General features: G+C 62.1%; 51 protein-coding genes and 1 pseudogene (1 of these 52 cut by a window edge). 27 read left to right on the forward strand and 25 right to left on the reverse strand.

The window, feature by feature from the left end:
• Nucleotides 1-177 precede the first annotated feature (177 nt).
• From BGO64_RS08810 to BGO64_RS08870, 13 genes are all read left to right on the forward strand, one after another.
• Nucleotides 178-945 (forward strand): hypothetical protein, encoded by a 768-nt coding sequence (locus BGO64_RS08810; RefSeq protein ID WP_286700509.1) that lies wholly within the window; start codon nt 178-180, stop codon nt 943-945.
• Nucleotides 942-2,765, forward strand: coding sequence for a phage N-6-adenine-methyltransferase (locus BGO64_RS08815; protein ID WP_286700510.1), 1,824 nt, complete (start codon nt 942-944; stop codon nt 2,763-2,765). The genes BGO64_RS08810 and BGO64_RS08815 overlap by 4 nt, the downstream gene beginning before the upstream one ends.
• Nucleotides 2,762-4,573 carry a DNA cytosine methyltransferase gene (locus BGO64_RS08820; RefSeq protein WP_286700511.1) on the forward strand — a complete coding sequence of 604 codons (1,812 nt, stop codon included), beginning with the start codon at nt 2,762-2,764 and terminating at the stop codon, nt 4,571-4,573. Before BGO64_RS08815 ends, BGO64_RS08820 begins: the two co-directional genes overlap by 4 nt.
• 89 nt (nt 4,574-4,662) lie before the next feature.
• Nucleotides 4,663-4,857, forward strand: coding sequence for a hypothetical protein (locus BGO64_RS08825; protein WP_286700512.1), 195 nt, complete (start codon nt 4,663-4,665; stop codon nt 4,855-4,857).
• Nucleotides 4,854-5,291: a hypothetical protein gene (locus tag BGO64_RS08830; RefSeq protein ID WP_286700513.1), complete on the forward strand. Its 438-nt coding sequence runs from the start codon at nt 4,854-4,856 to the stop codon at nt 5,289-5,291. The genes BGO64_RS08825 and BGO64_RS08830 overlap by 4 nt, the downstream gene beginning before the upstream one ends.
• Entirely contained in the window at nt 5,267-5,461 is a 195-nt protein-coding gene (locus BGO64_RS08835; RefSeq protein ID WP_286700514.1) for a hypothetical protein, read from the forward strand. Before BGO64_RS08830 ends, BGO64_RS08835 begins: the two co-directional genes overlap by 25 nt.
• 55 nt (nt 5,462-5,516) lie before the next feature.
• Complete coding sequence (locus BGO64_RS08840) at nt 5,517-5,774, forward strand: hypothetical protein (protein WP_286700515.1); 258 nt, start codon at nt 5,517-5,519, stop codon at nt 5,772-5,774.
• Nucleotides 5,774-6,238, forward strand: coding sequence for a single-stranded DNA-binding protein (gene ssb, locus BGO64_RS08845; RefSeq protein WP_286700516.1), 465 nt, complete (start codon nt 5,774-5,776; stop codon nt 6,236-6,238). Before BGO64_RS08840 ends, ssb begins: the two co-directional genes overlap by 1 nt.
• 65 nt (nt 6,239-6,303) lie before the next feature.
• Complete coding sequence (xisR, locus tag BGO64_RS08850; protein WP_286700517.1) at nt 6,304-6,513, forward strand: excisionase family protein; 210 nt, start codon at nt 6,304-6,306, stop codon at nt 6,511-6,513.
• Nucleotides 6,489-7,796, forward strand: coding sequence for a site-specific integrase (locus BGO64_RS08855; protein WP_286700518.1), 1,308 nt, complete (start codon nt 6,489-6,491; stop codon nt 7,794-7,796). Before xisR ends, BGO64_RS08855 begins: the two co-directional genes overlap by 25 nt.
• A 28-nt stretch (nt 7,797-7,824) precedes the next feature.
• On the forward strand, nt 7,825-9,492 hold the full coding sequence (gene ettA / locus BGO64_RS08860) for an energy-dependent translational throttle protein EttA (protein WP_010673216.1): 1,668 nt from the start codon (nt 7,825-7,827) through the stop codon (nt 9,490-9,492).
• Nucleotides 9,493-9,603: 111 nt separating this feature from the next.
• The gene (locus BGO64_RS08865) at nt 9,604-9,933 is read left to right on the forward strand and encodes a hypothetical protein (protein WP_039040029.1); all 330 of its coding nucleotides are present in this window, start codon (nt 9,604-9,606) and stop codon (nt 9,931-9,933) included.
• 255 nt (nt 9,934-10,188) lie between these two features.
• Entirely contained in the window at nt 10,189-11,544 is a 1,356-nt protein-coding gene (locus BGO64_RS08870) for an NCS2 family permease (RefSeq protein WP_045523766.1), read from the forward strand.
• A gap of 84 nt (nt 11,545-11,628) precedes the next feature.
• Here the strand turns inward: BGO64_RS08870 and djlA are convergent, their stop codons facing one another.
• The 3 genes from djlA to BGO64_RS08885 are packed head-to-tail and all read right to left on the reverse strand — an operon-like array spanning nt 11,629 to nt 14,148.
• Nucleotides 11,629-12,453 (reverse strand): co-chaperone DjlA, encoded by an 825-nt coding sequence (gene djlA / locus BGO64_RS08875; RefSeq protein ID WP_043152579.1) that lies wholly within the window; start codon nt 12,451-12,453, stop codon nt 11,629-11,631.
• Between the two features lie 19 nt (nt 12,454-12,472).
• The gene (gene murU / locus BGO64_RS08880) at nt 12,473-13,141 is read right to left on the reverse strand and encodes an N-acetylmuramate alpha-1-phosphate uridylyltransferase MurU (RefSeq protein WP_263309110.1); all 669 of its coding nucleotides are present in this window, start codon (nt 13,139-13,141) and stop codon (nt 12,473-12,475) included.
• Nucleotides 13,138-14,148 (reverse strand): aminoglycoside phosphotransferase family protein, encoded by a 1,011-nt coding sequence (locus BGO64_RS08885; protein ID WP_286700519.1) that lies wholly within the window; start codon nt 14,146-14,148, stop codon nt 13,138-13,140. The genes murU and BGO64_RS08885 overlap by 4 nt, the downstream gene beginning before the upstream one ends.
• Before the next feature lie 174 nt (nt 14,149-14,322).
• On the opposite strand from BGO64_RS08885, the gene lptD reads away from it, so the two are divergent.
• From lptD to BGO64_RS08915, 6 genes are read left to right on the forward strand one after another with little or no spacing between them, the layout of a single operon-like run.
• Complete coding sequence (lptD, locus tag BGO64_RS08890; protein WP_286700520.1) at nt 14,323-16,755, forward strand: LPS assembly protein LptD; 2,433 nt, start codon at nt 14,323-14,325, stop codon at nt 16,753-16,755.
• 30 nt (nt 16,756-16,785) lie between these two features.
• The gene (gene surA, locus BGO64_RS08895) at nt 16,786-18,078 is read left to right on the forward strand and encodes a peptidylprolyl isomerase SurA (RefSeq protein ID WP_134997931.1); all 1,293 of its coding nucleotides are present in this window, start codon (nt 16,786-16,788) and stop codon (nt 18,076-18,078) included.
• Between the two features lie 50 nt (nt 18,079-18,128).
• Nucleotides 18,129-19,124, forward strand: coding sequence for a 4-hydroxythreonine-4-phosphate dehydrogenase PdxA (pdxA, locus tag BGO64_RS08900; RefSeq protein WP_183149955.1), 996 nt, complete (start codon nt 18,129-18,131; stop codon nt 19,122-19,124).
• The gene (gene rsmA, locus BGO64_RS08905) at nt 19,114-19,926 is read left to right on the forward strand and encodes a 16S rRNA (adenine(1518)-N(6)/adenine(1519)-N(6))-dimethyltransferase RsmA (RefSeq protein WP_010673207.1); all 813 of its coding nucleotides are present in this window, start codon (nt 19,114-19,116) and stop codon (nt 19,924-19,926) included. Before pdxA ends, rsmA begins: the two co-directional genes overlap by 11 nt.
• Nucleotides 19,927-19,930: 4 nt before the next feature.
• The gene (gene apaG, locus BGO64_RS08910; RefSeq protein ID WP_010673206.1) at nt 19,931-20,293 is read left to right on the forward strand and encodes a Co2+/Mg2+ efflux facilitator ApaG/CorD; all 363 of its coding nucleotides are present in this window, start codon (nt 19,931-19,933) and stop codon (nt 20,291-20,293) included.
• A gap of 6 nt (nt 20,294-20,299) precedes the next feature.
• Nucleotides 20,300-21,121 carry a symmetrical bis(5'-nucleosyl)-tetraphosphatase gene (locus BGO64_RS08915; protein WP_039040022.1) on the forward strand — a complete coding sequence of 274 codons (822 nt, stop codon included), beginning with the start codon at nt 20,300-20,302 and terminating at the stop codon, nt 21,119-21,121.
• Between the two features lie 126 nt (nt 21,122-21,247).
• Here BGO64_RS08915 and BGO64_RS08920 read toward each other — a convergent pair whose 3' ends face one another.
• The gene (locus BGO64_RS08920; protein WP_286700521.1) at nt 21,248-21,733 is read right to left on the reverse strand and encodes a 2TM domain-containing protein; all 486 of its coding nucleotides are present in this window, start codon (nt 21,731-21,733) and stop codon (nt 21,248-21,250) included.
• A 183-nt stretch (nt 21,734-21,916) separates the two neighbouring features.
• Entirely contained in the window at nt 21,917-22,906 is a 990-nt protein-coding gene (locus tag BGO64_RS08925; protein WP_286700522.1) for a luciferase-like monooxygenase, read from the reverse strand.
• A 216-nt stretch (nt 22,907-23,122) separates the two neighbouring features.
• Here BGO64_RS08925 and BGO64_RS08930 point away from each other — a divergent pair.
• A pseudogene (locus BGO64_RS08930) lies at nt 23,123-26,007 on the forward strand (HD domain-containing phosphohydrolase).
• 70 nt (nt 26,008-26,077) lie between these two features.
• Here BGO64_RS08930 and BGO64_RS08935 read toward each other — a convergent pair.
• From BGO64_RS08935 to rplU, 4 genes are all read right to left on the reverse strand, one after another.
• Complete coding sequence (locus BGO64_RS08935; protein WP_010673201.1) at nt 26,078-27,448, reverse strand: YjiH family protein; 1,371 nt, start codon at nt 27,446-27,448, stop codon at nt 26,078-26,080.
• A gap of 366 nt (nt 27,449-27,814) precedes the next feature.
• On the reverse strand, nt 27,815-29,017 hold the full coding sequence (gene cgtA / locus BGO64_RS08940; protein WP_286700523.1) for an Obg family GTPase CgtA: 1,203 nt from the start codon (nt 29,015-29,017) through the stop codon (nt 27,815-27,817).
• Between the two features lie 189 nt (nt 29,018-29,206).
• Complete coding sequence (rpmA, locus tag BGO64_RS08945) at nt 29,207-29,464, reverse strand: 50S ribosomal protein L27 (RefSeq protein ID WP_010673199.1); 258 nt, start codon at nt 29,462-29,464, stop codon at nt 29,207-29,209.
• Between the two features lie 17 nt (nt 29,465-29,481).
• On the reverse strand, nt 29,482-29,793 hold the full coding sequence (gene rplU, locus BGO64_RS08950) for a 50S ribosomal protein L21 (protein ID WP_005304210.1): 312 nt from the start codon (nt 29,791-29,793) through the stop codon (nt 29,482-29,484).
• Between the two features lie 242 nt (nt 29,794-30,035).
• Between rplU and ispB the strand changes: the two genes are divergently transcribed.
• Nucleotides 30,036-31,007, forward strand: coding sequence for an octaprenyl diphosphate synthase (gene ispB / locus BGO64_RS08955; protein WP_010673198.1), 972 nt, complete (start codon nt 30,036-30,038; stop codon nt 31,005-31,007).
• Between the two features lie 88 nt (nt 31,008-31,095).
• Here the strand turns inward: ispB and BGO64_RS08960 are convergent, their stop codons facing one another.
• The 10 genes from BGO64_RS08960 to BGO64_RS09005 all read right to left on the reverse strand — a co-directional run bounded on the left by BGO64_RS08960 (nt 31,096) and on the right by BGO64_RS09005 (nt 41,728).
• Nucleotides 31,096-31,284 (reverse strand): DUF2065 domain-containing protein, encoded by a 189-nt coding sequence (locus BGO64_RS08960; protein WP_010673197.1) that lies wholly within the window; start codon nt 31,282-31,284, stop codon nt 31,096-31,098.
• 91 nt (nt 31,285-31,375) lie between these two features.
• On the reverse strand, nt 31,376-32,260 hold the full coding sequence (gene hflC, locus BGO64_RS08965; RefSeq protein ID WP_010673196.1) for a protease modulator HflC: 885 nt from the start codon (nt 32,258-32,260) through the stop codon (nt 31,376-31,378).
• A 3-nt stretch (nt 32,261-32,263) separates the two neighbouring features.
• The gene (gene hflK / locus BGO64_RS08970; protein ID WP_286700524.1) at nt 32,264-33,415 is read right to left on the reverse strand and encodes an FtsH protease activity modulator HflK; all 1,152 of its coding nucleotides are present in this window, start codon (nt 33,413-33,415) and stop codon (nt 32,264-32,266) included.
• 92 nt (nt 33,416-33,507) lie between these two features.
• The gene (gene hflX / locus BGO64_RS08975; RefSeq protein ID WP_043758245.1) at nt 33,508-34,794 is read right to left on the reverse strand and encodes a ribosome rescue GTPase HflX; all 1,287 of its coding nucleotides are present in this window, start codon (nt 34,792-34,794) and stop codon (nt 33,508-33,510) included.
• A gap of 63 nt (nt 34,795-34,857) precedes the next feature.
• On the reverse strand, nt 34,858-35,121 hold the full coding sequence (hfq, locus tag BGO64_RS08980; RefSeq protein ID WP_011704864.1) for an RNA chaperone Hfq: 264 nt from the start codon (nt 35,119-35,121) through the stop codon (nt 34,858-34,860).
• Between the two features lie 72 nt (nt 35,122-35,193).
• Nucleotides 35,194-36,111: a tRNA (adenosine(37)-N6)-dimethylallyltransferase MiaA gene (gene miaA, locus BGO64_RS08985; RefSeq protein WP_080770083.1), complete on the reverse strand. Its 918-nt coding sequence runs from the start codon at nt 36,109-36,111 to the stop codon at nt 35,194-35,196.
• 92 nt (nt 36,112-36,203) lie between these two features.
• Nucleotides 36,204-38,087 carry a DNA mismatch repair endonuclease MutL gene (gene mutL / locus BGO64_RS08990; protein WP_286700525.1) on the reverse strand — a complete coding sequence of 628 codons (1,884 nt, stop codon included), beginning with the start codon at nt 38,085-38,087 and terminating at the stop codon, nt 36,204-36,206.
• Nucleotides 38,088-38,193: 106 nt separating this feature from the next.
• Nucleotides 38,194-39,744: an N-acetylmuramoyl-L-alanine amidase gene (locus tag BGO64_RS08995; protein ID WP_041211134.1), complete on the reverse strand. Its 1,551-nt coding sequence runs from the start codon at nt 39,742-39,744 to the stop codon at nt 38,194-38,196.
• The gene (gene tsaE, locus BGO64_RS09000) at nt 39,735-40,208 is read right to left on the reverse strand and encodes a tRNA (adenosine(37)-N6)-threonylcarbamoyltransferase complex ATPase subunit type 1 TsaE (protein ID WP_286700526.1); all 474 of its coding nucleotides are present in this window, start codon (nt 40,206-40,208) and stop codon (nt 39,735-39,737) included. The genes BGO64_RS08995 and tsaE overlap by 10 nt, the downstream gene beginning before the upstream one ends.
• Nucleotides 40,209-40,225: 17 nt before the next feature.
• A complete protein-coding gene (locus tag BGO64_RS09005) occupies nt 40,226-41,728 on the reverse strand; it encodes an NAD(P)H-hydrate dehydratase (protein ID WP_286700527.1) in 1,503 nt (500 codons plus the stop codon).
• 99 nt (nt 41,729-41,827) lie between these two features.
• On the opposite strand from BGO64_RS09005, the gene queG reads away from it, so the two are divergent.
• Together queG and ppgK are read left to right on the forward strand one after the other, a co-directional pair.
• Entirely contained in the window at nt 41,828-42,982 is a 1,155-nt protein-coding gene (queG, locus tag BGO64_RS09010; RefSeq protein WP_286700528.1) for a tRNA epoxyqueuosine(34) reductase QueG, read from the forward strand.
• A gap of 83 nt (nt 42,983-43,065) precedes the next feature.
• Nucleotides 43,066-43,809, forward strand: a complete 744-nt coding sequence (gene ppgK, locus BGO64_RS09015; protein ID WP_286700529.1) for a polyphosphate--glucose phosphotransferase — start codon at nt 43,066-43,068, stop codon at nt 43,807-43,809.
• A 52-nt stretch (nt 43,810-43,861) separates the two neighbouring features.
• Here ppgK and BGO64_RS09020 read toward each other — a convergent pair whose 3' ends face one another.
• Nucleotides 43,862-44,317 carry a hypothetical protein gene (locus tag BGO64_RS09020; protein ID WP_010673186.1) on the reverse strand — a complete coding sequence of 152 codons (456 nt, stop codon included), beginning with the start codon at nt 44,315-44,317 and terminating at the stop codon, nt 43,862-43,864.
• A 472-nt stretch (nt 44,318-44,789) separates the two neighbouring features.
• On the opposite strand from BGO64_RS09020, the gene metN reads away from it, so the two are divergent.
• The 4 genes from metN to rfaH all read left to right on the forward strand — a co-directional run bounded on the left by metN (nt 44,790) and on the right by rfaH (nt 47,892).
• Nucleotides 44,790-45,833 (forward strand): methionine ABC transporter ATP-binding protein MetN, encoded by a 1,044-nt coding sequence (gene metN / locus BGO64_RS09025; RefSeq protein ID WP_039040957.1) that lies wholly within the window; start codon nt 44,790-44,792, stop codon nt 45,831-45,833.
• On the forward strand, nt 45,814-46,467 hold the full coding sequence (locus BGO64_RS09030) for a methionine ABC transporter permease (RefSeq protein ID WP_029313844.1): 654 nt from the start codon (nt 45,814-45,816) through the stop codon (nt 46,465-46,467). Before metN ends, BGO64_RS09030 begins: the two co-directional genes overlap by 20 nt.
• Nucleotides 46,468-46,493: 26 nt before the next feature.
• Nucleotides 46,494-47,294: a methionine ABC transporter substrate-binding lipoprotein MetQ gene (gene metQ, locus BGO64_RS09035; protein WP_010673183.1), complete on the forward strand. Its 801-nt coding sequence runs from the start codon at nt 46,494-46,496 to the stop codon at nt 47,292-47,294.
• Between the two features lie 97 nt (nt 47,295-47,391).
• Complete coding sequence (rfaH, locus tag BGO64_RS09040; protein ID WP_010673182.1) at nt 47,392-47,892, forward strand: transcription/translation regulatory transformer protein RfaH; 501 nt, start codon at nt 47,392-47,394, stop codon at nt 47,890-47,892.
• Nucleotides 47,893-48,059: 167 nt separating this feature from the next.
• Here the strand turns inward: rfaH and BGO64_RS09045 are convergent, their stop codons facing one another.
• The 5 genes from BGO64_RS09045 to dgt all read right to left on the reverse strand — a co-directional run.
• Nucleotides 48,060-50,036, reverse strand: a complete 1,977-nt coding sequence (locus BGO64_RS09045; RefSeq protein WP_201901558.1) for a methyl-accepting chemotaxis protein — start codon at nt 50,034-50,036, stop codon at nt 48,060-48,062.
• Nucleotides 50,037-50,073: 37 nt separating this feature from the next.
• Complete coding sequence (locus tag BGO64_RS09050; RefSeq protein WP_041214588.1) at nt 50,074-51,285, reverse strand: EAL domain-containing response regulator; 1,212 nt, start codon at nt 51,283-51,285, stop codon at nt 50,074-50,076.
• A complete protein-coding gene (locus tag BGO64_RS09055; RefSeq protein WP_286700530.1) occupies nt 51,278-55,552 on the reverse strand; it encodes a transporter substrate-binding domain-containing protein in 4,275 nt (1,424 codons plus the stop codon). The genes BGO64_RS09050 and BGO64_RS09055 overlap by 8 nt, the downstream gene beginning before the upstream one ends.
• A 144-nt stretch (nt 55,553-55,696) precedes the next feature.
• On the reverse strand, nt 55,697-55,900 hold the full coding sequence (locus BGO64_RS09060) for a hypothetical protein (protein ID WP_286700531.1): 204 nt from the start codon (nt 55,898-55,900) through the stop codon (nt 55,697-55,699).
• A gap of 293 nt (nt 55,901-56,193) precedes the next feature.
• Nucleotides 56,194-57,328: the 3' portion of a dGTPase gene (gene dgt, locus BGO64_RS09065; RefSeq protein ID WP_049637124.1), read on the reverse strand. It continues 242 nt past the right edge of the window; the window shows 1,135 of its 1,377 coding nt (coding positions 243-1,377); its start codon lies off the right edge, out of view — the gene reads right to left on this strand; it ends in the stop codon at nt 56,194-56,196.

Below are 57,328 nucleotides of genomic sequence, written 5' to 3' on the forward strand. Positions count from 1 at the left end.
CCCCATGCGGTCTCGTTGGGGGTGAGAGAGGCCACCACCTACTTCGACCGGACGCCCAGCTTCGCCAAGGGGAAGGTGTTCGATGAATGCCTCAAGGCGGCCCGTGCAGTAGCCAGGGTTGCAAAGAAGGCCAAGCCCTGATCCGGGGAGCGGGTCGCAACGAGTGAGGGAAAAATCATGATCAACGAAAGCCAGAAAGCGGATTTGCCGGCATCACTTGCTCGCGGAGCACCGCTGAGCAGCGACTCATGGTCTGACTTCGTGGCAAGACTGCGCCACGACTGCGTGGGTAAAGGCGTTCATGACCACTACACCGCTGATGCCATCTTCAAGGTCGAGGCCCGCGTGATTATTTACGGGATAGACCGCGCCTACACCGACAAGCAAGCGGTGATTTGTGATGACTCCACCTGGTTCAGCCCACTGGAATACTGGGAGGACCTCGATGACGAGCAGCAGTCACGGCTCAATCAGGTGGTTCAGCAATCGCACGAGTGCGATTTCCTTGGGCTTGATGAGAGCGACCAATGGGACCTGCTCGATGAGATTGACGACCACAGCGTTGTGGGATGGGACGAAAAGTGGGAGCACGTAAACAGCCACTTCACCAAGGATGCAGCTGAGGCGTTCATCGAGCGCAAGCGGCATGACTACCGCAAAGGCATCCGAGTCTATGTCGATGCCCAGACCCATTGCTGGGAGTACAACACCATCAAGGAGGCCATTCTTCAAGGCCGGATCGGGCTGACCGATGAACTGCAGCGGGTTAAAGAAGAACAGACCGCTCTCATCGAGTTCATCAAAAGTACAGCGGATGTTCTGGATGAGTTGAGTAGTGAAACCAATACCTCGCGCCTCAAAGGTGGAGCCGCAGGTGCAGCGTCAGGTTTGCGCAAGGCGGTTGTTCGCCTTTCAGAAGCGTTTTGTGTGGAGAGTGCAGCATGAACCACTACGCCCAAGCGCTGGCCGAACTGCAGGCCCATCCTGACCACGAACTCAAGCAGATAGGCGACCAGTGGCAGACCCCCAAGGCATTGGCTTGGGGCCTGTTCCACCAGTTCGCCCCCACCCTGGGGCCGGTGGTGCTCGACATGTTCGCCGATGACTGCAACGCCTTGGTGCCGGACTACTACGACGCCGAAGACAACGCCCTCACCCAGGAGCTGGCCGCCGACCTGCGCCGCCTCGGTGGCGCCGCCTTTGGCAACCCGCCCTACTCCCGCCCCTGCGCGGATAGCGAGGGCAACCCCATCACCGGGATGGAGGCCATCCTCAACTACTGCCGCGAGCAGCGGGCACTAGGCGCCAAGATCATGCTGCTCATCAAGGCCGCCACCAGTGAAACCTGGTGGCCGGAGGATGCCGACTTTATCCAGTTCATCAGCGGCCGCATCGGCTTTGAGGTACCGAGCTGGTACGTACCCCGCGACCCGAAGAAGGACAAGCCAAGCGCCAGCGGCTTCGCCTCTGCCGTGGCGATCTTCGATGCAAGCTGGCAGGGTGAGCGCCGCCCCGAGGCACGCCTGCGCCGGGACGACCTCATCACCACCGGCCAGCTCATCCTCGACATGATCCACCGTCAGGCCACGGAGTTGACCCTGGTTGCCCAGCAGGTGAAGCCTGTCCAGCTCGAGGCTACCTCCGAGCTCCACATTTTCCAGACAGAATCCGGCCAGTGGGCAGCCAAATACCGGATTCATGGCGAAGAAGTGGCGGGGGTTGGTGGTTGCAGTTCTGCCGAAGAGGCCCTCACCGAAGCCACCAAGTGCGGCTGGTCTTGGAGCCGCCTGATCATGCCGAAAGACCAGTTGTCATCCGAGAGTTTGCAACTGGGCGAACAATCGCAGACGCTGAAGCTCCAACTGGCCGAACAGGGCTATGCCGATGCCGAGAGCATCATGGGCAAACAGCTCGAGTGTGCCGACCTGGGCGAAGAAAAGCTGGCCACGGCCAGGGGCTATGTGCAGGGTTGGCTGGACGAGCCTTATCCACTCTCCGAGATCTTCTATCGGCTCGATCTAGCCGTCGCAAACCTGCTGGCCGGCAAACCTATCCATCAGGGCTTTATCGCAGAAGATAGTCGTTCCCCTACCCTACCCCACTGGCAACGCCACCCCGCAGTGAAGGGCGTCATCTACCAGATCGACGATGCCGACATCCTGACCCCGGCCAAGACCGCCGAGCTGGCCGCCTGGATCATCGACAACCTGACCGCCCCCGGCAATTTGCTGGAACAGGCCACCGCCAAGGCCGCCGATCTGTTGGCGCAGAGTGCCGAACCTGTGCAGAGCGGACTGCAGCTCGAGCTGTTGTCTGAGCCAGAACCGGATAGCCACCAACAAGACGAGGCCCCCAACATCAAGCCCCTGGAAGACTGGGCCTTCGACTACCAGAACGACGAGCTCAATCTTGGCGGCGCCGAGTGGTCGTGCTTCGTCGCCGTGTTGACCGTGCTCTACGGCGCCAAGGAGCACTACACCGCCCGGGAGGTAGCTATCGCCATCTCGGTCAGCGACGAGCAGCTCATGGACGAATACACCACCCTGGACGAGGAAACCAAGGCGCTGCTGCGCAAGGCTGTCTCCACTCTGAAGCAGGTTGAGGGATACAACTTCACAGAGGCCTTCACCATGCTCGACCTGCATCGCCAGGAGGCCGTCATCGCCTTACTGAACGCCCTGCATAACGAGCCGACCCTCAGCCCCGTCACGCAGAAGAGCGTGATGATCAACGCCATTACCCGAGTGAATGAGGTGATGGCATGAGCAAATCACTTCGCCGGTCCCGCGCCGTCAGGGCCAAGGTGACCGGGGCCCCGCTCAACCTGGAGTCTGCCATCAACGTGGATCTGTTCGCTGGCGGCGGTGGCGCCAGCACCGGGCTCGAGCGTGGGCTCAGTCGCCCGGTACATCTCGCCAACAACCACAACCCCAAGGCACTCTCAATGCACCAGGCAAACCACCCGGAAGCCCTGCACCTACTTGAGGATGTTTGGGCCGTGGATCCAGCGGCTGTACTTGCGGGGCGCTCGGTCGGTTGGCTGCATGCCAGCCCGGATTGCACCCACCACTCCCAAGCCGCTGGCGGACAGCCGCGCAAGCAGGAGATCCGCAGCCTCGCCTGGGTGATCACCAAGTGGTTGGCGTTAGGCAAACCTGCAGTGCTCTCCATGGAGAACGTCAAGCAGATGCGCACCTGGGGGCCCCTCGTCGCCAAGCGGGACAAGGCCACCGGTCGGGTGATCAAGCTGGTCGAAGTTCAGCGCGGCAAGAAAACCAAGATTGAGCACCATATCGCAGAGCCAGGGGAGCGAGTGCCACGCCAGCAACAGTATCTGGTGCCGGATCCCAAGCGCGTCGGCCAAACTTGGCGCCGCTTTCTGGCCAGCATCAAACGTCTGGGATATGTGGTCGACCACACTGTCCTGAACGCCGCGGACTATGGTGCGGCCACCAGTCGCCAGCGCCTCTACCTCGTTGCCCGCCGGGACGGAGAACCCGTTTGCTGGCCCGCCCCGACTCATTGCAAGGCCCCGGCACCTGGCAGCCACCTCAAGCCGTATCGGGTAACGGCGGATCACATCGACTGGTCTATCCCCTGCCCCAGCATCTTCCTCACCAAGGAAGAAGCCAAGGCACAGGGCCTGAACGTCAAACGCCCGCTGGCCGATGCCACCCTGGAGCGCGTGGCTATCGGGGTGATCCGCGAGGTGCTGACCAACCCCAAGCCCTTCGTCATCGAGCTGGCCAACTGGTCAGGGCGCGGTGTCGATTCGGTTGATGCCCCGCTGCGCACCATCACTGGCTGGCCCAAGGGTGGCGCGTTTGCCATCTGCAACCCGAGTCTGGCCCCTCTGGTGGTGCGCCACTTTGGTAAAGGAGGCGAGCACGGGGTGGATGAACCCGCTGCGGCCATCATGGCCGGCGGCGGTGGCAAGTCCATGCTGGCGGCCCCCTTGATGGTGCAGGCCAACGGCGGGTTCAACACCGTGCCAGCCAGATCCGTGAGTGACCCTTGCAGCGTCATCACTTCGAGCGGTAGCCAGCAACAGCTGGTCTCCGCCTTCATGGTGCACCTGCGCAAGAACCTGCCGCCGAGCACTCCGGAGAGCCAGCTGCCCACCATCGTTTCAGCGGGCCAGCACCACGCCATGGTGCAGACCGTGATGGCGAGACCGGGTGAGTTCGGTCTGACACCGGAGCAAGAGGCCGGGGCCCTGCGGGTCAGCGCCTTCCTGATGCGCTACTACTCGAGCGGTGGGCAGTGGGGGGCCGTCACCGACCCGATGCACACCATCACCACCAAGGACAGGCTGGCACTGGTGACCGTGACCTGGTGCGGCAACACCTGGGTGATCGTGGATATCGGCCTGCGCATGCTGGTACCGAAGGAGCTGTATGGCTGCCAAGGCATGCCGCGCCACTACATCCATGACCGCGGTCACGACGGCACCCCGCTCTCCATCACCGATCAAGTGCTGATGGTCGGCAACAGCGTCAGCCCGCCGCCGATGGCGGCCATCGCCAGAGCCAACAACCCGTACAAGCACCTGCAAGCTAGGAGGGCAGCATGACCAAGCAGCAAGCCGCCGGGATCACCATCCTGATGCTCAACACTCTGGCCGCGCTCATTGCGCTGGCACTGATGTAAGGGGGACGCAGCATGATCACGGTCACCGATACCAAAGGACAAAAACACCACTTGGCGCTGGACGCCATAGCCAAGGTGAGCGAGGCCTCTCTCAGCTCACGTTGGCATGGGATCCACGCCTACATCAAGACGTTCGACGGCGATGAGCTGGGTGTGCGGGAGGAAGCCGAGCTGGTACTGGCGCAAATCGAGGCGGGAAGCGTATGAGCATTGTACAGGACATTGCCGAGTGGATTCATGCCCGAACCGGCGGCGCCATCAGTGCCGAGGTGTCCGCCGAGTTCTCCCTCACTGTCAGTGAGGCCAGCATAGTGATGGGCCAGATCCACAGAGAGTCCCGCTTCACCACCCGTATTGAACACTTCTGCATGGTTGGGGATAACGGTCGCGGGCGCCATACCCGCCGCCTCTTCGTTGACGCAGTCAAACCGCCACAGTGGCGCAAGACCCCGGTGGTCGGCATCAATGGGGATCAGATCGTGCGGTTCGACAGCGTCACGGATGCCGAGACCAAGGGCGGCTTTGTCAGGGTAGGCATCACCCGCTGTCTTGCTGGCCAGCAGAAACAACACGGCGGCTACCGCTGGCAGATCGACACAACCAAAGGAGCAGGCCAATGCACCGCTATAGCTACACCCTGAATGCGGCCACCGAACTGGGGGCAACACCGGATCGCCTGACCGGGACCATCGAGGCGCACCACCCGATGACCCACCAACAGATCCGGCTGGCCGCCATCGACAGGGCCCCGGCTCAGTATCTGAACTTCAACGAACTGGAGTACCAGGAGATTGAATCACCTCTGAATTGAATGCCCGGTCATGCTGGCCTGGGTGTAACGAACCACGACTGTCCGGGAGGACACGATGCATATCAAACTTTACCAGCGCAATTATCGGGATGATCTCAAACAGGCCATCCTGCAGGAGCATGCCGGCAACCACCATGATGCAGCCCTCTCCTACAAGAAAGCCCAGCACCATGCCACCAGTGCCAACATGCTGGAGAAGGCCAGGTTCGCGATGGCTCGCCGCATCCACTGCCTCAAGCAGGCGAAGGACCCCCAATGGAAGCAGGTCAACACCAAGTTCCAGCAGCTCTATCAAGCCCAGGAGCATCGCTGATGGCCAGCCGCGGTATCAACAAGGTCATCCTGATCGGCAACCTGGGTCAGGATCCGGAAGTGCGCTACATGCCCGGCGGGAACGCTGTCACCAACATCACCTTGGCGACCTCCGACACCTGGCGCGATAAGCAGACCGGCGAGCAGAGGGAGCGCACCGAATGGCACAGAGTCGTGTTCATTGGGATGTTGGCTGAAGTGGCAGGGAAGCACCTGAAGAAGGGTTCCCAGGTCTACGTGGAGGGGAAACTGCAGACTCGCAAATGGCAGGACCAGAGCGGACAGGAGCGTTACACCACCGAGGTGCTTGTGGACAACTTCACCGGTGTGATGCAGATGTTGGGAGGGAATGGAGGAGGGAAACAGCAAGGAGCAAGCAGCCAGCCAAGGCCAACTCCACAACCGGTGCAGGCGCCGGCCAGCAACGAACCACCGATCGAGTACGACGACGATCTGCCATTCTAGGCCAACGAAAGACAGTGGCCCCGTGGGCCGCTCTTCTCGCCGTGAGGCGTACAGGAGATATGAATATGCATCAGAAAGTGGTTGTGATGGAACGTCCCAGCTGGGTGCTGCCTCGAGTTTTGGAGGAGATGTTCGGGTACACTGAGAAGGCCATCAGCGAGAAGCGTAAGAAGGGCCAGCTTATTGAGGGGGTCCACTACAAATTGGCCCCGGATGGGAAGTATGTCTATCACTGGCGGAGATATGAGGATTGGCTGACCGGAACCAAGAACTGATCGACATCGTTGCTGAAACGCCAGGTGTCGAACTGCACGGCAAGAGTCTTCGCATCGACTTCCGATTCCACGGCAAGCGGTGCCGGGAAACGCTCAACATGCCGGCCACTAAAGCCAACATCAAGCACGCCTCCCGAAAACGGGGGGCCATCCTGCACGAGATCGCCATCGGTGTCTTCGACTACGCCAAACACTTCCCAGACAGCAAGAACGCCCACCGGTTCGCTGGCACGACCGCAAGCCGTGACATTTCGCTAGGTGACCTAGTGGAGCACTACCTGAAGATCAAGGATGTGGACATCGGCGATAACGCCCGTGGTCGCTATCGCTCCATTCTGGGGATGATGGCCGCCGACCTGGACCACACCCGGATCGTCAGCACCTTCCGGACCGAAGACCTGCAACAATGGCGCCGGTACCTGATGACCGAGCCGCGGAACAGAACCAGCAAGCCCTTGGCTCCGAGATCGGTCAACTACTACATGATGGTCGCCGCTGGGCTGTTCAACTTCGCCAAGCAGAACGGCTACACCCACCAGGACCTTTCTTCAGTGCTGACCAAGGTGGAAGTGATCCGGGATAAACCAGACCCTTTTGATCAAGATGAGTTCCGGCGCATGCAGGAAGCAGCTCGGCACGATATGGATGCGATGTGGATCCAGCTCGCATGCTGGACAGGCATGCGTACTGGGGAGCTCTGCTCCCTAGCATGGGAGGATGTTGACCTGGAGCGCGGGGAGCTCCAAATCCGCCGCAACATCACCCAGGCCCGCAACTTCAAGGTACCGAAGACCGGACATGAGCGAACCATTGTACTCCTGCCCCCTGCAATCGAGGCGCTGAAGCGCATGCGGCCAATGACAGCCATGCGCCAGTCCCATTACATCAAGAAGACGTTGAGGGACCGCCGGCAGGTCGACGAGAAGGTCACGTTTGTATTTAGTCCAGACGTCACCAGCAAGACGCCCGGGCTCAGTATCTGCTACACAGCCTTCACCTTGGGCGACAAATGGGACAGGTTGATAAAGAGGGCTGGCATTCGCCGCCGAACCCAATACCATATGCGCCATACATTTGCTTGCTGGATGCTAACCGCGGGCGCAAACCCTGAATGGGTTGCGTCTTACCTTGGGCACGAGGACAGCACCATGGTGCGAACAGTCTATGGCAAATGGATCCCCGAACAAGACCGCGACGAAGCGGACAGGGTTTGGGGCAGGCTTGGGGCCAGCTTTTCTGATTTGGCCCCAATACAGCCCCAAGATTTCACAGCAACACAATAACAACCTGTAAATTAAAGAGAATTAGCCAATGGCTCAATTTATTTACACCATGAACAGGGTTGGCAAGGTCGTGCCACCCAAGCGTCATATTCTCAAGAACATCTCCCTCTCCTTCTTCCCGGGGGCCAAAATAGGCGTGCTGGGTCTGAACGGCGCCGGGAAATCGACCCTGCTGCGCATCATGGCGGGCATCGACACCGAGATCGAAGGGGAAGCCCGTCCGCAGCCCGGCATCAAGATTGGCTACCTGCCCCAGGAGCCGAAGCTGGATCCGGAGCAGACCGTACGCGAAGCGGTCGAAGAGGCGGTCGGCGACGTCAAACGCGCCATGGCGCGCCTCGACGAGGTCTATGCAGCCTACGCCGACCCGGATGCGGATTTTGACAAGCTGGCCCGCGAACAGGGCGAGCTGGAAGCCATCATCGCCGCCCAGGGCGGCCACAACATGGAAAACCAGCTGGAGCGCGCAGCCGACGCCCTGCGCCTGCCGGCCTGGGATGCCCAGATCAAGCACCTCTCCGGTGGTGAGCGCCGCCGCGTGGCCCTGTGCCGCCTGCTGCTGGAAAAGCCGGACATGCTGCTGCTGGACGAACCGACCAACCACCTGGATGCGGAATCCGTGGCCTGGCTGGAGCGCTTCCTGCACGACTACGAAGGTACCGTCGTGGCCATCACCCACGACCGCTACTTCCTCGACAACGTGGCGGGCTGGATTCTGGAGCTGGACCGCGGCGAAGGCATCCCCTGGGAAGGCAACTACTCCTCCTGGCTGGAGCAAAAAGATGCCCGTCTGGCCCAGGAAGCGAGTTCCGAGGCCGCCCGTCGCAAGTCCATCGAGAAGGAACTGGAGTGGGTTCGTCAGAACCCGAAAGGCCGTCAGGCCAAATCCAAGGCTCGTATGGCTCGCTTCGAAGAGCTCAACACCAACGACTACCAGAAGCGCAACGAGACCAACGAGCTGTTCATTCCGCCCGGACCGCGCCTGGGCGACAAGGTGGTGGAGGTGGCCAACCTCTGCAAGTCCTATGGCGACCGCCAGCTGATCGACGATCTCTCCTTCTCCATTCCGAAGGGTGCCATCGTCGGCATCATCGGTCCGAACGGTGCCGGTAAATCGACCCTGTTCCGCATGATGTCGGGTCAGGAGCAGCCGGATTCCGGTTCCATCACCCTGGGTGACACCGTGGTGCTGGCCTCCGTGGATCAGTTCCGCGACAGCATGAACGACAAGAAGACGGTGTTCGAGGAAGTCGCCGACGGCCAGGACATCCTGCGCATCGGCAACTACGAGTTCCCGAGCCGCGCCTACATCGGCCGCTTCAACTTCAAGGGTTCCGACCAGCAGAAGCGGGTCGGCGAGCTCTCCGGTGGTGAACGTGGCCGTCTGCACCTGGCCAAGCTGCTGCAGACCGGCGGCAACGTGCTGCTGCTGGATGAACCGACCAACGATCTGGACATCGAAACCCTGCGCGCCCTCGAGAACGCCCTGCTGGAGTTCCCGGGTTGCGCCATGGTCATCTCCCACGACCGCTGGTTCCTCGACCGCATCGCCACCCACATCCTGGACTACCAGGACGAGGGCAAGATCGAATTCTTTGAAGGCAACTTCACCGAATACGAAGAGTGGAAGAAGAAGACCTACGGTGCCGAGGCTATCCAGCCGCGCCGCGCCAAGTACAAGCGCATTGCCAAGTAAGGCGAGGCAACAGCCGCGCCGCCAGGCATGACGTCACAAGGGGAGCCGGGGCTCCCCTTTTTTGCCTCTTCTGACTTACAATCTCCACCTCTACCCCAGCGATAGCGACCCATGACCCAAGCCTCCACCACCAGACTCACCATCCAGATCCGGCTCGAACCCGGCTGCCTGGGGCCGGATGGCAAGCAGCACATCGATACCTTCTGCGCGGCCGCCAACCGGATCCTCGCCGCCATCGAACCCCGACGGGTGCACTGGGTGCTGCTGCCCCGCCATGACAAGCAACTGGCCGAGCAGGCCTACTTCCTTGATGGCCGCCCCTTGAGTGAAACCCAGGCCACCCTGCTGCTGCAACGCATGGGGTTGGCCCTCGATCCCTTGCTGGAGCAGAGCGATGCCGTGCTGAGCCAGCTTATCGAACGCTACCAGAAAAACCGTTGATCCCGATGTGGAAACGGGGCTCTATTGGTCCCCTTTCCCCTGCCTCTGAGGGAAAACGTTTGAATTTTTACTCTATTCATTGATCCGCCTCGCACATCCGGGGTTTGTAAACCTGGCCGCCTGTGTGAAAATGTGCGCGCTGTCACGGTATCAGGACGAGTCTGGTCACTTCACCGCCAGAATCAGGATCCGTCGCCCCGCATGGATGGGCCGGGCCCCCTGCTGCCTATTTCACGTCACCCATTGGAATCCAACATGAATCAACCACATCACGCTACCGGGCAGACCGCCAGCCCGGCTGCCGGGCAGGGATTGCTCGAGCGCCTGTTTGCCCTGCGCGGTCATGGCACCACGGCCCGCACCGAGGTGATCGCCGGCATCACCACCTTCCTGACCATGGTCTACATCGTCTTCGTCAACCCGCAGATCCTCTCTGCGGCAGGCATGGATACCCAGGCCGTGTTCGTTACCACCTGCCTCATCGCCGGCATCGGCAGCATCCTGATGGGTCTGCTGGCGAACCTGCCCATCGCCCTGGCTCCCGCCATGGGCCTCAACGCCTTCTTCGCCTTCGTGGTGGTGGCCGGCATGGGCTACTCCTGGCAAGTGGGCATGGGCACCATCTTCTGGGGTGCGCTGGGCCTGCTGATCCTGACCCTGCTGCGGGTACGCTACTGGCTCATCGCCAACATTCCTCTGACACTTCGGGTCGGCATCACCGCCGGCATCGGTCTGCTCATCGCCCTGCTCGGCCTGCACAATGCCGGCATCGTGGTCGCGAGCCCCGCCACCATGGTGACCGTGGGCAACCTCACCTCCCTGCCCTGCCTGCTGGGGCTGCTCGGCTTCTTCCTCATCTGCATCTTCTCCGCCCGCGGCGTCCACTCCGCCGTGCTCATCGCCATCGTGGTGACCACCACCCTGGGCTGGCTGTTCGGCGACGTCACCTTCAAGGGCTTCGTCTCCGTGCCGCCGAGCATTGCACCGGTCTTCGGCCAGCTGGACCTGATGGGATCGCTGGACATCAGCCTCGCCGGGATCATCTTCTCCTTCATGCTGGTCAACCTGTTCGACTCTTCCGGCACCCTGATCGGCGTGACCAACCGCGCCAAGCTGGCCGATGACAAGGGGCACTTCCCGCGCATGAAGCAGGCCCTGGTGGTGGACAGCGTCAGCTCCGTCGGCGGCGCCTTCATGGGGACCTCGTCCGTGACGGCCTACATCGAGAGCAGCTCCGGCGTCGCCGTCGGCGGTCGCACCGGCCTGACCGCCATCGTGGTGGGCATCCTGTTCCTGCTGGCCATCTTCTTCTCTCCGGTCGCCGCCATGGTACCGGCGTATGCCGCAGCGGGGGCTCTCATCTACGTGGGCGTGCTGATGTGCTCCGAGCTGACCCGGGTAAAGTGGGAAGACCTGACCGAAGCGGTGCCGGCCTTCATGACCGCGGTGATGATGCCGTTCAGCTTCTCCATCACCGAGGGGATCGCCGTGGGCTTCATCTCCTACTGCGTGATGAAGGCGGGCACCGGCCGCTGGCGTGAGATCAACCCCTGCGTGCTGGTGGTGGCCCTGCTCTTCGTCCTCAAGTTTGTCTGGGTCGATGCCCACTGATTTTTCTTCCATGGAAAGAAAACCAGACTCTGAAAACAAAAATGCCCGTCATCGACGGGCATTTTTTTATGGCGGGTACAGGGCTCAGCGAATGCCGCGGGCCTCACGGATCCACTCCCAGGCCTGCTGGATCTCCTGGGTCTTCTCCTTGGCCATCTCCATCATCTCGGGGGGCAATCCCTTGGCGGCCAGCTTGTCAGGGTGATGCTTGCTCATCTCCTTGCGATAGGCACGCTTGATCTCCTGATCGCTGTCGCTCTCGTTCACCCCGAGCAACTGATAGGCATCCTTGAGGCGATCCCGGGAGGGGGCCTCCTGGCGGTATTGCTGCCCCTGGCCACTGCCCTGCTGTTGCTGGCGGTGGAAGAAGTTCATCTGGGCCTCGGCCATTGCCAGAATGCGAGCCAGCTCGATGCGACTGAACCCCAGCTCGTCGGCGATGGTTTGCAGGATAGCCCGCTCGTTCGCCTCCACCTGACCGTCGGCGAAGGCGGCCTGCAGCTGGACCTCGAGGAAGAAGCGCAGGATGTCGCGCTGCCCCAGGCTCGCCTGGCGAAACTCCGCCAGGGTCTCGCGCAGGGGGAAGTCCGCCTCCTTGCCAAGGCGGAACGACTCCTGGGCCCGTACCCGCTGCTCTCCGGCCAGACGCATCCTGTCCATCAGGTTGGACGCGACCCGTATTTCGTGCTCGGTGACCTGGCCGCTCGCCTTGGCGATGTGGCCCATGACGGCGAAGGTGGCATGGAAAAAGACGGCCTGTTGCTGCTGGCTGGGTGCCCGCTGGAAGGCCCCGCGGATCCCCATGCCCCGATCGAAGCGATGGCCGATCCACAGGCCCAGCAGGGCACCGAAGATGTTGCCGAGCAGAAAACCGAAGAAGGTGCCAAGCACCTTGCCCCAAATACGCATGGTTCAAGACCTCGTGATGTTAATGGGTGCCGGCGAGCAGTTGCTCGTCCAGCTCGCGCAGCCGATCCACTGTGCCGATGTCGCGCCACTCGCCAGCCAGCAGGCTGCCACCCACCCGTCCCAGCGCCATCCAGTCGCGCAGCAGGGGGGCCAGCTTGCGCGCCCCGCAGGGCAAGCCGGCAAAGGCGGCGGGGTGATAGAGGCCGACGCCGCTGAAGGTGAGGGCCGGGGTGTCCAGCACCCGACCCGCTTGCAGGGAGAAGTCCCCTTGCGGATGCTGGGGAGGGTTGGGCACCAGCCAGAGGTGGGCGAGATCGTCCCCAAGCGGCTGGTTCACCAGAGCGCGATAATCCAGGTCGAGCCAGGTATCGCCGTTGATCACCAGAAAGGGTTCGCTGCCCAGCAGAGGCAGCGCCTGCACGATGCCGCCGGCGGTCTCGAGCGCGCTCTCTTCGGCCGACCAGTGGATGGATACCCCGAGCGCACTGCCATCGCCGAGGGCCGCCACCAGCTTGTGTCCGAGCCAGGCGTGGTTGATGACAAGTGTGGTCACGCCGGCTGCCTTGAGTTTTTCGATATGGTGCACGATGAGCGGCTTGCCCCCCGCCGCCAGCAGCGGCTTGGGCAGCAGATCGGTGAGCGGACGCATCCGCTCGCCGCGCCCGGCGGCCAGGATCATCGCCTTCATGGTGTCACCCCGGTGCGCGCCAATCCGGGCAGCACCACCTGCTCCAGCCACTGGCCGAAGCGGGCCAGCACCGGATAGGCGGCGCCATGGCTGCGACAGACATCAACGACGTAGCCGAGGGTACGGGGAATGTCCTTGAGGTAGCCGGCCTTGCCATCGCGGTGATAGAGGCGGGTGAAGATCCCCGCCGCCTTGAGGTGGCGCTGCATGCCGGTGAGATCGGCTGCGCGACGAAACGCGGCATAGTCCAGATTGCCGAGCAGACCGGCCCCTTGCAGGGTGTCGAAGCCAAGTCGCATGCCCTGCTCGATCACCACGTCCGGCCAGCGCACGTAGCAATCTTTGAGCAGGGAGACCAGGTCATAGCTCAGCGGCCCGATGACCATGTCCTGGAAGTCGATAAGGGCGAGGTCGCTCTCCTTCGGGTTCGTCCCGCCGCACACCATCAGGTTGCGGCTGTGGAAGTCCCGGTGCATCACTCCTTGTGGCTGGGCCAGGTTGCTCGCCGTGAGGCAGGCGAAGGTCTCCGCCAGCAACTGCTGCTCTTCATCACTCAGAGCCAGTTGCAAGTGATGTCCCAGCAACCACTCGGGGAAGATGGCATTTTCCCGGGCCATGAAGGCCTCATCGAAGGGCTCGAGCTCGAGCGCCACGGCGCCGAGCCTTGGCAGCAGGGCGATGGCCTTGCCATACCAGGCCAGTACACTCTCTTCGTTGAGGCAGCCGATAAGCTGGGTATCCCCCAGGTCTGTCACCACCAGCAATCCCTGCTCGTAGTCGACCCCCTTTACCTCGGGGGCCAGCAGCCCCGCATCGTGCAGGGCGGCCGCATTGCGAACGAATTCATGATTTTTTTCGGTTTTCGGATTAGCATCCACCCACACCAGACCGCCACCCCGGAAGTAGCGGCGGAAACTGGCGTCACCGGAAATAAGCGTCAACGAGAGGTTGGCGTCACCGGAAATCCGGCGAGCCCATTGCAAAAGCAGGGAAGCGCGATCGTGCATGAGTCGGGAACCAAATTGGAAAGCAGCACTTGGCTGTTAGCCCTGGCCGCAATAATGCTTTATCATTGCCGGCTAACATAAAGCAATGACATGCAATGTCAACTCGATGGATCCTGACATAAAATGCATGCCCTGAATCCACCGTTTTTACTACGGATTGCGCGAGCCTTTCACATGACAAAATGGACACTGGGATACTCCTGTCCCATCGCCCTGACCATCAGCCTTGTTCCTGCCCTGAGTCCGCTCATGGCCCAGGCAGCGCCACTCAATGCGCCACCCGCTACCGGGATCCTCGACAGCCTCTGCTATGACTATGTTCCCAAGATAGAGAAGCCCAGTGCGGACCAGGACGCCAATGCCCAGCCCGTCGAGGTGGATGCCGATCGCCTGGAGGCCAAGCAGGGCGGTACCGCCGTCTACGAGGGTGACGTCAAGGTGCGCCAGGGCGTGCGCAAGTTCGACTCCGACTATGCCCAGCTCGACCAGAAGAGCCGGGATGTCATCGCCATCGGCAACATCTATTACAACGATGGCCAGATCACGGTCACCAGCGACAAGACCCTGAAATCCAACCTGGACACCAAGAACTCCGAGCTGGAAGAGGGCAAATATCAGGTCCATGGCTCACCGGTGCGCGGCTTCGCCGAAAAGGTGACCATGACCAACAACAACCAGAACATCACTCTGGAAGGGGCCCAGTACACCACCTGCCCACCGGGCCAGGAGGCCTGGACCCTGAAGGCCGGCAGCATCGACATCGATCAGTCCGAGGTATTTGGGGAGGCCTGGAACGCCAGCCTCTGGCTCTATGACTATCCGGTCTTCTACTTCCCCTATATCAACTTCCCCATCAAGGATGAGCGCAAGACCGGTCTGCTCTACCCGGGCTATACCCAAAGCTCCAAGAACGGTATGGACATCACCCAGCCGTTCTACTGGAACATAGCCCCCAACTACGATGCCACCATCACCTCACGCTTCATGGACAGACGGGGCCTGATGGAACAGGTCGAGTTCCGCTACATGCCGGACCCGGCCCACGTGGGGAGCCTCTACTTCGAGAACCTGGCAGACGACAAGCAGTACGACGAGACGGCCAGCCTCAATCAGCATCTCTCTGACGGTCACCGCTACCTGCTGAGTGCCCGCCACACCTCCATGTTCATCGACAACGCCATGCGGGTGTCGGTGGACTACACCAAGGTACGGGACCAGGACTACAACTACTTCAACGACTTCACCCCCAAGGTGGGGACCCAGGTCGACAACCAGTTGCAGCAATCCCTGAAGGCAGGTTACTACCAGCAGAACTGGAACCTCGATGCCGAGGTACGGACCTACCAGATCCTGCTGGCCAGCGCCCAGCAACCCCACGAGCTGATGCCGCGCATCAACCACAACTACTACCAGCAGGGCAACTGGTACGATCTGGCATGGAATACCGAGCTGACCAACTTCGGCTACAACAACGATCAGGCCATCGAGCAGAACAAGGGGGAAGCCTACACCGGCACCCGGGTCTACACGGCCCCCACCCTGACCATCCCCCTCGTTGACGAGGCAGGCTACTTCCTCGACAGCCAATACAAGCTGATGTACACCCGTTACGACCAGACGGTGCCTGACCAGATGAGCAGCACCTTCACCAATCGTTTCACCCCGAGAGAGGGCGGCGACGTCACCCTGGAAGAGGGGACCATCACCCGGGTACTGCCCTCGTTCCGTCTCAAGGGCGGCATGACCTTCGAGCGGGATCAGCAGTGGTTTGGCGAGGGAGCCAACCAGACACTGGAGCCTGAATTCCAGTACCTCTATGTGCCCTACAAAGATCAGGACAACATCGGTGTCTATGACTCCACCACCATGCGCCAGGACTACTACAGCCTGTTCAGCGATCGTCGCTTCGCCGGTCTGGACCGCATCAGTGACTCCAACCGGCTCTCCTTGGGGGTCACCACCCGCATTTATGATCCGGCCGGGGATGAACGAATCCGGTTGGCCGTTGCCCAAGCCTTCGACTTCGTTGCGCCCAGGGTCAAGCTTTACAGCAGCGATGAGCTGAGCACCAATACCCGCTCCCCGCTGTCGTTCGAGGGGGACGCCAAGATCAACGAGCAGTGGTATGCCCATGCGGGGGCACAATATGATATGGAACAGCGCCAGATAAGCTCTGCCAACAGCGCCCTGGAATACCGTCACGAGAAGTTGATCAGCCAGTTGAACCACCGCTTCGTGCGGGATGCCAACTACGACCTCGACCACAAGGGGCAGGTGACGGATCTCAACCAGATCGGCCTGCTGCTGACCACCCCGCTGGACGATCGCTGGCACCTTTATGGCGGCTACTATCAGGAGCTCAACCAGAACGTCAAAGTGGACCGCAAGGTGGGTCTGAAATACGACTCCTGCTGCTGGAGCATCAACTTCAACCTGGAATGGGTCAACACGCCAGACAACGTGAACCTGACCCCGACGTCCGAGCGCAGCCTCGGCATTCAATTTGAAATGAAAGGATTGGGTAGCGTGGGTACCGGCTCCAAGGGCACCTCCCTGGACACCGAAGCACTGCCTTACATTCGTCCGTTTAACCTGCGAGACCAGTAACCGGTCTGGCAAACGCCTTGAGAGATGGATATGAAGAAGACGTTGATTTCCCTGCTGACCGCAGGCCTGTTCGGAGTCATGAGCCAGGGTGCCCTCGCCGCCCCCGAGCTGATGGACAAGGTGCTGGCCGTGGTCAACAAGGATGTGGTGCTGGCCAGTCAGCAGGAGGCCCTGGTGCAAAAGGTCAAGGCCTCTGCCCAGGAGAGCGGCCAGTCCCTGCCCGATGACGTCACCCTGCGCAAGCAGGCGCTGGATCGCCTGATCCAGGAGAGCCTGCAACTGCAACTGGCGGAGCGCCAGGGGCTCAAGATCAGTGACACCCAGCTGGAACAGGCCATTCAGAGCATCGCCGCCGACAACAAGATGAACCTGGAGCAACTGCGCGCCCAGCTGGAGCGGGAAGGCCTGACCTACGCCCAGTACCGTGAGGAGGTGCGCCGCGAAATCCTGATGAACGAGGTGCGCCGCAGCCAGGTCCGCCGTCGCATCAACATCTCCGATCAGGAGGTTAAGCAGGTGGTCGAGGCCCTGAGCAAACAGGGCCAGCAGCAGACGTCATATCATATCGGCCATATCCAGGTCGCGCTGCCGGACAACCCGAATGCCGAGCAGCTCAACGCTGCCAAGGCCAAGATCGAGCGCATTCTGACGTCCCTGAAAGAGGGGGCAGACTTCCGCAAGCTGGCCATTGCCGAGAGTAACGGTCCCAAGGCGCTGGAAGGGGGTGACTGGGGCTGGTTGAGCCCGCAGGAGATGCCCACCCTGATGGCGGAAGCCGTGCAAGGGGCCGGCAAGGGTGACATCGTCGGCCCGCTGCGCTCCGGCGCCGGTCTGCACATCATCAAGATCTTCGACACCAAGGGCCAGCAACAGGTCATGCAGACCGAGGTCAAGGCGCGCCACATCCTGATCAAGCCCTCCATCATCCTGAGCGAGGAGAAGGCCAAGGGCACCCTGGACGGCATCCTGCACGACATCAAGAGCGGCAAGGCCAGCTTTGCCAGCATGGCAGAGAAATACTCCGAGGATCCGGGCTCTGCGGTGCAGGGTGGCGAGCTGGGCTGGTCTGATCCCAACGTCTATGTACCGGAATTCCGCGACATGCTGGGTCGCCTGCAACCGGGCCAGATCAGCGAACCCTTCCGCACCAGCCACGGCTGGCACATCGTGCAGCTCGAGGATCGCCGCAGCCAGGACGCCACCGGTAAGGCCCAGGAGCAACGCGCCTACCAGCTCATCTTCAACCGCCGCTTCGCCGAAGAGTCCCAGGCCTGGCTGGATGAGCTGCGCGACGAAGCCTACATCCAGATCGAACCCAATTGATGGGCGACAAGCAGATGAACAAGGCGCATCCAGGGCACGCCGAGGCACAGCTGAGCTGCCACCGGCTTGCCATCACCCCGGGTGAACCGGCTGGCATAGGCCCGGATCTGGTACTGCAGATTGCCCAGCAGGATTGGCCCCACCAGCTGGTGGTGATCGCCGATCCCGCCCTGTTGCGCGAACGGGCCGCCCTGCTGGGGCTGCCCGTCGAGCTTGAACCCTATGACGAAAGCGCCCCCACCCGTCCGCAGCGGGCGGGGACTCTGACCGTCTGCCCCGTGCCGCTCGGCGCCCCCGTGGTGCCAGGCAAGCTGGATGAGGGCAACGGCGCCTATGTGCTGGCCACCTTGCAGCGCGCCTGCGACGGCAACCTGAGCGGCGAATTTGCCGCCGTGGTGACCGGGCCGGTGCACAAGGGGATCATCAACCAGGCGGGCGTCTCGTTCAGCGGTCACACCGAGTTCTTCGCCCAGCAGTCCGACACCGCCGATGTGGTGATGCTGCTGGCCACCGAAGGACTGAGAGTGGCCCTCGCGACCACCCATATTCCCCTTGCCTATGTGGCCAAGGCCATCACCGAGGATCGCCTTGGCAAGGTGATCCGCATCCTGGATGCGGATCTCAAGCGCAAGTTCGGCATCGAACACCCCAGGATCTATGTCTGCGGCCTCAATCCCCATGCCGGGGAAGGGGGTCATCTGGGCCGTGAAGAGATCGATGTCATCGAACCCGCCCTGGCCGCCCTGCGCCAGGAAGGGATCGATCTGGTCGGCCCGCTGCCGGCCGATACCCTGTTCCAGGACAAATACCTCAAGGATGCGGATGCGGTACTCGCCATGTACCACGATCAGGGGCTGCCCGTGCTCAAGTACAAGGGCTTTGGCAACTCGGTCAACATCACCCTCGGACTTCCCTTCATCCGTACCTCGGTGGACCACGGCACAGCGCTGGATCTGGCAGGCAAGAACCTGGCAGACCCCGGCAGCCTCACCACCGCGATCAACCACGCCATCCAGATGGTAGAGAAAAAAAGATATGAGCAGTAAGGTGCACATGGGCCACACGGCCCGTAAGCGTTTCGGTCAGAACTTCTTGCACGACCGGTATGTGATCGACCAGATAGTGGCCGCCATCAACCCGCAACCGGGTCAGAATCTGGTGGAGATCGGCCCGGGTCTGGCTGCGCTCACCGAGCCGGTCGCCGCCCAGATGGACAAGATGACCGTGGTCGAGCTGGACCGTGATCTGGCGGCACGTCTGCGCGAACACCCCACCCTGAAAGAGAAGCTGACCGTCATCGAAGCCGATGCCATGCGCTTTGACTTCAGCACCCTGATGGGGGAAGGCAAGGGGCCACTGCGCATCTTCGGCAACCTGCCCTACAACATCTCCACCCCCCTCATCTTCCACCTGTGCGAATTTGCCGACCGGGTGGAGGACATGCACTTCATGCTGCAAAAGGAAGTGGTGCTGCGTCTGGCCGCCGGCCCGGGCAGCAAGGCCTATGGCCGTCTGAGCGTGATGACCCAGTACTACTGTCAGGTAGTGCCGGTGCTGGAAGTGGGCCCGGGCGCCTTCAAGCCGGCGCCGAAGGTGGATTCCGCCGTGGTGCGTCTGATCCCGCACAAGAACCCGACTATCGTCGCCAAAGACATTCGTTGCCTGAACCGGGTCTGCACCGAAGGCTTCGGCCAGCGTCGCAAGACCATTCGCAACAGCTTCTCCAACTTCATCACCGACGCCCAGCTGACCGAGCTTGGCATCGATGGCAACCTGCGCCCGGAGAATCTCTCCCTCGAGCAGTTCGTCACGATCGCCAACTGGCTGGCCGACCAGCAACAGGCCTGATCCCATGACCCAAGCCCGGATAGTGGTCCGCCCCCACCCCAGCTATGTGGCGGGAACCGCAGATCCCTACCATTTTCTCTATCGCATCGAGATTGAGAACCTGGGTCCGGGCACGGTGCAACTGCTGCATCGACGCTGGCTCATTACGGATGCCAATGGCAAGATGCTGGAAGTGGAAGGTCCCGGCGTGGTCGGTGAACAACCCCTTATCGCCCCCGGCGAGACCTTTTCCTACCAGAGTGGCGTTCCCCTCGCCACACCGCTTGGCGTGATGGAAGGCAGCTACATCCTGCAGGATGAATCGGGGCAACAATTCGAAGCCCCCATCGCCCCCTTCACGCTGGCCGTCCCCAACATAATCAACTGAGGTTTCATGGCGAACTGTTTCGTCGGTGATATCCAGGGCTGCTACGACGATTTGCGCCGTCTGCTGGATCTTGCCGAGTTCGACTTCGATAACGACACGCTCTGGCTGTGCGGCGATCTCGTCGCCCGGGGGCCGGACTCCCTCAACACCCTGCGTTTCGTCAAATCACTGGGGCAGCAGGCCGTCACCGTGCTCGGCAACCACGACCTGCATCTGCTGGCGGTAGCCCACGGGGTCGCCCCGCTCAAGAAGAAAGACAAGCTGCAGGCGCTGATGGAGGCGCCGGATCGGGACGAGCTGCTGGAGTGGCTGCGTCACCGTCCCCTGCTGGCAGAACACCCCGACCTGCCCATCATGATGGTGCATGCGGGCCTCTCCCCCGCCTGGGACGCCCACACCGCCCGCAGTTGCGCCCGGGAGGTGGAGAGCCTGCTGCGCGGGGATCAGTACAGCTGGCTGCTGCACAACATGTATGGCGATCAGCCCGACAGCTGGAACGACAACCTGCTGGGCATAGAGCGTTACCGCTACATCATCAACAGCTTCACCCGGATGCGCTTTTGCTACTTCGACGGGCGCCTCGACTTCAAATGCAAGAAGGGCCCCACCGAATCGACCCCGGGCCTGCGCCCCTGGTTCGAGCAGCGCGAGCACCATGTGGATGACCCCATCCTGGTCTTCGGCCACTGGGCGGCCCTGATGGGCAACACCGGCAAATCAGATATCAAGGGACTCGACACCGGGTGTGTCTGGGGCAACAGCCTCACCCTGTGGCGCTACGAGGACGACGCCCTGATCGCCACCCCCTGCCCGGCCTATGCCAAGTAGAGCGGCTCTCTGCGGAACAAGGAAATGATCCGCCGTTGAGAGGATAGCAATGCCCTCCACCACCAAATGGAGCTGAAAACAGAACGGGCCCGGCAATGCCGGGCCCGTTTTTTCATGATGAGCGGATCAGAGCCTGCGCCCCAGCCGTTTCTCGACCTGACGCCGCTCCCATTCCGGGCCAAACAGCTTGAAGGGCTGGAACAGGTTGATGGCGTGAGAAGCCAGCCCCAACCCCCAGCCCAGCATGGGCCACCAGGCCCAGATATAATCCGGGTTGCTCAGGTAGTTGATGATGAACAGCCCCCCTATCACCAGCACATAGCTCATGAGGTGGCCGTAGAAGCCCCTGAGCCCCTCCACGAACTTCATCGCCTCCCGCTCATCCCGCGCCACCTGCACGCGTCCCCGACCTTCGCCCTCATTCCCTTTCATCTCGCTCTCCTGCAGTTGGGTCACATCGAGCTCGAAGACGGCGGCCAGGGCCTTGAGGGATTCCAGTCCGGGTTGCTGGCCCTGCTCTATTCGCTGAATGGTGCGAACGCTCAGGCCAGTGAGGGTCGCCAGCTGTTCTTGGGACCATCCCCGTTGCAATCTCAACTTCCTGACGATCATCTTGCGCTCCTTGTGGTGATTGACAGGGCCAGCATAGGGGAAGGGGATGAGAGGCGACACGACAGATGGCCGACACTCACCTGACTTCCTTTAAAAATCATAAAGTTACTACCACGCAATCGTGGCTTTTGCGCCCCGGGCAGCCAGGCTTGGCGTGCCGCTGGCGGCCAGGCGTCGCGGGGGTTACAACCCCTGCATCAGCTCGGCACCAATCTCGAAGGAGCGCAGGCGCGCCTGATGATCGACGATGGGGCCGTTGAACATCAGCTCGTCCGCTCCGGTCTCTGCCAGCAGAGCCTTGAGGCCGTGGCGTACCCGATCCGGCTCCCCCACCAGGGAGCGAGCCAGGGTCTGCTCCATCGCCATCAATTCGCGGGGAGACCACTCATCCCCCAGCGTCTGCACCGGCAGTGGCAGCTTGCCGGCATCCCCCCGGTAGAGACGCAGGAACTGCTGCTGCAGGGTGGTGAACAGGAAGCGGGCCTCACGGTCGGTGTCGGCGGCGATCAGATTCACGCACACCACCGCATGGGGTTTGGGCCAGCGGGCAGAGGGGCGGTATTGGGTGCGGTAGATCTCCAGCGCCTGCAGCAACATGGCGGGAGCGAAGTGGGAAGCAAAGCCGAACGGCAACCCCATGGCCGCAGCCAGTTGGGCACTGTAGAGGCTGGAGCCCAGCAGCCAGATGGGCACATGGAGTCCCTGACCCGGCACCGCCTGCACGGCACCGACCTCGTCGCCGAAATAACTCAACAGTTCGCGTACATCCGCCGGGAAGTCATCCACCTCGCCGCTGCGCTGGCGGCGCAGCGCCTGCATGGTGCGCTGATCGCTGCCAGGGGCGCGGCCCAGGCCGAGATCGATGCGATCCGGATAGAGGGAACTCAGCGTGCCGAACTGCTCCGCAATGACCAGGGGGGAGTGGTTCGGCAACATGATGCCGCCAGCTCCGAGCCGCAACGTCGTGGTGCCCCCGGCCAGGTGGCCAATCAGCACCGCTGTGGCGGCGCTGGCAATGCCCGGCATGTTGTGGTGCTCCGCCAGCCAGTAGCGGTGGTAACCCCAGCGCTCCGCATGGCGAGCCAGATCCAGCGAGTGGCGAAACGACTCGGCCGGCAGACCACCTTCGGGAACGGGCACCAGATCCAGCACGGAATAGGGGACGACAGACATGGGACACTCCATTGGTTCACAGGGCGTTTATCAGGGGAGCAATGTAGCACGAGATATCTGGACGAATCATCTCACCACAGAGCAAGGGGGCAGCCCGGAGGCCGACTGTTGATTTCGGGCCGAAGAGCGCAAGATCGAGTCCTAGGCTTTTTGTCATCCAGCAAGCACACTGTTAGGTGACCAATACGGCGATCGCCAGGGGACAAGGATCCGTCCATGACAAACGCAAGTCTCAGTCGCAGACCCTTTTACGTACACATTGCCACCCTTTTCATCCTGCTCTTCTCCTTGCTGGGGGCGCCCTCATCGTGCTGCAGTTCCAGCAGGGCATGCAGCAGGGGCTGGAGCACGAACGTCAGAGCTTCCAGCAATACCGGGAGCAGCTTGCCCTCGCCATCAAGCTGAACCAGCGACCGGCCCGCATGTCCCTGAATCTGCTGCGCAGCGGCCAGCTGTCCGCCATGACAGACCTCGAGACGCGGCTCGCCTTCCTGCCCCAGCTGGCGGAAGTACTGGCCAACAGTACCAGTTACGGCGCCATCTATGCCGGTTACGAGGACGGCGATTTCTTTCTGGTACGCAAGCTGACCGAACGGGCGAGAGGGGCGCTGGAGGCGCCTGCGCCCGAGAGCCGCCTGCTGGTCCAGAGCCTGCATCAGGGACAGGGAGAGTTCCTCTATTTCGACCAGCGGCTGCGGCTGCTGGAGCGGCGCCCCATGCCGGACTACCGTTTCGATCCGCGAGATCGGGGCTGGTACAAGGAGGCGCGCTGGAGCACGGGCATCATAGTGACCCACCCCTACCTCTTCTTCACTACCCGGGAGCCAGGCATGACACTGGCGGTGGAGAGCGACGATCGCCGGGCGGTGATCGGGCTCGATGCGGGCGTGGAGGGGCTCTCTTCCCTCATCGGCGAGTTGCCCCTGCCCGGTCACAGCCAGCTGGTGCTGTTTGACGAGGTCGGGACCCTGCTGGCCACGGATCCCGAGCGCCTTCCAAGCTTCGAGCAACTGAGCCGCCTGCCCATGCTGTCGGCCCTCAATCACCCCATTCTCTCCAGGCTGCAACAGGAGATGGCTGCGCGGCCTGCCCTGCTGCATCACCCCGCCGAGCTGACCCTGGCAACGGTTCAGGGTCATGAGTGGCTGGTCAACCTCTCCTCCCTCGGGGAAGAATCCCCGTTTTATCTCGCCCTCCTGGTGCCCACCGAGGTGCTCACCGCCCCGGCGCGCCAGGATGCGCTGCACAATCTCGCCTGGGCCCTTGCCGGTCTGCTGCTCCTGCTACCCGTCATCTGGCTGGCAGCCCGGCGCACTGCCGCCCCTTTGCTGGTATTGACCGGGGAGGCTGAGCGGATCCAGCACTTCGACTTTGGCGAAAGCCCGGGGCCGGATTCGGCGATCCGCGAAATTGACGACCTCGCCCGCGCCATGTCCAGCATGCGCCTGACCCTCGGCAATTTCATGAACATGGGCCGGGCGCTGGCGGCAGAGCATCGCTTCGATTCATTGCTCAGCCGCATCCTGCACGAGACGGTGGCGGCTGCCCAGGCCGAGGGCGGCTGCCTCTTCCTGGCCCAGGAGAGCGAGATGCAGGCCGTTCACGCCATCTGGCAGGGGCAGCCGCTGGCGTGCGAACAGGTACAGTGGCAGGCGGCGCTGCTCGGCGGTCTCTACCACACGGAGCGCCTCTGCCTGCCCCTCGACGAGGCACAGTGGGCCCGCTACCTCACCGACTGGGGCCCCTTCCCCGGTGCCTGCCAACTGCTGGTCGAGCCCCTTCACAACCACCGTCAGGAGCTGATCGGCTGCCTGCTGCTGATCCTGCCAGACTGCTCGGCCCGCGAACTGGCCTCGCGCATCAGCCTCATCGAGGCACTGGCGGGCACCTCCTCCTCCGCCATCGAAAACCAGCGCCTGCTGGAGGAGCAGAAGCAACTGCTGGAAGCCTTCATCGAGCTCATCGCCGGTGCCATCGATGCCAAGAGCCCCTACACCGGCGGCCACTGCCAGCGGGTGCCGGAACTGGCCAGGATGCTGACCCAGGCTGCCTGCTCACAGCAGACGGGGCCCTTTGCCGATTTCCGGCTCAACGAAGAGGAGTGGGAGGCCATCCATATCGCGAGCTGGCTGCACGACTGCGGCAAGGTCACTACCCCGGAGTTCGTGGTGGACAAGGCGACCAAGCTCGAGACCATCTACGACAGGATCCACGAGATCCGCACCCGCTTCGAGGTGCTCAAGCGGGATGCCCACATCGAGGCGCTCTGCGGCCTGCTGCCCCCATCCGGGCAGCAGGCCGCCCTCGAGGCTGTAACCCCCCTCTGGCACACCCTGGATCAGGAGTTCGCCTTCGTGGCCGAGTGCAATCTGGGGGGCGAGTGGATGGCGCCGGAGAAGCTCGCCAGGCTGGATGCCATTGCCAGCCGCACCTGGTTGCGCACTCTGGACGATCGGCTCGGCATCAGTCAGGAGGAGCGCAAGCGCCACCAGGAGGCACCCTCTCCCCTCCCCTGCCGCGAGTCGCTGCTCGCCGACAAGGCGGTCCATCTCATCCCTCGCCCCGAGCACGACAATCTCGCCCGACACAACCCATGGGGCTTCAAGGTGCGGGTGCCCACCCACCTCTACAACCGGGGGGAGCGCTACAACCTCGCCATCGGCCGCGGCACCCTCACCGAAGAGGAGCGCTACAAGATCAACGATCACATCATCCAGACCATACGCATGCTGGAGAAGCTTCCTTTCCCCCGCCATTTGCGCAAGGTGCCGGAGATTGCGGGGGGCCATCACGAGCGGATGGACGGCACGGGCTATCCGCGCCAGTTGCAAGGGGGGCAGATGAGCATTCCAGCCCGCATCATGGCCATTGCGGACATCTTCGAGGCGCTGACGGCGAGCGATCGCCCCTACAAGTCTGGCAAAACGGTCTCCCAGTCCCTGACCATCATGGTGAAGATGGTGCAGGAACAGCACATAGACCCGGCCCTGTTTGCCCTCTTCATCGAGAGCGGCATCTGGCGGGACTACGCCAGACGCTTCCTCGCCCCCGAGCAGCTGGACGAGCTCGAATGTCAGGCCCTGCTGGCAGGATCACACTGACCTTCCGCCGGCACTCGCCCATAAAAAAACGGTCAACCCGGGTTGACCGTTTTTCGTTCCACTTCGCCCCTTAGAACAGCAGGTGCGCCACACCGGCAATCACCGGCAGGGTGACCAGGGTGCGCAGCAGGAAGATGACGAACAGCTCCCACAACTTGACCGGGATCTTGCTGCCCAGCAACAGAGCGCCCACTTCCGACATGTAGATGAGCTGGGTGACCGACATGGCGGCGATCACGAAGCGGGTGATGTCGCTCTCGATAGTGGAGGCCAGCACCGCCGGGATGAACATGTCGGCGAAGCCCACCATGATGGTCTTGGAAGCGGCTTCCGCCTCCGGCAGTTGCAGCAGCTCGAGCAAAGGCACGAAGGGCGCCCCCAGCCAGTTGAACACCGGGGTGTGCTCCGCCAGCATCAGGGCACAGGTCCCGACGGCCATCACCACCGGCAGCACGCCAAATACCATGTCCAGGGCGTTTTTCACCCCTTCACGCGCCACGGCGCCGAGATCCGTCATGCTGTCGGCCTTGGTCAGGGCACGATGGTAGCCGTAGCTCAGTACGCTGTGCTGATGGGGGATGGCCTCCTGCTTGCGGCACAGGGGAGTACCGTCGCTGTAGACATCCTTCTTCCAGGAGAGCGGCGGCAGGCGCGGTACCACGATGGCGGCCACCACACCGGCCAGGCAGACGGTCAGGTAGAAGGGGACGAACATGTGCTCCAGCTTCACCTGGGAGATCACCACCAGACAGAAGGTGATGGAGACGGCGGAGAAGGTGGTACCGATGACGGCCGCTTCCCGCTGGGTGTAGAACTTGCCTTCATACTGCTTGCTGGTCAGCAGGATCCCGACGCTGCCATCACCGAGCCAGGAGGCGAAGCAGTCCACCGCAGAACGACCCGGCAGACGGAACACCGGACGCATGATCCGGGTCATCATGGTACCGACAAACTCCAGCAGACCAAAATCCAGCAGCAAGGGCAGCAGCAGGCCCGCAAAGATGAAGACGGAGAACAGTACCGGCAACAGATCATGCAGCACCAGGCCGCCGGTCGCCCCTGAGCGCAGCACCTCGGGACCGGCTTCAAAGAAGGTCAACAGCACGAAGACCCCGCCCAGCACCCGCACGCACGCCCAGAAGGGGGAGACGTTGAACAGGCTGTTGAGGAAGGGCCGTTTTACCAGGATCGCCGGTTTGAACAGCCAGGCGATCAGGGTCATCAGCATGGTGGTGGTGATGATGGCGCTGACCATGGCCACCAGATGATCGGCAAACACCGTTTGAACCAGCTTCGCCAACACGGCGACGGGAATGGTGACATTGCCGTCATAGATGACCGGGGTCATGAACAGCAGGATCCCGATCAGTGACGGGATCAAAAACATCAGCACGTTGCGGCGAGTACGGATTGCCGGTGCTTCCAGGGTCTTTTCCAACATATAAACAGCCTTAAATGTGACTTTTCCTTCAGCCGGGCCGCCTGCATACTCATGCCCTCGCCCGGAAAACGGGCGCAAGAATAACCCAAAAAACTGCACAAACAAGCCGTTAATTGATCATTTCAAGCATAAATATTTTATCAGGCGAACCATCCATAAGAACAAACCAAAACAGTCATGCATATCGATTCAATTTGAATGGTTAGCATAATGTTTCATACAGGTTACATTCAGGTGCGCAGTATAATCCGCAGCCACTGTCAGGCAATAAGAGACATGAAAAATATATCTATAGGGTGACCCCGTCGATCCTCCCATAAAAAAACCGGAGCCTGTCTGGCTCCGGTCTTGTCACGAACATGATGCTCAATCGCGAACGTAAATGACTTCGACGCCGTCGTCGTCCTCATCGTCCCAGTCGTCATCGTCCAAGCCATCATCGAAGGCCTTGGACGCCGCCAGGGCATCGGCTTCCGCCTTGGCAAGCTGGTTCTTGTGATAGTCGTCCCACTTGAACTCCACCTTCTCGATGGCGTCTCTGGCATCTTCCGCCAGCTGACGGGGCATGGTGTCCAGCAGATCCAGGATGTCGTAGCACACCTTCTTGGTGCCTTCCTTGCTGATGGCGGTGATGGCGTAGACCGGACCTTCGTGGTTGAGGGCTGCCTTGACTCTGTCCATCACTTCCTGAGCCTCTTCTTCCAGGATCAGGTCCATCTTGTTGAACACCAGCCAGCGCGGCTTGCCCGCAAGCTCGGGGCTGTATTTTTCCAGCTCCCGGACGATGGTCACGGCGTTCTCGGCAGGATCGGAGCCATCCACCGGGCAGATATCCACCAGGTGGATCAGGACGCGGCAACGCTCCAGGTGCTTGAGGAAGCGGATCCCCAGGCCTGCCCCCTCGGCAGCCCCTTCGATGAGGCCGGGAATGTCGGCAATGACGAAGGAGCGGGAGTTCTCGCCACGCACCACGCCCAGGTTCGGTACCAGGGTGGTGAAGGGGTAGTCTGCCACTTTCGGACGGGCCGCAGAAACGGCGCGAATGAAGGTGGACTTGCCTGTGTTGGGCAGACCCAGCATGCCGACATCCGCCAGCAGCAGCAGCTCCAGCCTCAGGGTACGCACTTCACCCGGGGTGCCGTTGCTCTTCTGGCGCGGCGCCCGGTTGACCGAGCTCTTGAAGCGGGTGTTGCCAAGGCCGTGGAAGCCGCCCTTGGCAACCAGCAGCTTCTGATCGTGACTGGTCAAATCTCCCAGCAGTTCGCCGGTGTCTTCATCGGTGGCGCGGGTGCCGACCGGTACTCGCAGGATCTTGTCCTTGCCGCGACGACCGGTACAGTTGGCACTCTGGCCGTTCTCGCCACGCTCGGCGGCGTGGAAGCGCTCGAAACGGTAGTCGATCAGGGTGTTCAGGTTTTCATCGGCCACCAGATACACGTCGCCACCATCACCGCCGTCACCGCCGTCCGGGCCGCCGTTCGGGATGTACTTCTCGCGGCGGAAGCTCACACAACCGTTACCACCGTCACCGGCATCGACTCGAATCTGGACTTCATCAACAAACTTCATAGGTAACCGTCACCTTAATTCGAAAAACCGATACGCAATTATAGTGATACGGGCCCCTTCGGGCGAGGCGCATCTGGCCGATGAGGGCTGTCAGCGCCGGCTCATCCGCGTGCCGTTTTTTCGTCAAACTCATCAGAAAAACAAAAGCCCCGCCAGGTTGGCGGGGCTTCGGATCCTTGCGGTCCGTAATTACTCAGCAACGATGCTGACGTACTTACGATTCTGCGGACCTTTAACTTCGAACTGCACTTTACCGTTCGCGGTAGCGAACAGAGTGTGGTCCTTGCCCAGACCAACGTTCTCACCAGCGTGGAACTTGGTGCCGCGCTGACGAACGATGATGCTGCCAGCCAGAACTGTTTCGCCGCCGAAACGCTTCACGCCCAGGCGTTTAGCTTCAGAATCGCGACCGTTGCGGGATGAACCGCCAGCTTTTTTGTGTGCCATCTATCGGACTCCTCTAATTAAGCGCTGATGCCAGTGATTTTGACTTCAGTGAACCACTGACGGTGGCCCGCTTGCTTACGGTGGTGCTTACGACGACGGAACTTGACGATAGTCACTTTCTCGCCACGGCCGTGAGCCACAACTTCAGCCACAACCTTGCCACCTTCAACGAAAGGAGCACCTACTTTGAAAGTGTCGCCTGCAGCAACCATCAGCACTTCGTTGAAGTCGATGGTAGCGCCAGTCTCAACGTTCAGCTTTTCCAGACGAACGATTTGACCTTCGGCCACACGGTGTTGTTTTCCGCCGCTTTGGAATACCGCGTACATTTGATTAACTCCGTAAAGGCGTGTCTTTTGCTCAAGGCCAGACACGCACAAAAACCTATAACAATGGGCGGGCATTCTACGCAGAACGATTTGCCGAGGCAAGGCCAATTTAGCAAAAAGTTTATTTTGTGCGCATATCTGCCCCCGTGAATAAACGCCTAACTGTAACCCATTGTGAAATCGTGTAGAATCCCCGCCATTGCTAAAAACGCAGTAAATGCTGCCGTCACGTTACGAGACTTATGGACCAACAGACTATCCGTGCGCTCTGTGCCGCCGACATGACGGCGGTCAATGAACTGATCCTGGCGAGACTCCAGTCCGATGTCAGCCTGATCAACCAGCTGGGTTTCTATATTGTCAGTGCGGGCGGAAAACGGATGCGCCCCATGCTGACCGTGATGGCCGCACGCGCACTGGGCTATGAGGGTGAAGATCACCTGAAACTGGCCGCCATCATCGAGTTCATTCACACCTCCACCCTGCTGCACGACGACGTGGTCGACGAATCCGACCTGCGCCGCGGCCGGGAAACCGCCAACGCCCTGTTTGGCAACGCCGCCAGCGTTCTGGTGGGTGACTACCTCTATAGCCGCTCCTTCCAGATGATGAGCGAACTCTCCAACCTGAAGGTGATGGAGATCCTCTCCGATGCCACCAACACCATCGCCGAAGGAGAAGTGCTGCAGCTGATGAACTGCAACGATCCGGATACCACGGAAGAGAGCTACATGACGGTCATCTACTGCAAGACCGCCAAGCTGTTTGAAGCCGCGACCCGACTCGCCGCCGTGCTGACCCATCAGCCCGAGCCCGTCGAGCAGGCCATGACCGACTACGGCAAGTACCTGGGTACCGCGTTCCAGATCATCGACGACGTGATGGACTACTGCTCCCAGAGCGAGGAGATGGGCAAGAACGTGGGTGACGATCTGGCCGAAGGCAAGCCGACCCTGCCGCTGTTGCGTGCCATGGAAGTGGGTACCCCGGAAGAGCGTCAACTGGTGCGCGATGCCATAGAGCACCGCAACGGTATGGATCACCTGGAGCGTATTCTGGGCATCCTGGATCGCACCGGAGCTCTCGAATACTCCCGCCAGCGGGCTCGGGAAGAGGCTGACAAGGCCATCGCCGCCCTCGCCATCTTGCCGGACTCCCGGCACAAGCAAGCGCTGGAGACCCTGGCCCACATGGCGGTGCAGCGCAGCGCCTGATGCCAGCCGGCGGACAATAAAAAAGAGGCCAGAGGGCCTCTTTTTTATTGTCCGAATTCCCCGTGCCACTGTCGTATCAACACAGGCTCTAACGGGCCAACGCCCACAAGATGACACCACCTGCCACCACCAGACAGCCGCCGATGCGGCGCAGCTGTTCCGGCGGCAACTCCCCGAGCAGGCGCAGCATCTGCTGCCATGCCCTGGGAGCGAGCAAGGGCCCCAATCCTTCGAAGAGCAGCAGCAACCCCAGCCCCATCAACATGGATGTCAGCATCACCTCTCCCTATCCCTGTTCCCCTGCCGGTCTGTGACCGGCAAACAAAAGGGCCTGAATCATCAGGCCCTTGGGTCATATCAACACATGTTTACTGCTTGTTGCCGTGCGGCGACTTGAGGTAGCGGAAGAACTCGCTGTCCGGTTTCAGGACCATGAGGTCGTTGCCACCGGCGAAGCTCTTGCGATAGGCCTCCATGCTGCGCACGAAACTGAAGAACTCCGGGTCCTTCTTGTAGCTGTCGGCATAGATCCTGGCGGCTTCGGCATCCCCTTCACCACGCAGTTGACGGGCATTACTCTCGGCGTCGGCGATCATCACGGTCACCTTGCGGTCGATGTCGGCACGCAGGATCTCGGCCTGCTCGCGGCCCTGTGAACGGTGTTCACGGGCAACCGCGGTCCGCTCGGCACGCATCCGCTGATAGATGGAACTGGAAACTTCCACCGGCAGGTTGATCTGCTTGATGCGCACATCCACCACCTTGATGCCGAGCTCGGAGGAGCGCGCCATCTTCATCAGGGCATCTTCCATCACGGTACTGCGCTCGCCGGAGACGATGTCCTTGATGGTGCGGTTACCGATCTCGGAACGCAGGCCGTTGTTGATCTTGCGCTTGAGCAGGTCTTCAGCCTGGATCTTGTTGCCACCACCGGTCGCCAGGTAGTACTTGGAGAAGTCCTCGATCTTCCACTTCACGTAGGAGTCGATGATGAGGTCCTTCTTCTCGGACGTAACGAAGCGATCCGCCTGGCCTTCCAGAGTCTGGATGCGGGCATCCATCTTGCGTACCTGGTCGATGAGCGGCACCTTGAAGTGCAGACCCGGCTCGTACAGGCGCGGTTCACCGGAGTCGACCCGTTTCACCTTGCCAAACTGCACCACGATCCCCTTCTGTCCTTCATCGACGATGAAGATGGAAGAGAAGCAGACCATGGCGGCCACAGCGATGACACCAATAGCTAGCTTTTTCATCTATCAGTTTCTCCCTGTGCTGAAACGATCACCGCCACGCAGCGGGGTCGGAGTGGAGTTGGCCCCTTCGTTGGACGGCTGGGCCGCCTCGACTGCCGGGGTGCCCGCAGGACGTGCCGGTTGCACGGCATTCGCCTTGCCAGAGAGCTTGTCGAGCGGCAGGTAGATCATGCTGTTGTTGCCAGCCGGCATGTCCACCAGGACCTTGTTGGCCTGCTGATAGAGCTCTTCCATGGTTTCCAGGTAGATACGATCGCGGGTCAGCTCCGGGGCAGCCTGATACTGGGGCAGCAGCTCGTTGAAGCGAGCGACCTCACCCTTGGCCTTCAGCACGATCTGGGACTTGTAGGCTTCGGCCTCCTGCTCCAGGCGCTTGACCTGGCCGCGGGCCTTGGGCTCCACTTCACGGGCATAGGCTTCCGCCTCACGAATGAAGCGCTGTTCATCTTCCTGAGCGGAGATGGCGTCATCAAACGCATCCTTCACCTCTTCCGGCGGACGAGCCGGCAGGAAGTTGACGTCCACGATCTGCAGACCCATGTGGTAGGGCTCGATGATGCTGTCGATCACCTGCCAGGTCTCCTGGCGCACCTTCTCACGACCCGTGGTCAGCACGTCGTCCATCTTGGTGTGACCCACCACATAGCGCAGGGCGCTGTCGGTCGCCTGGCTCAGGCTCTCGTCGGCATTGGTCACGCTGAACAGGTACTGCTCGGGATCGACCACGCGATACTGCACGTCCATCTCGACCCGCACCACGTTCTCGTCCTGGGTCAGCATGAAGCCGGAGGCCGGCAGAGAGCGCACGGACTCCACATCCACCGGGATCACCCGATCGATGAAGGTCGGCTTCCAGCGCAGGCCCGGATCCACGTTGTGGGAGTACTCGCCAAAGCGCAGCACCACGCCCCGCTCGGCTTCGCGAATGGTGTAGAAGCCGCTGACGACCCACACCACCACGGCCACCACCAGGGCGATGGAGAGGCCAAACTTGCCCACGTCACCACCACCGGATTTGCCTCCACCGAGCAGACCGCCGAAACGACGACTCACCTTGCGCAGCATCTCGTCCAGATCAGGGGGGCCCTGATTCTTGCCGTTGTTCCCCCAGGGGTCACGGTCTTTGCCATTGTTACCAGGCTCATTCCAAGCCATCAGCGTCTCCATTAATACATGCGGATGGATATCATCTCTATCGGGCCATCTCTCGTCGATGAAACCTGTAAACATTCATCGTCATCGACGAATCAATGCCTGATAAAGCGTTGTAAACTCTCACCTTCTTGTTTCATGAGGCGGTTCCAGTCGGCCAGTTGCAGGCGGACTTCCAGGACGAAATCCCCCTCCTCGCTGAAACCTTCCTGCTCGATGCCCTTCAGCCGATAGAGCGCACTGCGCAATCTGGCGGCCGACGGCGGCAACTGCAGGGTGTGATGGACCATGGAACCGGCCAGCAGTTCGGTCAGGGCCAGGAAGAGGTATTCGCTGCCTTCACCGGTCTGGGCCGACAGCCAGACTCGCACCGGGCGACCCGCCTCGTCACGCTCCAGGCCGGCAGGACGATCGCTCAGCTTGTCGATCTTGTTGCAGATCATCAGCTGGGGGCGATCATCCGCCTCGATCTCGGCCAGCACTTGCTGGACCGAGTCGATATTCTCCTGCATCTGTTCGTCGGCGCAGTCCACCACGTGCAGCAGCAGATCCGCTTCGCGGGTCTCCTGCAGCGTCGCCTTGAAGGCCGCGACCAGATCATGGGGCAAGTGCCGAATAAATCCAACTGTATCCGCCAGGATCACATCACCCACATCCTGGATCACCAATTTACGCAGGGTGGGGTCCAGGGTTGCGAACAATTGGTCGGCAGCATACACGCTGGCATCTGTAAGTTGGTTGAACAAAGTGGATTTTCCGGCGTTGGTATACCCCACCAGAGAAACGGTCGGCACTTCGTTGCGGTTGCGGGCACGGCGCCCCTGCTCCCGCTGCTTGGCCACCTTGTCGAGGCGGCGCAAAATGGCCTTGATGCGCTCACGCAGCAGGCGTCGGTCGGTTTCGAGCTGGGTTTCACCCGGGCCGCGCAGACCGATCCCCCCCTTTTGTCGCTCAAGGTGGGTCCAGCCTCGCACCAGACGAGTGGAAAGATGGCGCAACTGGGCAAGTTCGACCTGCAACTTGCCTTCGTGAGTACGGGCACGCTGGGCGAAGATATCGAGGATAAGGCCAGTCCTGTCCACGACCCGGCACTGGAACAGACGCTCCAGGTTGCGCTCCTGGGCAGGGGTCAGGGCATGGTTGAAGATGACCACGTCGGCGTCCAGCATCTGGACCTGGGACGCGATCTCTTCCGCCTTGCCGCTGCCGACAAAAAATTTGGCGCTGGGTGCGCTGCGACTGGTGGTGATCACCCCCAGTGCATTGACCCCGGCCGAGCTCACCAGCATCTTGAGCTCGTCCAGATCCTCCCGCTCGCCCTCATCGCTGAAGTTGACATGTACCAGAACGGCCTGTTCACCAGCTTCGTAACGGTCAAACAAGCGCTTGCTCCTTGACAGGTATCATGATGGATCTGAGTTGGCGAGTGAACTCGCCGCAGGATATCACGCCTCGGCTTCACCCTGCTCTTCACCGGCGGCGCCCGGGGCGTGCTGGTGATGGTTGACGGCACGGGCCGGCACCACGGTGGAAATGGCGTGCTTGTAGACCATCTGGCTCACGGTGTTCTTCAGCAGAATGACAAACTGGTCAAACGATTCGATCTGACCCTGCAGTTTGATGCCGTTCACCAAATAGATAGAAACAGGAATACGCTCACGGCGCAGCGCATTCAAAAACGGGTCTTGGAGAGATTGCCCCTTAGCCATCTTTCTTTTCCTTATAGTTTGTTGTTTTTAAACACCGGATATTCAATATAACAACCTGATTATACAGGAGTGTCAAGCCGGACCAGCTTGGGCGACGACCCTGGCCAGATTGCCAGACTCACCAGATTCCAACCAGGTCACATCAGGCCAACCGCGCAACCAGGTCATCTGACGCTTGGCCAACTGGCGGGTGGCAACAATGCCGCGATAACGCATCTCATCATACTCCACTTCCCCCGCCAGGTAGTCCCACATTTGGCGGTATCCCACGCAGCGAATGGAGGGAAGATCCGGGGTGAGATCCCCCCGCTCGTAAAGCGCCCTGACCTCCTGCTCGAAGCCGCTGCCCAGCATCTTGTCAAACCGCTGTTCGATGCGCTGGTGCAGCACGGCCCGATCCCTCGGCGCGATGGCAAACTGCAGCGCCCGGTAGGGCAGCCCCTCTCCCTGTACCTGGGTCAGCTCGGTGAGGGTCTTGCCGCTGATGCGGTAAACCTCGAGCGCCCGGCACAGGCGCTGGGGATCGTTGGGGTGGATGCGGGCACCGGCCACCGGGTCGATGCGCACCAGTTCGTCATGGAGCGCCTGCCAGCCGAGGCGGGCAGCCTCTTCCTCGATGCCGGCCCGAATGGCGGGATCGGCGGAAGGCAGCGGAGAAAGCCCCTCCAGCAGCGCCTTGAAATAGAGCATGGTGCCGCCCACCAGCAGCGGAATGCGACCACGGTCGGCGATCTCTTTCATCTCCCGCAGGGCATCCTTGCAAAAATCCGCCGCCGAATAACTCATGGCGGGATCCAGGATGTCGATCAGCCGGTGCGGGGCCTGCGCCAGCTCGGCTGGCGTCGGCTTGGCGGTGCCTATGTCCATGCCGCGATAGATGAGCGCGGAGTCCACGCTGATGATGTCGCAGGGCAGGGCCTGGCACAGTTCAATGGCGAGATCCGTCTTGCCGGAGGCCGTCGGCCCCATCAGAAAAATTGCAGTCGGCAAGTCAGCCACGTTAAACACTCCCTTCGGCCGCCCCTTCACGGGCGAACCGGCATAAAACTGGTCATATGGATGCAACAGACGACGAGACGCCGTCAGTTGCCATCGGCAAACTCGGCCAGCACGTTCGCCAGCGGCAACGGACGCACCATGCGAACGTCTGCCAGTTGGTCACTGAAATCGGCAACAAGTTCCGTCAACAACCGGGTGGCAGTGGCAAAATCGTATATTTTTTCGGCACTTATGCCTTGCTCCACCAACCACTGGCATAGTACTCCAGCCTGCGCATCGGCATCACTGTCAGATCCGCTCTCGACCAGCTGCAACAATTCGGGTAAGAGGCGGGCCAGATCGGTCTGGCGCAGCAGGGCAGGCACCCGAGTCAGGATCATGGTGTCGCGTCCCCCGCTTTTCAACTCCAGCCCCATGCGTTTGAGCAGACGTTCCCGCTCCTCCACCAGGGCAACCAGGTTTTTCGGCAGCTTGAAGGAGACCGGCAGCAACAGAGGCTGGGCCGCCAGCCCCTGGCCCCAGGCATCCAGCAGCCAGTGGCGCAACAACAGACGCTCGGCACGTACCAGGGAGAGCAGCGCCAGTTGCCCCTGACGCTCCATCAGCAGATAGGCCTGCTCGACCAGGCTCAGGGCACGCCACACCCCCGTTCGGGCAGGCGTCTCGACGGCACCGCTCTCGGCTACGGGCCGGGATGCCGGCATCGCCACCTCGGGCAGGGTGGTGAGCAAGGCGCCCATGCCTCGCATGGCGGCCCGGCTCGGGGGTTCGGGAGGCTGGTAGTGTCCTCCCCTGCCACCACTGCCTTCCCGCACGCCGTCGCCATCTCGCGCAGGGGCAGGAGCCCGATAGCCGTGTTCGGCACCGTACCACTCGGTGCGCGGCGCCTGACCCGGATAGGTGACCTCCGGGCTGCCCGGCAGCTCGACCTGGGTCTCGGCCAGGGGGGCATCGGTGGCGCTCCCTGCCCCGTCCTGGCGCAGTGCGGTAAACAGCGCCTGGAAGATGAAATCGTGGATGAGACGCGCCTGATGGAAACGCACTTCGTGCTTGGCCGGATGGACGTTGACATCCACCTGGCGGGGATCCAGCTCGATATAGAGCACATAGGCCGCGAAGCGATCGGCGGACAGCAGCTCGTCATAGGCCTGGCGAATGGCATGATTGATGAGCTTGTCCCGCATCATGCGGCCATTGACATAGGTGTATTGCAGGTCGTTCTGCGGCCTGGCTCCTGCCGGGGTGGCCAGCCAGCCCCACAACCGCACGTCGCTGTGTTCGCTCGATACCGCCAGGGCATGGTGCATGAAGGAGGAACCGCAGACGGCGGCGAGGCGGCGCTCCTGCTCCGCCACCGTGTTGGCCGCCTTGTACTGGCGCACCACCTTGCCGTTGTGGCGCAGGATCAGGGTAGCGTCGAAGCGGGAGAGCGCGATGCGGCGCACCAGTTCGTCGATGTGGGCAAATTCGGTCTTTTCGCTGCGCATGAACTTGCGCCGCGCCGGGGTGTTGAAGAAGAGATCCACCACCTCCACCGTGGTGCCCACCGGGTGGGCTGCCGGCTTGACGGTGACGCTCATCTCACGCCCTTCCGCCTGGGCCTGCCAGGCCTCGCTCTGCTCTGCCGTGCGGGAGGTGAAGGTGAGGCGGGAGACGGAGCTGATGGAGGCGAGCGCCTCCCCGCGAAAGCCCAGGCTGTTGATCCCTTCCAGATCGTCCAGGGTCGCCACCTTGGAGGTGGCGTGGCGCGACAGCGCCAGCACCAGCTCATCCCTGGCGACACCGCAGCCGTTGTCACGAATGCGGATAAGCTTGGCGCCTCCCTTGTCGATGTCGATCTCGACCCGGTCAGCCCCCGCATCCAGGCTGTTTTCCACCAGTTCCTTCACCACGGAGGAGGGCCGCTCCACGACCTCACCGGCAGCAATCTGGTTGGCCAGAATCGGCGGCAATATACGGATTGGCATCGCTTGCTCCTGCAGATGAAAAAGGGGAAGAGGTGGACCTGGCGCCATCAACGCTCACCGCCCCTCCCTGCCATCGGCAGAGAAGGGCAGCGTTCTTCAGCCCGCGCTATTTTCGCGGAATATAGAGCACCTGCCCTATCTGGATGTCCCGTGACTTGAGCTTGTTGATCTCCACCAGTCGCGCCTGACTCACCCCATGTTTCTCGGCGAGACGGGAGAGACTCTGGCCACGGGTGACCACGTGGCGGATCATGTTGGACTTGTCGTTGCTCTGCACGCTGGCTACCGGCGCACTCGGCTCCTGGGCTGCGACCTTGTAAGGTTTGATCACGCCGGCACCGGAGGCGCTGCCGACGCTGCTGACCGGGGCGCCGCCCTCACCAACGCGATAGGGCTCGCTCGCCGGCATCCGGTTGGTCACGACCTGCTGCGTTGGCTGGGCAACCGGCTTGCTGACGGCGACCGGCTTGCTGGCAGGCGCCTGACGCGGCGGGGCGGCAACCTGGCCCTTGCCGGTGAGCATGGGCCCCTTGGTCGGATGGCTGCGGTAATAGTTGCGGATCCCCTCGAAGATGGCCCGGGCCAGCTGATCCTGATAGCTGGCGGTGGCCAGCAGCTTCTCCTCGGCGTGGTTCGAGATAAAGCCCGTCTCCACCAGTACCGAGGGTATGTCCGGCGCCTTCAGCACCGCCAGGCTCGCATGTTCCGGCGCCTTCTTGTGCAATCTGGCCACCCGGCCGAGCGAGCGTAGGATCTGGCGGCTGACGTCATAGCCTTCGGCCCTGGACTTGTCCATGGAGAGATCCAGGAAGGTCTGCGCCAGATAGGGGTTGGGATCAGACTCGGCCAATACCTTGCCAACGCCCCCCAGCAGCTCCCCCTGCTTCTCCTGCTTCTCGAGCCAGCTACCCATCTCGCGGTTGGCGCGGTTGGTCGACAGCACCCAGACGGAGGCACCGCGAGGAGTCGAGTTGTGGAAGCTGTCGGCATGCACCGACACCAGCAGGTCTGCCTTGGCCTTGCGGGCGATTTCGGAGCGTTTGTTGAGATCGACGAAGTAGTCGCCACGGCGGGTCAGCACGGCTCGCATGCCGGGCTCCCGGTCGATGAGGGCCGCCAGCTTCTGGGAGACCGCCAGGGTCACCCGCTTCTCGTAGGTGCGGCGCGGGCCGATGGAGCCCGGGTCTTCCCCGCCGTGACCAGGATCGATGGCGATGACGATGGCCTTGCCGTGCCCCCCGACGGGAGCGGGCTGCGCCGCAGCGCTCCCCTTCTCTTCATAGGGAAGATCGATCACAAGACGGTGGCCATAGGGACCTGCTGGCGCCAGCGGGAAGACCACCGGCTTGATGGCAGAGCCGAGATCCAGCACCAGTCGCAGGCCGCCCTTCTCCAGCGGCGTGCTCTCGCGGATCTTGCGCACCAGCTCGCTCTTGTTCTCGATGCGGGCCAGGTTGGTGGCGTTGCTCGCCCCTTTCAGGTCGATGACCAGACGGTTCGGACCGGTCAGGGTGAAGTAGTTGAAATTGGGGGCGCTGCTCATGTCGAGCACCACCCGGGTGTTGTCCGGTGATGGCCACACCCGCACACTCTTGAGCTGATTGGCCCAGGTGGGCAACGCCATCAGGGAGAGAACAAAGACAAGGATCACGCGCACTGAGATGACAACCGTTCCAGAATGGCTTCGCCGATAGCAGTGCGGGCATCAATCTGCACCTCGCGCTGCTCGTTTGCATAACTCAGGGTGATCTCGAGATCCGGGGCTGGCAGCCAGCCCTCGCCCTTCTGTGGCCACTCCACCAGGCAGAGGGTATCGGCGGCGAAATAGTCGCGAATGCCCATGAACTCCAGCTCTTCCGGGTCCGCCAGTCGATAGAGATCGAAGTGATAGACCTGCCACTGGGCAAGCTCATAGGGCTCCACCAGGGTATAGGTCGGACTCTTGACCTTGCCCTCATGACCCAGTCCCTGCACCCAGCCTCGGGTCAGGGTGGTTTTGCCGGCCCCGAGGGCACCGTGCAGAAATACCGTGGTGGCCTGTTGGCACGCCTTTGCCAGACGGCCACCCAGTGCCACTGTTGCTGCCTCGTCCGGCAGTGTCATCATCAAGGTTTTTGCCATGTTCTTCTTGTTACTTGTTACTGTGTCGGATTGACCAGACGACGGATCCAGGGCAGCAGATCCGATGCCAGCATGCCCCTCTCACCCTCGGCAGCGGCCAGATCGGCGGCCTCTGCGTGGATCACGGCCCCGAGTCGGGTGGCCATGCCCGCAGACCAGCCCTGAGCCAGAAGGGCGGCGATTATACCAGACAAGAGGTCACCCATGCCGCCACTGGCCATGCCGGGGTTACCCTCGTCGCACAGGGAAATGCGCCTGCCGTCGCAGATGAGCGACCCCGCCCCCTTGAGCAACACCACACCACCGTAGCGCTGTTGCAGTCGCGAGACGGCCGCAAACCTGTCCCCCTCGATCTCGGCGATGGTGCAGCCCAGCAGGCGAGCCGCCTCCCCGGGGTGGGGCGTGAGCACCCAATTATCCTGATGACGGGGGGCCTGCGCCAGCCAATTCAATCCATCGGCGTCCAATACCAGTGGCACGGCGGCTCCGATGCCCTGTTCGAACCGGGCCCGGCCCCACTCATCCTGACCGAGCCCGGGGCCCAGTACCTGCACAGATGCCCACCCTTCATCCATGTCCGCCGGGCATCCCATCAGCTCGGGTTGAACCAGGCTGGCCGCCGGGCAATCTGGGTGCTGGCGCAGGCGTACCAATCCCGCCCCCGCCCGCAGACAGGCCTGACCCGCCAGCAGGATCGCTCCCTGCATGCCGAGGTTCCCCCCCGTCAGCAGTACCTTGCCGCTGTGTCCCTTGTGAGCCGAGCGCCTGCGCGGGGTCAGCAACCCCTTGAGGCTGGGATAATCGATCCGCTCGGCAGCGGGAACCCGTTCCTCCCCCGGCGTCACTCCCAGGGGATCCCGGTCGAGGTGGCCGACTCCGTCCACCCCGTCGGCGGTGAGCATGCCCTGCTTGATGCCGATGAAAGTGAGGGTGCGGGTGGCGCGCACCAGTGCGCCCATGGCGCGGCCGGTGTCGGCATTGAGACCGGAGGGGAGATCCACCGCCAGCACGGGCGCGTTCAAGCCATTGATTGTTGCGACGATCTTTGTCATTGACGAGGAGAGGGGAAGCTGGACGCCGGTACCGAGCAGTGCGTCTATGACCAGATCCGGCGGCGGCAGCGTGGCGGGCAGCAGATCCTCGGCCATGGTCACGCTCCCCCCCGATGCGAGCCACTCTTCGGCAGCCCGCCTGGCATCTCCCCTCAGCAGACCGGGAGCCCGGGCGGCAATCACCAAAGGCTCGAGGCCGATGCGCCGGGCAAGGCGGGCCAGCACGTAGCCGTCACCGCCGTTGTTGCCAGGGCCGACGAAGATCCACCACTGGCGGCTGTCGGGCCAGTGGTGACAGGCATAGTTGCACAGCGCACTCCCGGCCCGCTCCATCAGCACATAGAGGGGAAGCCCCTCCTGCTCGGCCCAGCGCCGTTCCATGCTGCGGATCTGCTCGGCCCGCCACAGGGGTTGTGCTAGACTCTCCCACTCATTTTTGCGGATAGCGTCCCCGAACACCTCTACCATGACGGCCCCCACGTTTCATCATCCCATGACCCGGCAACTGGCACGCCATATTGCCGCCCTGCGCCTGCCACACTCCTGCAGGCAGAGGGGGGATGCTGCATGACGGCTGCCGAACTTGCGCAACTGGCCCACGATATCAAGCTCTGGGCAAGGGAGCTAGGATTTGACCAGGTCGGCATCGCCGACACCGATCTCACCCTGGAAGAGCCGAGGTTGCAGGCCTGGCTGGATGCCGGTTATCACGGCACCATGGACTACATGGCGCGCCACGGCATGATGAGGGCCCGCCCCCACGAGCTGTTGCCGGGTACCTTGCGGGTCATCTCGGTGCGGATGAACTACCTCCCGTTCGAGGCGGGCTTTGCCGCCACCCTGCGCGATCCCACCCTCGGCTACATCAGCCGCTATGCCCTCGGCCGCGACTACCACAAGATGCTGCGCAACCGGCTCAAACAGTTGGGGGAGCGCATCGAGCTGCGGTGCGAAACCCTGTTGCAGGCTGCGGGACAAACCCTGGGCGAGTGGCGCCCCTTCGTCGACTCGGCCCCTATTCTGGAAAGGCCGCTAGCGGCCAAGGCCGGCCTTGGCTGGGTGGGCAAGCACTCGCTGCTGCTCAACGAGTCCGCCGGTTCCTTCTTCTTTCTGGGAGAATTGCTCATCGCCCTGCCGCTGCCCGTGGATGCCCCGGTGGAGAAGGAGCTGTGTGGCAAGTGCGTGGCCTGCATCAACATCTGCCCCACCGGTGCCATCATCGCCCCCTATGTGGTAGACGGGCGGCGCTGCATCTCCTATCTCACCATCGAGAATGACGGCCCCATTCCCGAGGAGTTCAGGCCGCTCATGGGCAATCGCATCTATGGCTGTGACGACTGCCAGCTCATCTGCCCCTGGAACCGCTATGCCGATGCCAGCCCGGAGCCCGACTTCAGCCCGCGCCCCAATCTGCACCGCCCGCCCCTCTTGACCTTGTGGGGCTGGAGCGAGGCCGAATTTCTCAAGCACACGGAAGGCAGCCCCATCCGCCGCATCGGCTATCAGCGCTGGCGCCGCAACCTGGCGGTGGCCCTTGGCAACGGACCGGCCAGCAGCGAGGTCCTGGCCGCCCTGCAACAGGCGCTGCCTGAGGCCGGGCCCATGGTGGCCGAGCATATCGAGTGGGCGCTGGCGACCCTGGCCAGGCGTCAGCAGGAAGAGAATAAAAAGACACGATTGCTGATCCGCTGCATCGAAAAAGGTCTGCCGGATCACGCATAAGTGATCTGGCCCTTGCCGGATCGCAGCCATTTTTTCATGCTCTGCCGACCATTGAACATCGGCACAATAAAAGGAAGATTCTGATGCAGATGCTGGGAGTAGATATTGGGGGGTCCGGGATCAAGGGCTGCCTGGTCGACACCGAAACCGGGGAGCTGATTGGCGAACGCCACCGCATCGCCACACCGCAACCGGCAACCCCGGCCGCCGTGGCACACACCCTCAAGGCGCTGGTCGAACACTTCGAATGGAAGGGTCCCGTGGGGTGCGGTTTTCCCGCCACCATCCACAACGGCATCGCCAAGAATGCCTCCAACATCGACAAGAGCTGGATTGAGACCGATGCCGCCCACCTGTTTGCCGATGTGACCGGCCTGCCCTGCCATGTCCTGAACGACGCCGATGCGGCTGGTCTGGCGGAGATGCGCTTTGGCACCGGGCAGGATCGCCAGGGCGTCATCATTCTCATCACCGTCGGCACCGGCATCGGTACCGCCATCTTCGTCAATGGCCAGTTGCTGCCCAATACCGAGCTGGGTCACCTGATGCTGGAAGGCATGGTGGCCGAACACTATTGCTCCGATGCGGTACGCAAGCGCGAGGATCTTTCCTGGGGCCGCTGGGGCAAACGTTTCAACAAATACCTGGCTCGCCTGGAGTTTCTGTTCTCCCCCGACCTCTTCATCCTGGGGGGCGGCAGCGCCGCCAAGCTCGACAAGTTCATCGACAAGATTGAGACCCGGGCTCCCCTGGTGGCGGCCGCGAACCTCAACCAGGCCGGCATCATAGGCGCCGCCCTCTATGGCGCGGCCCGGCAAGGGGGCTGACCGCCAGCAACATCAGAAGACCCGGCCCGTGCCGGGTCTCTCTCATCCGGGCTCAGAGATCGTCGAGGCGATGAGCACCGTGTACCAGACGGGTCAGGCGGGATTGGGCCATGGAGGCCAGGGCTTTCAGCAGCGCCGCCGTGTCGGGCGTGGGGCACTCCCGGGCCAGACGTTCCAGCTCGCCGATGAGCCTCTCCTCCTGGCGTGACACCAGGGCCACTATCTCCGCGGGCTGGGTTGTGGCGGGCAGCGCCAGACGATCCCCCTCGGCCAGCAGATCCTCGCCAAATCCCTGATCCAGCCAGGTCTCCTTCACCGCGCTTCCCATCTGCTCGCGATAATCGTGCAGATGAGCCGCCGCGGCATCCTCCCGCCCTTGCAAATAGGCCAGCAACATCCTGCTGCGCTCAGCATCCACCCGGGGGATCTGGCGCCCGTAAATGTGCCCTTGCCGATGATGAAGCTCCTCGAGATAGAGCATCAGGTCCTTGATCTGTTGGAATCGCATCTCGCCTCCCTCCTGGCATCTACCTGCAGCCAGTATAGGGAGCTGGCATGTCGACACGGCCACGAACTGGTCATTTATTGTTCTGCATCAAGGAGATGGAAAAGAAAACAGAAAAAGAGACGGCAGGAGGAAGGGGAAACCGGCAGCGATGCTGCCCGGACGACCGGGCACCTTGTCCGAAGGGGAGACATCAAATCGACGACATAAAAGATATTTACCAGCTTATATTCGGACCAATGTCATCAAATCGGAATCTTATATTGATGCTGGTGGTTATACCTCCACACCATAGTCAAATGGCGGGAATCCTTATCCATTTTTTAGACGTCTAGACGTAAAAACATGCGTTGACACAGCCATCCGGACATCTTAGCATCATCCTCCATGATGACAGAGCTACCCAGTGAAACCTCTGCCCAATTTACCCGCCTGTAGCGCCCTGTGCTTTAAGGCTGTTAGCACGGAAGAATCCATGATTAAGTTGATCGGTCTCAACAAAGTCTACGGTAAAGGCAGTGATGCCGTGCACGCCCTGCGTGACGTGAGCCTGCATGTGCCCCAAGGCAAGATCTTCGGGGTGATCGGTGCCTCCGGTGCCGGCAAGAGTACCCTCATCCGCTGCGTCAACCTGCTGGAGCGCCCCACCGAGGGGCAGGTCATCGTCGATGGCCAGGACCTGGTCGCCCTCAGCGAGCGGGATCTGACTCAGGCTCGCCGCCAGATCGGCATGATCTTCCAGCACTTCAACCTGCTGGCCTCTCGCACCGTCTCCGCCAACATCGCCTTCCCGCTGGAGCTGGCGGGCTGGAGCAAGGACAAGATCCAGAGCCGGGTCAGCGAACTGCTGGCCCTGGTCGGGCTGGAAGCCCGTGCCCACGCCTATCCGTCCGAGCTCTCCGGCGGGCAGAAGCAGCGCGTCGCCATCGCCCGCGCCCTGGCACCGGCTCCCAAGGTCCTGCTGTGTGACGAGGCCACCTCGGCCCTCGACCCGCAGACCACCCGCTCGATCCTGACCCTGCTCAAGGAGATCAACGTCAAGCTGGGGCTCACCATACTGCTCATCACCCACGAAATGGACGTGGTGAAGGGGATCTGCGACGAAGTGGCCATCATCAGCGACGGCCGTCTCATCGAGCAGGGGGAAGTGGCCTGGTTCTTCAGCAATGCCAAGACCCAGCTGGCCCGGGATTTCATCCACTCCACCATCCACCTGGAAGTGCCTCAGGAGTATCAGGATCGGATGAGTAGCGACCGGGTGCCCGGCAGCTATCCCTTGGTGAAGCTCGGCTTTACCGGGACCACGGTGGATTCGCCGCTGATTTCCGAGGCGAGCCGCCGTTTCAACATCGACATCAGCATCCTGAGCGCAGACATCGAATACGCCGGTGGCGTCAAGTTCGGCTTCCTGCTGGCGGAACTGTTCGGGGACGAGGCCCAGTGCGAGGCCACCCAACAGTTCCTCATCGACAACCACATTCAGCTGGAGGTAATGGGTTATGTCCGAAGCAATGATTAATCTGCTGATTTCGGCTCTGGGCGACACCCTCATCATGGTGTTTGCCTCCGCCCTGTTCGGCTGCCTGCTCGGCCTGCCGCTCGGCGTGGCGCTGCACGTGACCAAGGCGGGCCAGATCCTGGCCAATCCGCTGCTCAACAAGGTCCTGGGCGTCATCGTCAACGTCGGTCGCTCGGTGCCCTTCATCATTCTGCTGGTCGCCATCATTCCGTTGACCCGCTTCATCGTCGGCACCAGCATCGGCACCATCGCCGCCATCGTGCCGCTGACCGTGGGCTGCATTCCCTTCATCGCCCGCCTGGTGGAAGGGGCCCTGATGGAGGTGCCTGACGGCCTGCTGGAAGCGGCCAAGGCCATGGGGGCCAAGCCCCTGCAAATCATCGCCAAGGTGCTGCTGCCCGAGGCCCTGCCGGGGATCCTCAACAGCGTCATCATCACCCTCGTCACCCTGGTGAACTACTCCGCCATGGCAGGTGCCATCGGAGGCGGTGGTCTCGGTGATGTGGGTATTCGCTACGGCTACCAGCGTTTCGATCCCACCGTCATGCTGGTCACCGTGGTCATTCTGGTGGTGCTGGTTCAACTCATCCAGAGCGCGGGTGAGCGCCTGGTCAAACAATGTGATCATCGTTAATCGTCGATTTCTGACAGGAGGTTTTTATGAAATTGGGCATCAAATCCGCAGCAGCTGCGCTGCTGGCAACCCTGGTACTGGTCGGCTGCGGCCAGAAGGAAGAGAACAAGACCCTGAAGGTGGGCGCCATCGCCGGTCCCGAGACCGAGCTGGTTGAGACCGCGGCCAAGGTGGCCAAGGAAAAATACGGCCTGACCGTCGAAGTGGTCACCTTCTCCGACTACGTCACCCCGAACGTGGCCCTGAACGACGGCAGCGTCGACGTCAACGCCTTCCAGCACAAGCCCTACCTGGATGCCCAGATCCGTGATCGCGGCTTCAAGCTGGTGCCGGTCGGCAACACCTTCGTCTACCCGATCGCCGGTTACTCCAAGAAGGTCAAGGCCCTGTCCGAGCTGAAAGACGGTGCCCAGATCGCGGTGCCGAACGATCCGACCAACCTGGGTCGCTCCCTGATCCTGCTGGAGAAGCAGGGTCTGCTGAAGCTTAAAGAGGGTGCCGGTCTGGAAGCGACCGTACTGGACATCGCCAGCAACCCGCGCAACTTCAAGATCGTCGAGCTGGAAGCCGCACAACTGCCGCGCTCCCTGGAAGACGTGGATCTGGCCATCATCAACAACACCTTCGCCGGTCAGATTGGTCTGACCCCGACCGAGAACGGCCTGTTTGTCGAAGACAAGGAGTCCCCCTACGTCAACCTGATCGTTGCTCGCGAGAACAACAAGGACGACGAGAAGGTCAAGGAGTTCGTTCAGTCCTTCCAGACCGACGAGGTCTTCAAGAAGGGGACCGAGCTGTTCAAGGGCGGTCTGGTGAAAGGTTGGTAATCACTCACTCTGGAAAAAAGGCCACGTCAAGCGTGGCCTTTTTTTTTACCCCCGTTATCATAGCCAGAAGCACGGCAACACGAAAAACAGAACAACAATGAAGAAATGGTATCTGGCCTACTGCAAACCCAAGGAAGAGGCCCGCGCCCGCGCCCATCTGGCAGCCCAGGGCGTTGAATCCTATTACCCCATGGTCGAGATTGAAAAACTGCGGCGAGGCAAGCGCGTGCCCCAGCGCGAGCCCATGTTCCCCAACTATCTCTTCATCTACGTGGATCTGGAAGAGGTCACCCCGGTCACCCTGAAATCGACCCGGGGCATCAGTCGCATCATCCACTTCGGCAAGGAGTGGACCCCCGTCAGCAGCCAGCTGATCTACCGGCTCATGAGCCGGGACGACAGCGACGAGGCGCGCGCCAGCTATGCCCGTCTGCCGACCCAGGGAGACAAGGTACTTATCGAATCCGGCCCACTCGCCGGGTTTGAAGCCATCTATCTGGAGCCGGATGGCGAAAAGCGGGCCATCCTGCTGGTCAACCTGCTCAACCAGGAGACCTGCAGCAGCTTCGAAAACCAGGCCTTCCGCCGCCTGGAGTGACCCGTCCTGCCGGCAGAAAGAGCCACAGGGCAGTACACAAGACACCATTCCTCTGCTCCCGATCGGTCAGGACCGCACCTGCGTCGTGCATCCTTCCACCACCAGGTTTTCGGGCCGAAAAAAACGGGGCAGACCCAGAGGTCTGCCCCGTTTTTCTCTCCCTTGCGTCAGGCATCCAGTTCGAAGCGGCTGATGGCCGATGTCAGTCTCCCCGTCTCCCGGGTCAGGCGGGCGGCGATCTGCTCCCCCTGCTGGCCATGCTCGCTGGACTGATGGCTGAGCCCGGCAATCTCCTCCACCGTGCCCGCCACCTCCTGCGCCGCCCTTGACTGCTGCTCGGTGGCGGTGGCGATGGCGGCAAGCTGGCCGCTGAGATCCTGCACCAGCGTCGCCATCGACTCCAGGGTCTCGGTCACCGAGGCCACGGCGCCGCGCCCCTGCTCCACCAGCAGGGTACCGCTGCCCACGGTATCCGCGGTCTCCCGGGTCTGCTGCTGGATGCTGGCAATGGTCTGGTTGATCTCCATGGTCGATGCGCTGGTGCGGCTGGCCAACTGCCTCACTTCATCGGCCACCACGGCAAATCCCCGTCCCTGCTCACCGGCCCGCGCCGCCTCGATGGCCGCATTGAGTGCCAGCAGGTTGGTCTGCTCGGCGATGGTGGCGATCACTTCGGTGACCCTCCCCACCTGCTCGCTCTGGCTGCTGAGCTGCGTCATCGCCTGGTTTGCCTGGGCAATCATGGCACCAATCTGCGCCATGGTGGTCCCCATGCGGGCGAGGGCCTGCTCCCCCTCCCTTGCCTGTTGCTCGGTCTGGCGAGCCGCTCCCGCCGCGTCCGCAATGTTGCCCGCCACATCCCGGGTACTGACCGACATCTGCTCGATGGCGGCAGCCACCGCATCGAGCCGTTGATTCTGGCTCGCCAGATCATCCACGATGGCATTGGTGGTCTGGCCCACCTCGCGGCCAGCCCCTTCCACCTGACCGACCGCCCCCTGGATCTCCCCCACCAGCTCGCGCAACTGTGCCGACATCCGGTTGATGGAGCCCGTGAGCCCTCCCAGCTCATCCTGACGAAGCACGGGCAAGGGGGTGACGGGGAGGCGGCCATCGGCCACCAGGCCCGCCCGTTTCACCAGGCTGGCGATGTCCCGGGTCAGGCGCCGGCTGAACAGCAGGGCCACCAGGGTGCCCAGCAGGATGACGCTGGTGGTGGCCAGCAGCAGGGTGCGGTGAATGGCCTGACTGGCGGCCGCCATCTCCCCCGCCATCTTGTCCACCTCGGCACGGGTATGGGTCACCTGGGTCGCCAGCTGATCCGCCAGCCGGGTCAGGGCGGGCTCTATCTCGGTGGCCATCAGGTGGTTAGCCCTGTCCCAGTCCGGGGCCTGGCGCTTCTCGATCACCTGACCGACCAGCTCTGCAAAGGGGGCTGACATCTCTTCAAAGAGCGTCCAGAGCCCCTTTTGTGCCTCGGTGAAGTTGGCCTCCTGCTGTTTCAGCTCGGCCACCCGCTGCTGGTGGAACTGGTAGTAGTCCCGATACTTGTCCAGGTACTCCTTCTCCCCCGAGATGAGGAAATCCCGCAGGGCGGAGAGCGCATTGCCCAGGCTGTTGTAGGCATCCCCCACCTGCTTGAGCAGCAGGCGCCTGTCACCGGGCAACGTCGCCTGGGGCGTTGCCACCTCTTCATTGGCAAAAGACTGCAACTGATCGAGGGCCGACTCCGCCAGGGGGCCGGCCTCCAGCAGCATCAGGGTGTGGGCGGGCAGGTTCTCTTCGGTGTGAGCCAGGGCCCACACCTGTGACTGTGCCCCCTTGAAATCCTTGAGTGCCCGGGTCAGGTCGGGGGTGAAACGCTGGCGCTCGATGGCGTGCCAGGCCTCTTCCCACTCCTGCTTGATGCGATCACCCTGTGCCGGATCCTTGCCGAGAATGAGATAAGCCCGCAGGGATGAAACGGTGGCAATCAGGGCTTTCTGGCTCGCCTCGTCCCGCTGCAGGGCGGGCAGGGCCTGGGCCAGCAAGGCATCTTGCGAGCCTTCGATCCGGCCGAGCTGATGATAGACAAGGGCGGAGGAGAGAATGATGAGCAGGTTGATAAAACAGAAGCTCAACAACAACTTGCTTGATATTTTCATGGCCATCCTTGGAATTCGTCGGGCATCCTGCCCGGGATTAGCGTCTGATGAGCGCGGGCAAACGAGCCTGCCAACCCTGATGCCATCCCATCAGCTCCTCGCGGGGCATGGGACGGGCGGAGAAGAAGCCCTGGCATTGATCGCACCCCAGCTTCGCCAGCAATTGCCAGGTCGCCTCATCTTCGACCCCCTCGGCCACCGATTTCAAGCCCAACTTGCGAGCCAGCTCGATGCTGGACTCGATGATGGCTAGGCGAGAGGGATCTTCATAGCAGCGATCCACGAAGGATCTGTCCAGTTTCAACTCGGTAAAGGGGAGCAGGGCGAGCTGCTGCATGGAGGAGTAGCCGGTCCCGAAATCATCGATGGAGAGACCAAAACCGTGCATCCGCAAGCGGGTCAGCACCTCCAGCGACTTGCCGAGATCCTTGACGAAGGCGCTCTCGGTCACTTCGAGGGTGATGAGCTCGGGGTTGATGCTCCAGCGCTGGCAGTGGCTGAGCAGGGTGTTGCACAGATCCCCCTCGATGAGGGAGGTGGTGGAGAGGTTCATCGACAGGTTCAGGGAGAGCCCGGTCTTCTCCCACAGGTGGCCGTCCCGCAGCGCCTTGCCGATGATCACCTCGGTGAGCGGGTCGATGAGCCCGTTGTGCTCCGCCAGCGGGATGAAACGGGCCGGCGAGATAAGGCCATATTCGGGGTGCTGCCAGCGGGCAAGCGCCTCCATGCCGAGCCACTCCCCGTTGTGAAAACCCACCTTGGGTTGATACCAGGGCAGTAACTGGTCCTGATCCAGCGCCCGGCGCAGCTCATCCAGGGTCAGGTGATAACCATCCTCTTCCTGGCTGCGCACCTGCTGGGGCCGCCAGGCACCGATGAGCTGCGCGATCTGCTGGGGAGACGCGGGTTTCTCGATGCGCCCCAGCACCTGTAGGCCATAGGCCCGGCTCATGCGCAGCACGGCATCGACCACGTCATCCTCCAGGGCGCTGCACAGCACAATGCCGCCGCGGAACCCGCCAAGGGAGAGGCGGCGCAGCAGCGCCATGCCATCCATGCCGGGCATGCGCAGATCGCAGAACAGGATGTCGACCCTGTGGTGCTGGCACTGTGCCAGCGCCTCCTCCCCGTCCTGCGCCTCCAGCAGGTTGCCGTAGCCCAGTCCACGGATCTGGTGCATCAGGGCCTTGCGCTGGAAGTTGTGATCCTCCACCACCATGATCGCCAACTCATGCCGTGCGCTATTCATCGAGCCATAACCCCGTTTCACCTCTGATAGAGTCCATCAATGCCTGTACCGCCCTGGCCAGGTCATCGAGCTTGTCCAGTTGTTTCAATCTGGCCGCCGCCTCCAGCCGGGCCGCCTCCTCTGCCAATGCCTGCTGTCCTACCATGCGCGCGGCCCCCTTGATGCGATGTGCCGTCTCCACCAGCGCCTGGGTATCCTGGCTGGCCAGCGCCAGCCTCATGTCCTCGCCATCCTGCTCGTTGGCTTCCAGGTATTCGCTGGCCATGCTGCGTGCCACCGCCTCATCCCCAAACAGGGTCAACCAGCTTATGCCAGGTAGCTGAACCCTGGCTTGCCGGGGCGCCTCCGAGGCGAGCTGTTCTTCCTGAGTCGGCAACCAGCGTCCCAGGGTCTGGCTCAGGGCATCCAGGCTGTAGGGCTTGAACAGCATGTCGTTCATGCCGGCATCACGCATCTGTTGGCTCGCCTCCTCAGAGGTATCGGCCGTCACCCCGATAATGGGAGCACTGTCCCCGGCATCCCGCAAGGCTCGAGTGAGGGCATAGCCATCCATCACCGGCATGTGGCAGTCGGTCAGCAGCAGGGCGAAGTCCTGCCCCTGCCAGGCGCGCAGCGCCTCCTCGCCATCTTCCACCACCTCGGACTCGAGCCCCAGGATAGCGAGCTGCCTCGTCAGCAATGCCCGGTTGACGGGGTGATCATCGGCCACCAGCACCCGCCCCCTGAGCTTCTCCCCCTCCATCCCCATCGACTGGCTCGCCTGCTGGTTGAACAGTGACTGGCAGGTTTCCAGCAACAGATCGGGGTAGAGGGGCGATTGTCCCAGTCGCCACCAGGCGTTGCCCCCCATGCGCCCCCGCAGGGCCTCATGGGGAGAGAGTACTATGCCCTTGAGGTTCGAACGCTGCAAACAGGCCAGCCAGTCACTGCCAAGGGCCTGCTCCAGGTGATTCTCCTGCGCCAGCAGATGCCCCTCGAGGGGCTGCTGCCAATGGTGTGCCTCCATGCGTACCAGTCTGGCGCCCAGCCTGGCCATCACCGATTCCAGCCCCTCATCCTCCCCAAACCACCACCATACCTGACCGGTCAGGGGCGGCGCTTCCCACTGGCACTCGGCCAGGGGCAGCGTGAAGGTCACGCAGGTGCCCATTCCGGGGGTACTTTCCAGGGTCAGGCTCCCCCCCATTTTCTGGGTGAGTTGATGACAGATGGCCAGCCCGAGCCCGGTGCCGCCAAACCGGCGGTTGGTGTCGGACTCCACCTGCTTGAACGGGATGAAGAGGGTGCGCTGCTGCTCCAGGGCGATGCCTATCCCGGTATCCCGGACCCGGAAGGCCAGCCGGTCGTCTTCATAATCCACCTGGATGGCGATCGCCCCCGCCTCGGTGAACTTCACCGCGTTGTTCAACAGATTGGAGATCACCTGCCCCACCCTGATCCCGTCGATGCAGGCCAGATCCGGCACCGTCTTCCCCCACCGCAGCGTCACAATGAGTCCCTTGCCATAGGCCAGGGCCGCATGTCCCCGGATGACATCGCAAATCACCGAGGTCAGGCGGCAGTGATGGGGATGCAGTTGCAACTGCCCGGCTTCCATCTTGGAGAAGTCCAGGATGTCGTTCACCAGATAGAGCAGGTGGTTGGTGGAGGTCGAGATATTGCGCAACATGTAGCGCTGATCGTCATCCAGCGGGCTCATTTGCAGCAGCTCCAGCATGCCGTGCATGCCGGAGATGGGAGTGCGAAGCTCATGACTCATGGTGGCGAGGAAGCGGCTGCGCGCCTGGGTCGCCTCCTCCGCCACCCGCCTGGCCTGGCGCAGCTCCAGCTCCTGGCGCTTGAGCTTGGTGATGTCCTGCACCACGCCGTTCAATATGACCCCTTCAAGCCCCTCCTGGTGAACGAAGTGACCACGGATCTGCAAATAGCCCGCCTCCCCCTGGCGCCGGATCTCCACCTCGAGATCCAGCGGCTGCATGCTCAGGGCATGACGATCCACCGTGGCCACGAAGTCCTGGTGCGCCTTGCCTGTCAGCCCCAGGATGGAGGCACCGGTGACCGCCATGCCGACCAGGTCCTCTTCGACCCCCACCATCTCCCTGACCCCTTGCGAGGTGTAGAGGAAGTGCCCCTTGCCCGGCCCAAGCCAGTGATACTGATAGACCAGACCCGGCATGCTGTCGGTGATCTGGGTCAGCCGGGTCTGCGCCTCCTGGGCCGCAAACCGCGCCTGCTCCAGCTCGGTCACGTCGGTCAGCACAGTCAGGATCCCGAGCCGCTTGTCATCGGGCCCCGCAAAGAGCCGCTTGGTGTATATCATCTGGTGCAGGCGATCGTCATCAAACCGGATCTCGCCCCGGCCATGGAGCTCCTCTCCGCTCTCCCAGACGCTGGCATCCTCCTCCATCACCCTGGCACGGATCGACTCGGGCAATCGATCCTGGAGCAACCGCTCATAGGAGCCCGTCAGGTTCTCCCCGCCGAGGAACATCTGCCGGTACGCCCGGTTCGTCATTGCCACTTCATAGCGCTCGTTGGTCAGCACCACCTGGTTGGGCAGGGCATCCAGCATCATCTGGACAAACACCAGCTGCTCCTCGAGCCGCCGCTCGGCCTCCCGCCGCTGGCTGATCTGGCGGCGCAGCGTCCGGTTCCAGCCCATGAACAGCAAGAGGCAGAGCAGGAAGATGCCGCCGCCGAGGGAGGACCAGAGCAGCACCGTCTTCGGATCCAGTCCCGTCTGTATGGTCAGGGAGAGCCACTTTTTCTCCAGGGCGGAGAGCTCGTCGGGGGGAATGGCGATCAGCACCTTGGTGAGGATCTGCTGCAGCATGGGGTCCTGCAACTGGGTCGCCATGGCGATGGGTACCCGCAGGTCGCTGCCGGAGAAGACCACCTGGTAGCGGTCGCTGAATCCCTTTTGCAGCGACTGCTCCAGGGTGGTAGTGCTCATCAGCACATAGTCGACCTTCTGCTGGTCCAGCAGGGGCAGCAATTCGGCATCGCTGGCCACCGGCACGGCAATGGCCCCCACCTCGTTCAGCAAGACCTGCTCCACCGAGCCCCCTACCATGCCCACCCTGTGCCCTTTCAGTGCCCTGGCGGCGGTGAGCTCGGCCATCCCCTGCCTCGCCACGACCACCCGGTTGATCGACGCGTAGTTGGGGGTAAACCGGGCAAACTGCTGACGCTCCGCGGTGGGAGTCATGGCAGGGATGAGATCCAGCTTGCGATCCTGGAAGAGCGCCATGCTCTGGGCCCAGCTCCGGGTCGGCACCAGGGTGAACTGGAGCCCGGCACGCTGGCTCATCAGTGTCAGCAGATCGGCAATGAGCCCCTTGAGCCGCCCCCTGTCGTCCACCTCGCTCATCCCGGGCCAATCCGGGGCAACCCCGTAGCGGATGACCGGATGTGCTTGCAACCACGCCTGCTCCTGCGGATTGAAGACGATCTCCCTGCTCCTTTTCACCAGGGCATAGTCGAGGATATCCCCCGCCTCCAGAATGGCGCGACGCTCGAGGGGAGAGATATCCTCGAGGGCCCGCTCCAGCAATCCCTGCAAGACATCATTCCTGGGCGCCACGGCCATGGCGAGGGAGGTATCCCTCATCCAGTCGATCCTGGCCAGCGCCATGCCCGCCATGGCTTGCAGCCTGTTCAGCATGGGCAGCTCGGCCAGGTAGGCATCCGCCTTGCCCTCCTTGAGCATGAAGATCGCCTCGTCCCGGCTGTCGGCCGTGATCAGGTTCGAGATCCCCAGGCGCAGCAGCTCATCGCAGGCGCTGACACCGAAGACGCAGACCCAGCGCACCCCATAGGCCTCCTCCAGGGAGAGGCTCTCCCGCCCCCCCGTCAGTAGCACGGCCCGGGGCAGTGCCATCAGCTCGGAGGTAAATTGCATCTGCAGGGTGCGGGTCGGGCTCGGTGCCACCCCGATCAACATGTCGACCTTGCCATCCAGCAAGGCCTGCTGGACCGCCGCATTGTTGGCATAGGCACGGTAGCGAAGGCTCACCCCCAGCCTGGCTGCAATCTGAGAGGCGAACTCATCCAGGGGGCCGGTGAAGTTGCCGCGCCCATCGGTATAGACATAGGGTGGCCAGGCCGCCGAAGGCATGCCGACGACCAGTTCATCATGGGTGGCAAGCCAGTGCAGTTCGTCCCGGGTGAAGTTGCTCTGGTCCAGTTGCGCCGGCGCGGCCGCAACCATCAGGCTCCAGAAAGCCAGACCACATAGCAGGATGAGACGACAGCAGCGGCGGAACATTATCAACTCCCATACGAAACGGAGGGGGATCATAGAGTGTTTGGCGCAATGTGCGACAACTAAATTGAGACAATGCTCATCAGGAAAGAAAAATGGCAGGCCCAGGCCTGCCATCCACCAGGTCGGGGGCCAGGCCCCCTCCCCTCAGGTTATTCGATTCCCGAGCCGGAAACCGGTTTGAAACTCCCGCTCACGGATGTGGGCGATCTGCACATTTTGCCCTTCCAGACCGATGTCTTTGAGCAGGACAGGCGAAAGGTACAGGTAGCTGACGCGACGCTCCAGCCGGGTGATCCTTTTTTGAACCAGGGTCTCTACGTGGCGCAGCAGGGCGAGTTCGATAGACATAATATTCTCCAGTTGAACGTGCGGTTCCCCCGGAGAGAGGTGATCACCCTGCGGGACAACCGCGGGTGATGAAAAAAGCAGGTGTTACCTGTCCCCTCCACGCGGCAAATAAAGAGCACGAGTCTTCGCGCTGCCAGAGCAGCGATCGAACGCAACGTTGAACATGGAATGTTGCATGGTCGTCTCCTTACCGTGTGAAAGTTGAACAAGTTGCCGCAGTGTAAAAAAACACCGAATTTTACGCAATATCTCTCCCACCCATATGGGTGGAATGCGGCCAAAAAGAGGTTCAGTCAAATCCCTGACAACAGCCGGAACTCCTCCAGTGCATAGGTATCCGTCATGCCGCTCACATAATCGAGCAGCAGCCGCACCCGGTAGTACCACTCCTGCTCGCTCTCCTTTTCGAAACGGGGATCCCGGCTCGCCACCGCCAGCCGGTACGCCTTGAGGTGGCGGGCAGAGAGGCGGTGGAACAGCCGCCGGGCAAAGAAGAGCTCGCTCCCGCCGTTGCCTGCGAGCAGCCGCTCGAACTGGCTGACGGGCAGGGCCAGCAGGCAGGCGTAGGTGGAGAGCACCCCGCGCAGGGCGGCATAGCCTTCCAGCTCCAGCGCCTCCACCTCCGGGCGCATGAACACCAGCTCGCGAGCCACCCGCTTGAGGGTATCGAGTACCCGGGCTGCCGGAGCCTGACCGTGCAGCAGCGCCTGGGGATAGGCCCCGCTCAGGATCTGATCGTGCTCGGCCACATAGGTATGGGCGGCCAGCGCCACCAGATCCCGGGTCAGATGCTGGCGAAAATGGGGGAAGAACCCCCGACCGGAGGCAAGCGCCTCATCGAGCAGGTCGGCCATGTAACCGCCCTCGTCCGCCTCGCGCAGAGCTGCCAGCAGCTCGATCTGGGTGAGGATGCGCCTGTCCACCGCATCCTCGAGATCGGCGATGCAGTAAGAGATGTCGTCCGCCGCCTCCATGATGTAGACCAGCGGATGACGGCACCCCTCGGCCAGCCCCAGGCTCTGGCCGAGGGCACGATAGAGGGGTTGTTCGCTGAAGAAGATGCCGCGCTTGCTGGTCCAGCCGTGGTGCTGACCATAGCCCTGGGGATGGTGCAGGCCCGGCACGGGCTGCTGCGGGTATTTGCACAGCGCCGCCAGCTGCCCCAGGGTGAGGTTCAGCTCATGCAGGCTGTGCACCAGTCGCAGGCTCTGGGCATTGCCGTCAAACACCAGCAGATCCTGGCGAAGGGTTGCCCACTGGGGGCTCGGCAACTGGTCGTGGGCACGGGCGAAGAGGCCGTCCAGCTCCTGGGCAAGCCACTGACTCATCACCTGCTCGCCGAAATGGCCAAACGGCGGGTTGCCGACATCGTGCAACAGGCAGGACATCTCCACCAGATTGATGAAGGCCCCCTCGCACACCACTCCG

It is taken from the genome of Aeromonas sp. 62-46 (assembly GCF_001898585.1).
Classification (GTDB): Bacteria; Pseudomonadota; Gammaproteobacteria; order Enterobacterales; family Aeromonadaceae; genus Aeromonas; species Aeromonas caviae.

What these genes read in the sequence shown, in the direction of transcription:
- BGO64_RS08810 (WP_286700509.1), top strand. Translation starts at nt 178, where the DNA reads ATGATCAACGAAAGCCAGAAAGCGGATTTGCCGGCATCACTTGCTCGC.
- BGO64_RS08815 (WP_286700510.1), top strand. Translation starts at nt 942, where the DNA reads ATGAACCACTACGCCCAAGCGCTGGCCGAACTGCAGGCCCATCCTGAC.
- BGO64_RS08820 (WP_286700511.1), top strand. Translation starts at nt 2,762, where the DNA reads ATGAGCAAATCACTTCGCCGGTCCCGCGCCGTCAGGGCCAAGGTGACC.
- BGO64_RS08825 (WP_286700512.1), top strand. Translation starts at nt 4,663, where the DNA reads ATGATCACGGTCACCGATACCAAAGGACAAAAACACCACTTGGCGCTG.
- BGO64_RS08830 (WP_286700513.1), top strand. Translation starts at nt 4,854, where the DNA reads ATGAGCATTGTACAGGACATTGCCGAGTGGATTCATGCCCGAACCGGC.
- BGO64_RS08835 (WP_286700514.1), top strand. Translation starts at nt 5,267, where the DNA reads ATGCACCGCTATAGCTACACCCTGAATGCGGCCACCGAACTGGGGGCA.
- BGO64_RS08840 (WP_286700515.1), top strand. Translation starts at nt 5,517, where the DNA reads ATGCATATCAAACTTTACCAGCGCAATTATCGGGATGATCTCAAACAG.
- ssb (WP_286700516.1), top strand. Translation starts at nt 5,774, where the DNA reads ATGGCCAGCCGCGGTATCAACAAGGTCATCCTGATCGGCAACCTGGGT.
- xisR (WP_286700517.1), top strand. Translation starts at nt 6,304, where the DNA reads ATGCATCAGAAAGTGGTTGTGATGGAACGTCCCAGCTGGGTGCTGCCT.
- ettA (WP_010673216.1), top strand. Translation starts at nt 7,825, where the DNA reads ATGGCTCAATTTATTTACACCATGAACAGGGTTGGCAAGGTCGTGCCA.
- BGO64_RS08865 (WP_039040029.1), top strand. Translation starts at nt 9,604, where the DNA reads ATGACCCAAGCCTCCACCACCAGACTCACCATCCAGATCCGGCTCGAA.
- BGO64_RS08870 (WP_045523766.1), top strand. Translation starts at nt 10,189, where the DNA reads ATGAATCAACCACATCACGCTACCGGGCAGACCGCCAGCCCGGCTGCC.
- djlA (WP_043152579.1), bottom strand. Translation starts at nt 12,453, where the DNA reads ATGCGTATTTGGGGCAAGGTGCTTGGCACCTTCTTCGGTTTTCTGCTC.
- murU (WP_263309110.1), bottom strand. Translation starts at nt 13,141, where the DNA reads ATGAAGGCGATGATCCTGGCCGCCGGGCGCGGCGAGCGGATGCGTCCG.
- BGO64_RS08885 (WP_286700519.1), bottom strand. Translation starts at nt 14,148, where the DNA reads ATGCACGATCGCGCTTCCCTGCTTTTGCAATGGGCTCGCCGGATTTCC.
- lptD (WP_286700520.1), top strand. Translation starts at nt 14,323, where the DNA reads ATGACAAAATGGACACTGGGATACTCCTGTCCCATCGCCCTGACCATC.
- surA (WP_134997931.1), top strand. Translation starts at nt 16,786, where the DNA reads ATGAAGAAGACGTTGATTTCCCTGCTGACCGCAGGCCTGTTCGGAGTC.
- rsmA (WP_010673207.1), top strand. Translation starts at nt 19,114, where the DNA reads ATGAGCAGTAAGGTGCACATGGGCCACACGGCCCGTAAGCGTTTCGGT.
- apaG (WP_010673206.1), top strand. Translation starts at nt 19,931, where the DNA reads ATGACCCAAGCCCGGATAGTGGTCCGCCCCCACCCCAGCTATGTGGCG.
- BGO64_RS08915 (WP_039040022.1), top strand. Translation starts at nt 20,300, where the DNA reads ATGGCGAACTGTTTCGTCGGTGATATCCAGGGCTGCTACGACGATTTG.
- BGO64_RS08920 (WP_286700521.1), bottom strand. Translation starts at nt 21,733, where the DNA reads ATGATCGTCAGGAAGTTGAGATTGCAACGGGGATGGTCCCAAGAACAG.
- BGO64_RS08925 (WP_286700522.1), bottom strand. Translation starts at nt 22,906, where the DNA reads ATGTCTGTCGTCCCCTATTCCGTGCTGGATCTGGTGCCCGTTCCCGAA.
- BGO64_RS08935 (WP_010673201.1), bottom strand. Translation starts at nt 27,448, where the DNA reads ATGTTGGAAAAGACCCTGGAAGCACCGGCAATCCGTACTCGCCGCAAC.
- cgtA (WP_286700523.1), bottom strand. Translation starts at nt 29,017, where the DNA reads ATGAAGTTTGTTGATGAAGTCCAGATTCGAGTCGATGCCGGTGACGGT.
- rpmA (WP_010673199.1), bottom strand. Translation starts at nt 29,464, where the DNA reads ATGGCACACAAAAAAGCTGGCGGTTCATCCCGCAACGGTCGCGATTCT.
- rplU (WP_005304210.1), bottom strand. Translation starts at nt 29,793, where the DNA reads ATGTACGCGGTATTCCAAAGCGGCGGAAAACAACACCGTGTGGCCGAA.
- ispB (WP_010673198.1), top strand. Translation starts at nt 30,036, where the DNA reads ATGGACCAACAGACTATCCGTGCGCTCTGTGCCGCCGACATGACGGCG.
- BGO64_RS08960 (WP_010673197.1), bottom strand. Translation starts at nt 31,284, where the DNA reads ATGCTGACATCCATGTTGATGGGGCTGGGGTTGCTGCTGCTCTTCGAA.
- hflC (WP_010673196.1), bottom strand. Translation starts at nt 32,260, where the DNA reads ATGAAAAAGCTAGCTATTGGTGTCATCGCTGTGGCCGCCATGGTCTGC.
- hflK (WP_286700524.1), bottom strand. Translation starts at nt 33,415, where the DNA reads ATGGCTTGGAATGAGCCTGGTAACAATGGCAAAGACCGTGACCCCTGG.
- hfq (WP_011704864.1), bottom strand. Translation starts at nt 35,121, where the DNA reads ATGGCTAAGGGGCAATCTCTCCAAGACCCGTTTTTGAATGCGCTGCGC.
- mutL (WP_286700525.1), bottom strand. Translation starts at nt 38,087, where the DNA reads ATGCCAATCCGTATATTGCCGCCGATTCTGGCCAACCAGATTGCTGCC.
- tsaE (WP_286700526.1), bottom strand. Translation starts at nt 40,208, where the DNA reads ATGGCAAAAACCTTGATGATGACACTGCCGGACGAGGCAGCAACAGTG.
- BGO64_RS09005 (WP_286700527.1), bottom strand. Translation starts at nt 41,728, where the DNA reads ATGGTAGAGGTGTTCGGGGACGCTATCCGCAAAAATGAGTGGGAGAGT.
- queG (WP_286700528.1), top strand. Translation starts at nt 41,828, where the DNA reads ATGACGGCTGCCGAACTTGCGCAACTGGCCCACGATATCAAGCTCTGG.
- ppgK (WP_286700529.1), top strand. Translation starts at nt 43,066, where the DNA reads ATGCAGATGCTGGGAGTAGATATTGGGGGGTCCGGGATCAAGGGCTGC.
- BGO64_RS09020 (WP_010673186.1), bottom strand. Translation starts at nt 44,317, where the DNA reads ATGCGATTCCAACAGATCAAGGACCTGATGCTCTATCTCGAGGAGCTT.
- metN (WP_039040957.1), top strand. Translation starts at nt 44,790, where the DNA reads ATGATTAAGTTGATCGGTCTCAACAAAGTCTACGGTAAAGGCAGTGAT.
- BGO64_RS09030 (WP_029313844.1), top strand. Translation starts at nt 45,814, where the DNA reads ATGTCCGAAGCAATGATTAATCTGCTGATTTCGGCTCTGGGCGACACC.
- metQ (WP_010673183.1), top strand. Translation starts at nt 46,494, where the DNA reads ATGAAATTGGGCATCAAATCCGCAGCAGCTGCGCTGCTGGCAACCCTG.
- rfaH (WP_010673182.1), top strand. Translation starts at nt 47,392, where the DNA reads ATGAAGAAATGGTATCTGGCCTACTGCAAACCCAAGGAAGAGGCCCGC.
- BGO64_RS09045 (WP_201901558.1), bottom strand. Translation starts at nt 50,036, where the DNA reads ATGAAAATATCAAGCAAGTTGTTGTTGAGCTTCTGTTTTATCAACCTG.
- BGO64_RS09050 (WP_041214588.1), bottom strand. Translation starts at nt 51,285, where the DNA reads ATGAATAGCGCACGGCATGAGTTGGCGATCATGGTGGTGGAGGATCAC.
- BGO64_RS09055 (WP_286700530.1), bottom strand. Translation starts at nt 55,552, where the DNA reads ATGTTCCGCCGCTGCTGTCGTCTCATCCTGCTATGTGGTCTGGCTTTC.
- BGO64_RS09060 (WP_286700531.1), bottom strand. Translation starts at nt 55,900, where the DNA reads ATGTCTATCGAACTCGCCCTGCTGCGCCACGTAGAGACCCTGGTTCAA.